General features: G+C 42.8%; 51 protein-coding genes and 1 pseudogene (2 of these 52 cut by a window edge). 15 read left to right on the top strand and 37 right to left on the bottom strand.

What is annotated here, in order from left to right; all coding sequences use genetic code 11:
• From GQS54_RS01660 to GQS54_RS01620, 9 genes are all read right to left on the bottom strand, one after another.
• Positions 1 to 1,791, bottom strand: partial view of a molybdopterin cofactor-binding domain-containing protein gene (locus GQS54_RS01660; RefSeq protein WP_166422258.1) — the 5' portion only. It extends 498 nt beyond the left edge of the window; the window shows 1,791 of its 2,289 coding nt (coding positions 1-1,791); its start codon is at positions 1,789 to 1,791; the stop codon falls past the left edge of the window.
• A 1-nt stretch (position 1,792) separates the two neighbouring features.
• Positions 1,793 to 2,290 (bottom strand): (2Fe-2S)-binding protein, encoded by a 498-nt coding sequence (locus tag GQS54_RS01655; protein WP_166422257.1) that lies wholly within the window; start codon positions 2,288 to 2,290, stop codon positions 1,793 to 1,795.
• Between the two features lie 253 nt (positions 2,291 to 2,543).
• On the bottom strand, positions 2,544 to 3,392 hold the full coding sequence (gene yghU, locus GQS54_RS01650; RefSeq protein WP_166422256.1) for a glutathione-dependent disulfide-bond oxidoreductase: 849 nt from the start codon (positions 3,390 to 3,392) through the stop codon (positions 2,544 to 2,546).
• Positions 3,393 to 3,612: 220 nt separating this feature from the next.
• A complete protein-coding gene (locus GQS54_RS01645) occupies positions 3,613 to 4,392 on the bottom strand; it encodes a SapC family protein (protein ID WP_166422255.1) in 780 nt (259 codons plus the stop codon).
• 302 nt (positions 4,393 to 4,694) lie between these two features.
• Positions 4,695 to 6,335, bottom strand: a complete 1,641-nt coding sequence (locus GQS54_RS01640; protein ID WP_166422254.1) for an FAD-dependent oxidoreductase — start codon at positions 6,333 to 6,335, stop codon at positions 4,695 to 4,697.
• A 24-nt stretch (positions 6,336 to 6,359) separates the two neighbouring features.
• Positions 6,360 to 7,826 (bottom strand): SLC5 family protein, encoded by a 1,467-nt coding sequence (locus tag GQS54_RS01635; RefSeq protein WP_166422253.1) that lies wholly within the window; start codon positions 7,824 to 7,826, stop codon positions 6,360 to 6,362.
• Positions 7,827 to 7,938: 112 nt separating this feature from the next.
• The gene (locus GQS54_RS01630) at positions 7,939 to 8,703 is read right to left on the bottom strand and encodes a SapC family protein (RefSeq protein ID WP_166422252.1); all 765 of its coding nucleotides are present in this window, start codon (positions 8,701 to 8,703) and stop codon (positions 7,939 to 7,941) included.
• Positions 8,704 to 8,705: 2 nt separating this feature from the next.
• Positions 8,706 to 10,232, bottom strand: a complete 1,527-nt coding sequence (locus tag GQS54_RS01625) for a tryptophan halogenase family protein (RefSeq protein ID WP_166422251.1) — start codon at positions 10,230 to 10,232, stop codon at positions 8,706 to 8,708.
• A gap of 273 nt (positions 10,233 to 10,505) precedes the next feature.
• Entirely contained in the window at positions 10,506 to 13,265 is a 2,760-nt protein-coding gene (locus GQS54_RS01620; RefSeq protein WP_166422250.1) for a TonB-dependent receptor, read from the bottom strand.
• Positions 13,266 to 13,797: 532 nt separating this feature from the next.
• Between GQS54_RS01620 and GQS54_RS01615 the strand changes: the two genes are divergently transcribed.
• Together GQS54_RS01615 and GQS54_RS01610 are read left to right on the top strand one after the other, a co-directional pair.
• Positions 13,798 to 15,954, top strand: a complete 2,157-nt coding sequence (locus GQS54_RS01615) for an alpha-galactosidase (protein WP_166422249.1) — start codon at positions 13,798 to 13,800, stop codon at positions 15,952 to 15,954.
• 241 nt (positions 15,955 to 16,195) lie between these two features.
• Positions 16,196 to 17,395, top strand: coding sequence for a dipeptidase (locus GQS54_RS01610; RefSeq protein ID WP_166422248.1), 1,200 nt, complete (start codon positions 16,196 to 16,198; stop codon positions 17,393 to 17,395).
• A gap of 71 nt (positions 17,396 to 17,466) precedes the next feature.
• Here GQS54_RS01610 and GQS54_RS01605 read toward each other — a convergent pair whose 3' ends face one another.
• The 4 genes from GQS54_RS01605 to rsmI form a co-directional block, all read right to left on the bottom strand.
• The gene (locus tag GQS54_RS01605; protein ID WP_166422247.1) at positions 17,467 to 18,762 is read right to left on the bottom strand and encodes an acetylhydrolase; all 1,296 of its coding nucleotides are present in this window, start codon (positions 18,760 to 18,762) and stop codon (positions 17,467 to 17,469) included.
• Between the two features lie 100 nt (positions 18,763 to 18,862).
• On the bottom strand, positions 18,863 to 19,516 hold the full coding sequence (locus GQS54_RS01600; RefSeq protein WP_166422246.1) for a 2OG-Fe(II) oxygenase: 654 nt from the start codon (positions 19,514 to 19,516) through the stop codon (positions 18,863 to 18,865).
• A gap of 98 nt (positions 19,517 to 19,614) precedes the next feature.
• Complete coding sequence (locus GQS54_RS01595; protein ID WP_166422245.1) at positions 19,615 to 20,121, bottom strand: hypothetical protein; 507 nt, start codon at positions 20,119 to 20,121, stop codon at positions 19,615 to 19,617.
• Between the two features lie 51 nt (positions 20,122 to 20,172).
• Complete coding sequence (gene rsmI / locus GQS54_RS01590) at positions 20,173 to 21,024, bottom strand: 16S rRNA (cytidine(1402)-2'-O)-methyltransferase (RefSeq protein ID WP_166422244.1); 852 nt, start codon at positions 21,022 to 21,024, stop codon at positions 20,173 to 20,175.
• A gap of 140 nt (positions 21,025 to 21,164) precedes the next feature.
• Between rsmI and GQS54_RS01585 the strand changes: the two genes are divergently transcribed.
• The 4 genes from GQS54_RS01585 to dolP are packed head-to-tail and all read left to right on the top strand — an operon-like array spanning position 21,165 to position 24,712.
• Positions 21,165 to 23,144, top strand: coding sequence for a penicillin-binding protein activator (locus GQS54_RS01585; protein WP_166422243.1), 1,980 nt, complete (start codon positions 21,165 to 21,167; stop codon positions 23,142 to 23,144).
• Positions 23,131 to 23,505 carry a YraN family protein gene (locus tag GQS54_RS01580; RefSeq protein WP_166422242.1) on the top strand — a complete coding sequence of 125 codons (375 nt, stop codon included), beginning with the start codon at positions 23,131 to 23,133 and terminating at the stop codon, positions 23,503 to 23,505. The genes GQS54_RS01585 and GQS54_RS01580 overlap by 14 nt, the downstream gene beginning before the upstream one ends.
• Positions 23,506 to 23,535: 30 nt before the next feature.
• On the top strand, positions 23,536 to 24,129 hold the full coding sequence (locus GQS54_RS01575; protein WP_166422241.1) for a phosphoheptose isomerase: 594 nt from the start codon (positions 23,536 to 23,538) through the stop codon (positions 24,127 to 24,129).
• A gap of 4 nt (positions 24,130 to 24,133) precedes the next feature.
• Positions 24,134 to 24,712: a division/outer membrane stress-associated lipid-binding lipoprotein gene (dolP, locus tag GQS54_RS01570; RefSeq protein ID WP_166422240.1), complete on the top strand. Its 579-nt coding sequence runs from the start codon at positions 24,134 to 24,136 to the stop codon at positions 24,710 to 24,712.
• 511 nt (positions 24,713 to 25,223) lie between these two features.
• On the opposite strand, the gene GQS54_RS01565 is transcribed toward dolP, so the two are convergent.
• From GQS54_RS01565 to GQS54_RS01465, 21 genes are all read right to left on the bottom strand, one after another.
• Positions 25,224 to 25,649 (bottom strand): ClpXP protease specificity-enhancing factor, encoded by a 426-nt coding sequence (locus GQS54_RS01565; protein WP_166422239.1) that lies wholly within the window; start codon positions 25,647 to 25,649, stop codon positions 25,224 to 25,226.
• 14 nt (positions 25,650 to 25,663) lie between these two features.
• Positions 25,664 to 26,296 (bottom strand): stringent starvation protein SspA, encoded by a 633-nt coding sequence (gene sspA, locus GQS54_RS01560; RefSeq protein ID WP_158768672.1) that lies wholly within the window; start codon positions 26,294 to 26,296, stop codon positions 25,664 to 25,666.
• Between the two features lie 181 nt (positions 26,297 to 26,477).
• The gene (locus tag GQS54_RS01555; protein WP_166422238.1) at positions 26,478 to 27,212 is read right to left on the bottom strand and encodes a cytochrome c1; all 735 of its coding nucleotides are present in this window, start codon (positions 27,210 to 27,212) and stop codon (positions 26,478 to 26,480) included.
• Complete coding sequence (locus GQS54_RS01550) at positions 27,209 to 28,477, bottom strand: cytochrome b N-terminal domain-containing protein (RefSeq protein ID WP_166422237.1); 1,269 nt, start codon at positions 28,475 to 28,477, stop codon at positions 27,209 to 27,211. The genes GQS54_RS01555 and GQS54_RS01550 overlap by 4 nt, the downstream gene beginning before the upstream one ends.
• Position 28,478: 1 nt before the next feature.
• Complete coding sequence (gene petA / locus GQS54_RS01545) at positions 28,479 to 29,111, bottom strand: ubiquinol-cytochrome c reductase iron-sulfur subunit (RefSeq protein WP_166422236.1); 633 nt, start codon at positions 29,109 to 29,111, stop codon at positions 28,479 to 28,481.
• A gap of 254 nt (positions 29,112 to 29,365) precedes the next feature.
• On the bottom strand, positions 29,366 to 29,758 hold the full coding sequence (gene rpsI / locus GQS54_RS01540; protein ID WP_006991013.1) for a 30S ribosomal protein S9: 393 nt from the start codon (positions 29,756 to 29,758) through the stop codon (positions 29,366 to 29,368).
• A 12-nt stretch (positions 29,759 to 29,770) separates the two neighbouring features.
• On the bottom strand, positions 29,771 to 30,199 hold the full coding sequence (gene rplM / locus GQS54_RS01535; protein WP_158768668.1) for a 50S ribosomal protein L13: 429 nt from the start codon (positions 30,197 to 30,199) through the stop codon (positions 29,771 to 29,773).
• A 324-nt stretch (positions 30,200 to 30,523) separates the two neighbouring features.
• Complete coding sequence (locus GQS54_RS01530; protein ID WP_166422235.1) at positions 30,524 to 31,111, bottom strand: CBS domain-containing protein; 588 nt, start codon at positions 31,109 to 31,111, stop codon at positions 30,524 to 30,526.
• 115 nt (positions 31,112 to 31,226) lie between these two features.
• Positions 31,227 to 31,529 carry a hypothetical protein gene (locus GQS54_RS01525; RefSeq protein WP_166422234.1) on the bottom strand — a complete coding sequence of 101 codons (303 nt, stop codon included), beginning with the start codon at positions 31,527 to 31,529 and terminating at the stop codon, positions 31,227 to 31,229.
• 151 nt (positions 31,530 to 31,680) lie between these two features.
• The gene (gene mazG / locus GQS54_RS01520) at positions 31,681 to 32,535 is read right to left on the bottom strand and encodes a nucleoside triphosphate pyrophosphohydrolase (RefSeq protein ID WP_166422233.1); all 855 of its coding nucleotides are present in this window, start codon (positions 32,533 to 32,535) and stop codon (positions 31,681 to 31,683) included.
• 2 nt (positions 32,536 to 32,537) lie between these two features.
• Positions 32,538 to 34,700, bottom strand: coding sequence for a GTP diphosphokinase (gene relA, locus GQS54_RS01515; protein ID WP_166422232.1), 2,163 nt, complete (start codon positions 34,698 to 34,700; stop codon positions 32,538 to 32,540).
• A gap of 274 nt (positions 34,701 to 34,974) precedes the next feature.
• Positions 34,975 to 35,355, bottom strand: coding sequence for a holo-ACP synthase (acpS, locus tag GQS54_RS01510; RefSeq protein WP_166422231.1), 381 nt, complete (start codon positions 35,353 to 35,355; stop codon positions 34,975 to 34,977).
• 14 nt (positions 35,356 to 35,369) lie between these two features.
• On the bottom strand, positions 35,370 to 36,107 hold the full coding sequence (gene pdxJ / locus GQS54_RS01505) for a pyridoxine 5'-phosphate synthase (RefSeq protein ID WP_166422230.1): 738 nt from the start codon (positions 36,105 to 36,107) through the stop codon (positions 35,370 to 35,372).
• A complete protein-coding gene (gene recO, locus GQS54_RS01500; protein ID WP_166422229.1) occupies positions 36,104 to 36,826 on the bottom strand; it encodes a DNA repair protein RecO in 723 nt (240 codons plus the stop codon). Before recO ends, pdxJ begins: the two co-directional genes overlap by 4 nt.
• Positions 36,827 to 36,863: 37 nt before the next feature.
• Positions 36,864 to 37,145, bottom strand: a complete 282-nt coding sequence (locus GQS54_RS01495; RefSeq protein WP_158768660.1) for a hypothetical protein — start codon at positions 37,143 to 37,145, stop codon at positions 36,864 to 36,866.
• 101 nt (positions 37,146 to 37,246) lie between these two features.
• Entirely contained in the window at positions 37,247 to 38,965 is a 1,719-nt protein-coding gene (gene recJ / locus GQS54_RS01490) for a single-stranded-DNA-specific exonuclease RecJ (RefSeq protein ID WP_166422228.1), read from the bottom strand.
• Between the two features lie 75 nt (positions 38,966 to 39,040).
• Positions 39,041 to 39,775 (bottom strand): bifunctional protein-disulfide isomerase/oxidoreductase DsbC, encoded by a 735-nt coding sequence (gene dsbC, locus GQS54_RS01485; protein WP_166422227.1) that lies wholly within the window; start codon positions 39,773 to 39,775, stop codon positions 39,041 to 39,043.
• A gap of 152 nt (positions 39,776 to 39,927) precedes the next feature.
• Positions 39,928 to 40,833 carry a site-specific tyrosine recombinase XerD gene (gene xerD / locus GQS54_RS01480; protein WP_166422226.1) on the bottom strand — a complete coding sequence of 302 codons (906 nt, stop codon included), beginning with the start codon at positions 40,831 to 40,833 and terminating at the stop codon, positions 39,928 to 39,930.
• The gene (locus GQS54_RS01475) at positions 40,823 to 41,131 is read right to left on the bottom strand and encodes a DUF2007 domain-containing protein (protein WP_166422225.1); all 309 of its coding nucleotides are present in this window, start codon (positions 41,129 to 41,131) and stop codon (positions 40,823 to 40,825) included. The genes xerD and GQS54_RS01475 overlap by 11 nt, the downstream gene beginning before the upstream one ends.
• A 30-nt stretch (positions 41,132 to 41,161) precedes the next feature.
• On the bottom strand, positions 41,162 to 42,274 hold the full coding sequence (locus GQS54_RS01470) for a PilT/PilU family type 4a pilus ATPase (RefSeq protein WP_166422224.1): 1,113 nt from the start codon (positions 42,272 to 42,274) through the stop codon (positions 41,162 to 41,164).
• Between the two features lie 22 nt (positions 42,275 to 42,296).
• Complete coding sequence (locus GQS54_RS01465) at positions 42,297 to 43,340, bottom strand: type IV pilus twitching motility protein PilT (RefSeq protein WP_166422223.1); 1,044 nt, start codon at positions 43,338 to 43,340, stop codon at positions 42,297 to 42,299.
• 28 nt (positions 43,341 to 43,368) lie between these two features.
• Between GQS54_RS01465 and GQS54_RS01460 the strand changes: the two genes are divergently transcribed.
• From GQS54_RS01460 to GQS54_RS23475, 7 genes and pseudogenes are all read left to right on the top strand, one after another.
• On the top strand, positions 43,369 to 44,052 hold the full coding sequence (locus tag GQS54_RS01460) for a YggS family pyridoxal phosphate-dependent enzyme (protein WP_166422222.1): 684 nt from the start codon (positions 43,369 to 43,371) through the stop codon (positions 44,050 to 44,052).
• Between the two features lie 55 nt (positions 44,053 to 44,107).
• Entirely contained in the window at positions 44,108 to 44,929 is an 822-nt protein-coding gene (proC, locus tag GQS54_RS01455) for a pyrroline-5-carboxylate reductase (protein ID WP_166422221.1), read from the top strand.
• 24 nt (positions 44,930 to 44,953) lie between these two features.
• Positions 44,954 to 45,496, top strand: a complete 543-nt coding sequence (locus tag GQS54_RS01450) for a YggT family protein (protein ID WP_166422220.1) — start codon at positions 44,954 to 44,956, stop codon at positions 45,494 to 45,496.
• 25 nt (positions 45,497 to 45,521) lie between these two features.
• Positions 45,522 to 45,926: a DUF4426 domain-containing protein gene (locus GQS54_RS01445; RefSeq protein WP_205967589.1), complete on the top strand. Its 405-nt coding sequence runs from the start codon at positions 45,522 to 45,524 to the stop codon at positions 45,924 to 45,926.
• Between the two features lie 87 nt (positions 45,927 to 46,013).
• Positions 46,014 to 47,321, top strand: a complete 1,308-nt coding sequence (locus tag GQS54_RS01440) for an extracellular solute-binding protein (RefSeq protein ID WP_166422218.1) — start codon at positions 46,014 to 46,016, stop codon at positions 47,319 to 47,321.
• Between the two features lie 21 nt (positions 47,322 to 47,342).
• The gene (locus GQS54_RS01435) at positions 47,343 to 50,057 is read left to right on the top strand and encodes a hybrid sensor histidine kinase/response regulator (RefSeq protein WP_166422217.1); all 2,715 of its coding nucleotides are present in this window, start codon (positions 47,343 to 47,345) and stop codon (positions 50,055 to 50,057) included.
• A 248-nt stretch (positions 50,058 to 50,305) separates the two neighbouring features.
• Positions 50,306 to 50,413: pseudogene (locus GQS54_RS23475) on the top strand (tetrahydrodipicolinate succinyltransferase); the annotation flags it as partial.
• Between the two features lie 229 nt (positions 50,414 to 50,642).
• On the opposite strand, the gene GQS54_RS01425 reads toward GQS54_RS23475, so the two are convergent.
• Entirely contained in the window at positions 50,643 to 51,128 is a 486-nt protein-coding gene (locus GQS54_RS01425) for a hypothetical protein (RefSeq protein ID WP_166422216.1), read from the bottom strand.
• A gap of 424 nt (positions 51,129 to 51,552) precedes the next feature.
• Positions 51,553 to 52,725 carry a DNA-binding transcriptional regulator gene (locus GQS54_RS01420; protein ID WP_166422215.1) on the bottom strand — a complete coding sequence of 391 codons (1,173 nt, stop codon included), beginning with the start codon at positions 52,723 to 52,725 and terminating at the stop codon, positions 51,553 to 51,555.
• A 174-nt stretch (positions 52,726 to 52,899) separates the two neighbouring features.
• On the opposite strand from GQS54_RS01420, the gene xylB reads away from it, so the two are divergent.
• Both xylB and xylA read left to right on the top strand, forming a co-directional pair.
• Positions 52,900 to 54,366 carry a xylulokinase gene (gene xylB, locus GQS54_RS01415; protein WP_166422214.1) on the top strand — a complete coding sequence of 489 codons (1,467 nt, stop codon included), beginning with the start codon at positions 52,900 to 52,902 and terminating at the stop codon, positions 54,364 to 54,366.
• Between the two features lie 159 nt (positions 54,367 to 54,525).
• Positions 54,526 to 55,845: a xylose isomerase gene (xylA, locus tag GQS54_RS01410; RefSeq protein WP_166422213.1), complete on the top strand. Its 1,320-nt coding sequence runs from the start codon at positions 54,526 to 54,528 to the stop codon at positions 55,843 to 55,845.
• A 751-nt stretch (positions 55,846 to 56,596) separates the two neighbouring features.
• On the opposite strand, the gene GQS54_RS01405 is transcribed toward xylA, so the two are convergent.
• Positions 56,597 to 57,671: the 3' portion of a sugar porter family MFS transporter gene (locus GQS54_RS01405; RefSeq protein WP_166422212.1), read on the bottom strand. It continues 326 nt past the right edge of the window; the window shows 1,075 of its 1,401 coding nt (coding positions 327-1,401); its start codon lies off the right edge, out of view; it ends in the stop codon at positions 56,597 to 56,599.

Genomic DNA, 57,671 nt, shown 5'->3' with positions numbered 1-57,671 from the left:
TTGGCGGATATCGGTTAGCACTTTAGCGAGTCGCTTAGCGCCACCAACAGAAACGGGGGCTTCACCAGCATTTTTACCACTGGCGTCTAGTAACGATAGGCGAAAATCAATTGGATCAAGGCTTTGATTATGGGCAATTTCATCCATAAACGATTCTACCGCCCAACCAGTCCAACCTGGACCAACAGCGCGCAGCCAACCTGGCACAAACGTTTTTTGCGCTAATGTGTTATTGATGGCTCGCACTCGATGATTGGCTAGGGTATACCAGTGATCAGCGCCCGCGATTGAAAACGGATCGAATTTACCCTTTTTGTCCACGCCCTCAGGCATAAAACTTGGCGCCATGGCAAGCGTAGGCCAACCGGCGGCAGCACCATGCTCGATACCAAGCAGTTTATCGTCAGCATCCCAGTAGGCATTCATCTGTTGCACGGAAGGCGAGCGCACACAATCAAATAGCGCGTCATCTTCACGGGTGAAAACCAATTTAACCGGTTTACCTACCGCTTGTGCAGTTAAAGCAGCAGGGATCATATAATCACCAGCAAGGCGACGACCAAACCCGCCACCCAAGTAATATTGATGAATAATGACGTTGTCATCACTGAGGCCAACCGCTTTGGCAACGACAGGTAAAAATAGCGACTGCCACTGGTTACCACAATGCACATGGCAAACCCCGTCTTTAAATTCAACCGCTGCATTAACTGGCTCCATAGTGAAATGCAACACAGATGATGTTTTATACACTGACTCTAGAGAGGTTTTTGCGCTTTTAGCTGCTTTGGCTATATCCCCTTTTTCAACCACTAACGTGCCTGTGGTTTTATCTTTAGCCAATGTAGCGCCTTGGTTAATGATGTCTTGCTCAGTGACATTAGCAGTTTCGCCAATGTCATATTCAACTTTGATCACGTTACCCGCTTTTACAGCGGCGTAATAGGAGTCCGCGAGCACAGTCACCCAGCCTTGAACGGTGTCACTGGGATCCTTGAGTATCTGGTAACCCTGATAGCCCTTTATCGACTTAGCCTTGCTATCATCCACACGTTTAACCACACTACCGTGACGAGTCGGTGGGATAACAGGACGTGCGTAGACCATGCCTTCTAGCTCAACATCGATACCGTATTGCGCTGTGCCGTTTGTCTTCGCTGGAATGTCTAATGCTTGGCTAGATTTAGCGATTAACTGACGGCTAGCAGGACTCTTTGGCTTAAATTCTGCGAGCTCATCTGCACTAAACGTGCGATCAATTTTGCCATTTTTCACTACATCGGCAAAGCTAATCGATTTATCGCCAGCCACAACTTCGCTGTTTTGTGTTGTACAGTCTTGTGGTTTAACACCCAATAATTTTGCACCTGCCTCAATTAACACAGTGCGTCCTGCAGCCCCAGCTTGAGACATGGGTACATAGGTTTGAAAAACTGACCAAGAGCCGCCGGTAACCATGTATCCCCATTTAGGGTCGGTGTCCACATGCTTAATTTCAACGTTGTTCCAATCAGCACCTAGTTCGTCTGCAACGATACGCGCTATCGCAGTACCGACATGCTGGCCCATCTCAGCGCGAGCGATATTGACCATAATCTGGCCTTCGCTGCTTATTTCAAACCACACGGTAGGACTAAACGACTTTTCAGCCAAATGCTTTGATGCACCACCAGTCATAACTTCAAGGGCATTGATACTTGGCGCAAACGCCATAAGTAAACCACTACCCACTGAACCAATAAGAAAACTACGGCGGCTCGGCTCTATATTATTTTTACGTAAACGGGTCATATTAGCTTACTCCCTGTGCTTCGCGCTTGGGGTTGTATATCTGCACCACAGAATCTGACTGTCCAGCAACGTCTTGGATTGCGGCTTTGATCCGAGCGTAAGTCATACAACGACATAAATTACCGCTCATGTAAGCCTCAATTTCTTCTTCGCTCGGGTCTGCATTCGTCGCGAGCAAACCTGCCGCTTGCATAATTTGCCCCGATTGACAGTAACCACACTGAGGCACCTGATGCTCAACCCATGCTTTTTGTAACGGGTGCTGATTTTCTAATCCCTCGATGGTGCGAATGTCTGCATTCGCGATCGCGCTGATAGGCAGTGAGCAAGAACGAACGGGAGAACCGTTAAAATGAACTGTGCAAGCTCCACACATGGCGATCCCGCAACCAAACTTGGTGCCCTTTAAGCCGAATTCGTCTCGTATTACCCAAAGTAAAGGCGTGTCCGCCTCAGCATCAGATGTGATTTTTTTTCCGTTTAATGAAAATTCAATCATGTTGGTTACCTGTTTGATTAAAATAAATGTTGTGGTCCTGCAACCCTAGATAATATACACGTATCTTTAGCAAGCAAGATCACGTATTCAAGGGTTGATAAAGTGTAGTGTAATAATTAGATATTTAGCCAAAATAACGCCGATAAGCTTTATTTTCAGTCACTTGGTGAAATTGCCCCGTGTACGCCACTTGTGTAACGCAAAAAGCCACTGCTAAGTGGCTTTCGAATATTTACAATAAGCGGAAATTGATTCAGATTTTTCCTTCGAAGTCCGCCTCAGAATGACGCTCAGGTACCTGCTCTTGTGGCTCGCCCCATGTACGATTTACCATAAGGCCACGCTTAACAGCGGGTCGTTCCGCGATTTCATTTGCCCAACGTACCACGTTTGTATATTCATGGGTTTGTAGGAACTCTGACGCGTTGTAAACAACATTGCGTACAAGCGCACCGTACCAAGGCCATATTGATATGTCGGCGATAGTATACTCATCACCTGCGATAAATTTATTGTTGGCTAACTGCTTATCGAGTACATCTAACTGACGCTTTACTTCCATGGCATAACGGTCAATGGGATATTGATACTTTTCTGGCGCATAAGCATAAAAATGGCCAAAGCCCCCCCCTAAAAACGGTGCACTGCCCATTTGCCAAAATAACCAGTTCATACACTCTGTGCGCCCAGCGGGGTCTTTAGGAATAAACGCACCGAACTTTTCCGCTAGGTACAGCAAGATAGAGCCAGACTCAAACACGCGTGTATCAGTACTGGTGGTGGTATCAATCAACGCCGGGATTTTAGAATTAGGATTGATATCAACAAAGCCACTGCCAAACTGATCGCCATCGCCTATGTTTACCGGGTAAGCGTCGTACTGTGCGCCTTCGTAACCGGCAGCAAGTAGCTCCTCAAGCATGACCGTTGCTTTAACGCCATTTGGGGTAGCCATCGAATGCAACTGGAAAGGGTGCTCGCCTCTAGGAAGCGCTTTATCAAAACGAGCCCCCGCTGTTGGACGATTAATATTGGCAAATTTTCCACCATTTTCGGCATCGAAGGACCATATGGCAGGGGGAGTATAGGTCGGATCAGGCATAATTAATATTTCCTTGGCTGTTTTGATATGTTGTGTTGAATAGTTGGGGGCTGACAAAATAAAACCAAGGGATAAGCTAATCGATTTATGTACCAAGTAGAACAAAAAATATGTAAACAGCTATTAACACCACCTTTATCACGGCGCTGGGTTAACAATAGATTCATTTAGACATAAAAAAGCCCGCTATTTAAACGGGCTTAATTTGAACGTCTTATTATTAAGCGTTAGCAGCAGGCTGCTCTGCTGGTTGGTCCTTAGTGATCGCATCACCAACACGCAACTGCAAGTTCTGAATCGGCTTATCTGTGTTGTTCGATAATTGAACCAAACGATTCAGTTGACCTAGCGACATAAGTACAGCATAAGCAGCACCTAAGAAACCGCTTTTGTGTAATTCAACAACTTGCGCTTCGTCTAAGTCTTGTAAACGCTTTTCACTGACACTAAACATGCCCGTAATATTGCGTTTTTCGCCGTTGGTGTAATTAACCAATAATTCAATTGGATCAAGCAAATCTAGCTCAACTAATTTTTTAATGAAACGCTGAGTCGCCATTTCACTGTTAGCTAATTCTGAAAGCAACTGCTGACGGTTCTCTAAAAAGGGGCTCGGTTGGCCTTCCGCAGTGAAAACTGGCTCACCGTCGTCTGTCACCAATGAGCTGTTCTCGTCAAAAAATACGCCAAGCTTTTCACCGTCGGGACGCACATCGAAAGGATAGCGCTGAATGTTCATTGGTAAACAATGTACCTGCCACTTGCCTTCGTGAATAAATAAATTTGCGCCCTTCTCAGTGCCTAACATGGCAACAGAGTGGAAGTTTTCTGAATTTGGATCTTTAACAAAAACAACTGGCATCACGCTAGCAAGCTGAGCGTATTCACGAATAGATGCCGCAGCAATATGGGCTTCTTTGGCGTAGCCAAAATCGTGCTGAAGATTGATTTTAAGGTCTTTATGTTTCTCTTTATCAAGAGGGATGTAGCTGATTGTCATAGAGGATATCTCTTACTTTAATGTTCAAAACTGGTTGCTTTTGATGGCCGATTAGCAGACCGACGATACGGTACACTTGGGTATTCAGGTATAAAAAAATGGCTTCTAGGCCATTAAATATGCGATCCCTAATGCTAATTTCACAACAGCAAGTATCTTTTATTTATTGAGTGATGTCACGAATGTAAATGAATTATATCTGATTTGTTCATTTAATCCTAAATGCAGCATAAAATTCCGCTTACCACTCTTTATTTTTGCTGAAACGAGGCGGCGCACACCGTGCAGCGCCTCGAATAAAGCTAAGCTATCACATCTGTCGCGGGACTAACATCTTTACGTACACTGGTAATATATTCCTGCAATTTTGCTTCAGCTTCATCGCCAAATAAAATTTCACAGGCTTCTCGTAAACCTGGCGCCGCAAGAATATCTTCTTGTCTTACTACCAACGAGATTTTCGAACGACGACGTAAGAAGTCCTCTAACTTGGTAACCATTTCGCGCTGAGCAGCATGCTCGATTTCTACCCGCAAATATTCAGAGCTCTCAATAAGTAACTCTGCCTTTGCTGGATTCTCGCGGATTGCTTCAAGCATGTTGATCGCATTACGCCCATAACGTCGCCAAAAACGTGATGTTAAAGGCTCAGACGAGGTGGCAGGCGTTAATGCATCAAAGTCCATCAATTTAGCACGGTGAAAGAATTCATCGCGCACAGTATCGTCAGGCTCGCCGTACCATTTGAAATCGGCATAAGGCAATTCAATACCGAAGTCTTTGACAATCCCTGCTACTTCGTCACCCACGTTGATACAATCAGTGAGCTTGCCACCGAAAATCGACATATATTTGTGTTCAGGGTTTTGATCAATCGCATGCTTACGAGAAAGTTGAACCCAGTCGGCTTTACCGCCCGTGCCTTTAATCGCTAAAGGACGAACGCCGCAGCGCTCAGCAATCACGTCTTCTTTTGTCAACGGCTTATCAAGTGCCAATAACGCATTAACGTTATCCAATACAAACTGGCGATCAGCCTCCGTTACATGTGCATAGGGGCTTTCAACTTGCGTATCTGTTGTACCGATACAGGTTTTTGGTCCCATAGGAATAACGAAGAATAAACGCCCATCGTCAGCGAAAAACGTTAGCACTTTGTTGCTATCAGTTACGCGGTCAACAATTAAGTGAATGCCTTTTGAGAAAACATGATGGTGCTCAGTTTGCTCTTTATTTAACTCATTTAATGGATCAACAAATGGCCCAGCAGCGTTGATCAATACCTTCGAGGTTATTTCAAACTCCTCGCCAGTAATGGCGTCTTTCGCTTTCGTCGTCCACAAATCGCCATTTTTGCTTGAACCTAGCGATTCGACATAGTTAGCGGCTATGCAGCCGTAACTCATACTTGAGCGAATAAAGTTAAACACGAAGCGCGCGTCATTGTCTTGTAGGTAAGCATCTGAGTATTCAAATCCACCCACAACGTTTTGCGTATTTATAACGCTTTCCAATGATTTGATCTTGCCACCGGTAAGATAGTTAGGCATTTTGGTAAATAACCGTCCCATTACCCAATAAAGTAGCGTACCCATATAGATAAATAAAGGTGGAAAGCGAAAGCCTTTTTGAATACTGGTTAAAAAGCGGATCTCTTTTACTGTAGACGGGTAGCTACGCATCAAGTGATTACGACTTTTGCACAGTTTGTTGACCAAAGCATATTCGTAACTCTCTAAATACTTAATGCCGCCCCACGCCAAATTTGAAGAGTTAGAACTGGTAAAGCCCGCAAAATCGCCTTTATCGATCAACGCGACTTTTACGCCTTTAGCCGCTAGTGCCGCTGCGGCAACAGCACCGTTAATGCCGCCGCCAATAATAAGGGTATCAAACGTCCCTTTAGGCAATTTACGGATGTTACTCTTTCTCAGGTTGTTCATGTCTCTTCCGATAATTAAATATGTTTAAACTTTACTGATAGCTTCAACGCCATCATCACTACCCCACGCAAATTTTGCTCTTTGTCCTAGCACAAACCTATTTACCAACAAGGCAAAACTGATGCACGAGACTAATGTGATAGGCATTAGGTGGATATAGTGCCAAGTAGAATAAATTGGCGAGAATTCAAACGTTAGAGAGCCGTATAATAATACGCCAAAAATGACCGCCGCGATGCCAGCTCGCGCGTCAACATCTTTAAACACCAACCCAACGACGAATATTGACAATATTGGCATACTTAATAAACCATTTAACTGTTGCAGCAAGTTAATGATACTGTCGGCTTGCTGATAAATGGGTACTAAGACTAATGACAATACAGTCAGCAACGCAGTTACCCAACCACTTAAGCGCACTACATTTGGTTTGTCGTTAAAATACGCTTCATGGATATCACATACGTACAGAGCAGTAGCAGAGTTCAATAAGCTGTTATAGGTAGATAAAACCGCTGCTGCCATCGCTGCAGCAAACACACCGGTAAGCCACAATGGCAAAACATCACCTACAATGCGTCCATAAGCAGCATCACCAATATCCCCATAGAGTTTAAATGACACAATACCAGGTAAGACGATGATAGCTGGCACAATTAGAATTCGAATACCCGCAGCGGCGAAAACACCTTTTTGCGCTTCTTTAACATTAGGTGCAGCCATTGCTCGTTGAGTAATCGTCTGATTCGTTCCCCAATAGTATATTTGAATGAAGATCATACCTGTAAGAAGAGTTTGCCAAGGTAATGGGGAATCTGGTGCGCCAATAAGCGTTAAGCGCTCGGCTGGAATACCGCTGAAGTCGAAGTCAATCGCCGCAAGTGACAAGAAGACCACTAACATCGCCATACTTAGCAACAGTACGCCTGAGTAAGTATCAGACACAGCAACGGCGCGTAGTCCGCCGAAAATTGCATAGACCGCACCCAAAGCAGCAAATGCGATGGCGATATACATTAGCGGAATATCAACATTGAACATGGTTTGCATAAATAGTGAGCCTGAATAAATAACAGCAGGCATATAAATCAAGGCGTTACCTAAGAAAAACAGCATACCTATTACGGCACGAATATGTTTATTCTTGTAGCGTTTTTCCAAAAGCTCAGTCGTGGTTGTACAGTTGTACTTGTAATAAATAGGGATGAAAACTTTAGCTAAAATAATTAAACCAATTACTGCAGAAAATTCCCACCAAGCCAGCAATGCCATCTGGTTACCGTTCATACCAACAAGTTGATCGGTACTTAAGTTAGTTAAGGTAATTGAACCAGCAACAAACATCCACGTTAGACCGCCACCAGCAAGAAAGTACTCCTTGTTTTGACTCTGTTGGTTATGTCCATGACCGCGGCACTTCAAATACGTTAGCAAGCCTATAATGCCTGTAACTAAGGCGAACACCGCCGTTTGAACCATATTTTCTGACATCTGATATTTCCTCTGTAATCATGCTGTGTATCATTGACTACTATTTATGTGCTTAATAATCCGCTCTGTTGCCACCCAGAAATGTGGTAAATACGGAACAAGTTTAAAAGGGTTAAGACGCTACTCTCTCTTTCGCGACTTCGATTTTAAGTTGAGTGATCTTATTATGGGTATTGCGTTCATTGTGCTTTCTAAGCAACAGGTTTAACTGATAAATGGATAACAACATGGCGTGAATAGCAATTAAATAACCACTGTCATTTAACCTTGTCATTTTTTCAGGCGTTAAGCTTTGTAATTTATCTTCATCGATTGTGCACAAACCCGCGATATTCTGCGTATTGCCATCTTCGAAAACCAATTGTAAATCGATGGCTTTAATAAGACCCATCGCTTCGACTTCTTGCATAAAACGATAGGTTTCTATGTCTTGTTTAATACTTGCTTCCAGTAAGCTTTTCGCTTTAGTTAAAAACAAAGATGCTCTGCCTGCATTGTCAAATATGGCCTCCCCGGAGTCTTTAGAGAATGCTTCACTACTTTCTAAAATTCCGATGGTATAGCTATTTTCAACTTTAGGAGATTGCATCAGATAAAACGGAAACGTTTGTAAACTTGTCGGTTGATAAATGGCATTCCAACGTCCTTCATCGACAAACAAATTTTGCAGCGGCTCAAAGCTGCTAAGTGCCGATAGCACCCAACTTCCGTCTTGCTGATTACGCGAGAAAAATAATGGAAAATTAGTTGCAGCCTTGCCGACCTCTGACACGCGAAGGCGCATTATCTGCTGGCTCGCGGCAAACTCAGCTAGGCTGTTTTCTCGAAGTCTTAAATCCTTGTGTACAGTGTTACTTAATTCAACAAGTGTGCTCATGGTTATCTCATACTCTGGGTGCTTAACCACCGCTCTATATATTCTCTGTGAGGAGGAAGTGTGTGCAGCAACTGCTGAGTAAGCTGTTGATTACGATGAATAATTTTCTGCGCATTCGCCTGCTCATTATACAGATGAGGTTGACGGCTGAAATCGGGCTTGAAGCCCATTCCGTATAAAACGTATTGATAGCTGGCCGCCGGAAAAAGCTCAATAGCAGCATCAAAATCAGCCGTAATAGGCCCCCGAAACTTCCATAGGGCTAAGTCGTCTTTTAATGACTCTGGAATCGAATTGGCATCGGTATGCGCTTGCCAATAGGGTTCAGGGCGTTTAGTCAGCATGTAATGCAATTTTAGAAAGTCGATAATACGCGACCAACGATAGGCCATTTGTTGATTAAAACGCTTCTCAATGATCGGCATTAAGCTCGTATCAGGGGGGATATTATCCGCAATAAAACGTGCTGAAATTTCCACCAGCATGATTGCCGTAGCCTCTAAAGGCTCTACAAACCCGGCGGCCATACCGACAGCCACACAGTTCTTTTTCCACACTTGCGCCCTGTGGCCTGATTTAAAGCCGATTTTGCGTACGGGGATATCGTCAGACCTCGGTCCCAGATACCGACGCAAATTCGCTTCGGCTTCGTCGTCAGATAAATACTGACTGGAATACACATGCCCAACGCCGCGTCGGTGTGTAAGACCTATATCCCATATCCATCCGGCATTTTGGCCTGTTGCTATCGTGTGCGTCGCAATAGGACTTGTATCTTCGTCATAGGGCATGTGCAAAGCAATAGCCGAATCGTTAAACAAGACTTTATCAGCTGAAATGAAGGGTACATCCAATGCTTGCCCGAGTAATAAAGAGGCAAAACCGGTGCAATCCACAAATAAGTCAGCATCTATCTGCTCATTGCTCTTGAGCGTAATCGAGGCAATAGCACCATCATCGCTCAAATTGACCTTATCAACCGTACCAATGACTTGTGTCACGTTGAGATTGTTTTTACAGTGTTCTTTGAGTACCTCAGCAAACTCACCCGCATCGAGGTGATAAGCGTAATTACATTGCCCTTTGTATTCAGCTTCAGCCATAGAGCGCGGCGCTAAACCAGCTTCACAGACACTGTGCTGAAAGTTGGACTCTACAGCATAGTTTTCAATCTTATCTACATAAGGAGCCAAATCGATACGCCCGTACCCTAAAGGCACAGTAAACGGGTGATAATAGAAATCGCCGTTGCCGTGCACCCAATTCACAAACTTACCGCCTTGTTTAAAACCAGCATGACAGCGAGCAAAAACCTCACTTTCTTTTAAGCCAATTTGCTGCAAAGTGTTCTTCATGGTGGGCCACGTACCTTCCCCTACCCCAACAGTGGGAATATCAGAAGATTCAACCAGCACAATCTGTAAACCATTTTTGCCATCCGTTTTATGCTTCGCAGCAACAATAGCAGCCGTTAACCAACCTGCAGTGCCGCCGCCAACGATGACAATTTTTTTAACAGCCTTTGACATAAGTGAATTAGTCCGCGTAGTAACGAGTGTGGAGCATCTTGTGTTGCAATCCAGTATTGTTTTCAATTTGAGTGCAGGGTTAACACTTAAATCGCCAGTAAATAACCTACCTAATAAAGCCTGACATCCTTTACGGGGTAATCTATTTAACGTGTTATTTTATAGGAAAAATGGCCCGCTTAATACTGGCGAGCCATCATGTTGTAATCAGATAAGCACAGCATGTAATCACATGCTGTGCTTATTTATAACAAGCTTATATTTATAACAATCTTAGAACTTGGCGCGAACACCCACTGCATAGCGAGCGCCATTATCTTCAACCGAGTAAACTTGGTTGTCGAAACGACCCGTTTGTACGAGTTCTTCTTCCGTTACGTTAATACCTTCAACGAATACAGTGAAGTTTTCGTTAATGTCATAACTTGCACTGACATCCCATTGGCCAAAGGTTTGGGTATTAATGGGTTCACCATTAAATCCGTTATCCACATTACGTAAGAATGCTTCACGGTTGTTGAATGCAACACGCGCTTGCCAATTATCCTGCTCATAGAACAAGATAAAGTTTTGAGAATCACCAAGACCTTCTAAGAAGTCTGTATCGGCGTTAACCACGGTGGCGTTAGCCATTACACCAAAGCCATTTTCAAATACGTGAGTCACTGCAACTTCGTAGCCTGTCACTTTGGTCGTTTCCGTGTTTTGCGGACGACTAACAGTATAGACTTCACTTGCACCGTTTAATTCTTCAGTGTTCGCAACGACATCGTAATCAGGACGAGTAGAGTCTAACGCTAGACCTACTGCACATAAATTATCGCCAGTGTCGTTATTACATCTGAATCCATCTGCGGCAGAACGGTCTGAGAACGTATATGTCTCTTCGCCAGTCAAGCTTACGATAAAGTCTTGCACTTCTTTGCTGAATACAGCAAAGGTGAAGTAACTTGCATCTGCGTAATACCACTCAAACGACAAATCCCAGTTTTCAGAAGTAAACGGTTTAAGTGAAGGGTTACCACCACTTGCCGTTAGGTTCTGACGACGAGGTTCGTTAAACGTTGTCGCAGGAGATAGCTGAGACATAGTTGGTCGTGTCATAGAATCATATACAGAGAAACGTAAAATCATTTCGTCTGTTAGGTCTAACTTAACGTTAACACTAGGAAGAAGGTTTGCGTAGCTATCGCCCTGTTGGATATCAGTGGCTGGGCCAAATTCGTTAGAAAACAACGTCAAATCAGTTGTTGGAACAACATCCTTAATAAAGCTTTGTACAGCAGCTACTTTAATGTCTGTTTCAGCGTAACGTGCGCCTACATTAACCGCCAATGGCATATCAGCAATGTCGTACACAAACGTAAAGTCTAGGTACAAACTAGTCACATCTTCGTTGATGGTATAACGGTTATTTTGTAGCGACGTTACAATTGGATTGCCTGAATCAGCAAGGAAATCTACGTATGCATCACCATCATAGGTATAAAAGGTTTCAGGGTAGCCAGAGAAAAAGTTCTTAGCTGTAAAAGGTTCAAACCCAATGGTATCGACTGGTGCTTCAGTGCCGTAACCACAAAATGCACATTGGCTACCATAAATTTGGAATGCCGATTTTTCACGCTCTTGGCGGTAAACCCCAAATTGTGCTTTTTGGAATACGTCTGAATCTGCTAAGTAAACAAAATCAGCTTTAAATTCGTTGATATCATCTTTGTCAGTAAACGCCAGGCCTTTTTCGTTATAATGCAAACGAGCACGACTGGCATCAGGTAACGTGTCGCCACCGAACCCTTCATGAGATACAGACGGTACGCTGCTTGTGCCATCGAACGCGTAATTATTAATCATACCTACTACGTTAAAACGGTCTTTACCAGCGCGATCATTTTCCGCAGAAGACGTTGATACATCGAATGTACCTTTAAGCTGAGGGGTAATATCCCACTCAACGTTCACACCAAAACCATCGCTTTGTGAATCACGAGAGTTACGCGTATGGGATACGAAATCTGATGCAGGGTCACCACTACCGCCATGTAAACCGATTTGCTGATCAAATGTCAACAAAGTGCCCGTTGCTTGATCGATAGTTGCACTGCCTACGCGGTCAGGTTCAAACCATGCAGCCAAATCAGTCACTTGTGAATCAACTTCGAATTTAGAAATAAAGCCATCGAGGGTAATGTTGACTTCATCCGAAGGAGCGAATTGAAACACTAAGCTTGCGTTGGTGCGCGTACGCTCTTGTTGGTCAATGGCCTGATCCCAGTTACGCGGAATATAGGCATTAGTTAACAATACGCCATCATTACGATTAGAAATCGTTTGGCCAGGGCGCCAGCCGGCAGTGCCCACTGTGTTGATTTGAATATCACGTTCTTGACGAGAAACGGCTAATAATACGCCCATCTTATCGTCGTTAAATGTGTTGCTAACAAGGAACGAAGCTGAAGGTGAAGTCTCTTCCGAGAGCGTTTCGTACATACCCTTCACTGAACCAATAAGCTGGAAGCCTTCATAGTCAAATGGACGAGCAGTCGATACATTAATTGTCGCACCAATGCCGCCTTCTTGAAGGTCTGCACGAGTACTTTTATAAACGTCAGCCCCAGTAATTTGATCTGCTGCAAGTACGTCAAAGTTAAATTCACGGCCACCACTGTCGGTCGCAAGCTGACGACCATTAACCAGTACAGTGTTAAACTGCGGGCCAAAACCACGCACTGTTACCGCTTGTCCTTCACCGCCACTACGGTCAATTGAAACGCCCGTAATACGCTGCAAAGATTCTGCTACGTTTAAGTCAGGAAATTTACCTAAATCTTCAGCAGCAATACCATCAGAAACAATCAATGCTTCTTTTTTATCTGACATGGCACGTTTAAGGCTGCTTACAATGCCGCGAACTTGTATGACTTCTAAATTACTATCGTCAGATGCTTCTTGTGCTAATGCTTGCATGGATAAACCAGCAACAGTAGGTACTAATAAGGCTGTTTTAACGGCCGACCAAAGGTATGATTTTTTCATGGGATGTGCCCCGTTGTGTCCTGTTAATATGATGTGTTCTTCGTTTTAGACGCCGTGCAAGTATGCAGTTCCACTCAAACCACTCGCATAACTATAGGATTATGCCATCTGGGCTTCCTAGTAATATGTATGTTAAATAGTATTAATACAACTTGTCAACATATGCGCAACATTAACTCTCTCATCAATTAGCCTAAGCCGAACTTCAAAATTTATAAAAATATAATTAAATTATAAAAAACATGTAGTTAAAAATATAAATCGGATTCATCTATTCCAAGCCAAATCATCAAGTAAAATTAAGTCTGTCTATTGTTGAGTTTGCGGCTCTGTTTCTATACGTTAAATATAGGTAAAATCATAGAAAATCCAATATGCATCTACTGTTACATTAACTACATTAGATATAGCCTTTGATAATGACAACGAAAGATAGGTTTATTTTAAATAATACTATTTATATGTTTATAAAAACGATTAAAATAACCGATTAATACTCATTGTATAAAACTGATCCAATAAAGGACCCTATATGACGCAACATGCCGCACAATTTATTGCACTTCATGGGCAAAAGAGCAGCCTAATTTTAGATGTCGGGAACGACACTCCGCAGATTATTTATTGGCGCGCTAAGCTATCAGAGCAATCGACCGGCGACATGATGCGAGCCCTTCGGTTACGTCAAGAAGCACCCGTCTCCCCAATCGAAGAACTCAGTCTTTGTGTTACGCCCACCTCAGGACAAGGCTTTACTGGCTTGCCAGGTTTAAGCTTGCACGGTGAACAAGATCAATGGGCAACGAATCCGTCTTTAAAAACGGTAAATCAACAAAACGATCACTGCGTAACCCTTACCAGTATGGATAGTGCCCGTGGCATTGAGGCCGTTGTGCAGATTGAGTTAGATGTTAAAACAGACGTTTTAACCTTTAATACCACAATTAATAATGTTAGTGATCAGCCGGTTACTATCGACTGGTGTGCAGCTGCAACCATTCCAACGCCAAGTGATTTTGGGCAAATAGTCGGTTTTGAAGGGCATTGGGCTGGTGAGTTTCAGCAACATTCGCTAGACACTTTCTTTGGTTCTTATGTTCGTGAAAATCGCCGAGGTAAAACATCTCATGATAGCTACCCAGCATTACTATTGCATCCCAAAACAACCAATCAAGCCCAAGGTGAAGCATATGGTTTTCACTTAGGCTGGAGCGGCAATCATAAAATTGTTGCAGAGAAAATGGCGGATGGCCGATCATATGTACAGATGGGCGAACTACTTTTTCCCGGCGAAATGGTTCTTGATAAAGGCCAGAGTTATCAAACCCCGACCCTTTTTGCTGGTTATACTGATCAGGGCTTATCTGTTTTATCTCAGCAATTTCATCAATATGTACGCAGCCATATCATTCGCCAAAGTGTGCATGATAAGCCACGTCCCGTGCACTACAACACGTGGGAAGGGATTTACTTCAACCACGACATGGCGACCCTAAAAGATCTTGCTGAACGAGCTGCAGAAATGGGCGCCGAGCGTTTCGTGTTAGACGATGGTTGGTTTATTGATCGTAATGATGACACGGCAGGTTTAGGTGACTGGTATGTAGATAAAAAGTTTTATCCACAAGGCTTAACCCCGCTAATCGACCACGTCAAAGCCCAAGGCCTGGAGTTCGGATTATGGTTTGAACCAGAAATGGTTAACCCAGATAGTGATCTGTATCGCCAACATCCTGATTGGGTATTGGGTAACGAAGTAAAACAACAAATTGATTGTCGCCATCAACTGGTTCTAGATTTATCTCGTCCTGAAGTTTTTGATTATCTATTCGAACGCCTAGATTCATTGTTATCTGAGTATGATATCAGTTACGTAAAATGGGATATGAATCGCGATTTAAATCATCAAGGCAATCATAGTGGCAAGCCTGGCGGCCATAACCAAATTCATGCCGTTTACCGTTTACTCGATAAAATTCGTGAAACCCACCCGCAAGTTGAAGTTGAAAGCTGCGCATCAGGTGGTGGTCGTGCTGACTACGGCGTGCTCGCCCGTACAGACCGGGTGTGGACTTCAGATTCAAACGACGCGCTTGAGCGCCTGAAAATTCAGAATGGCTTCTCGTATTTCTTGCCTTCTGAGTTAATGGGTTCACACGTAGGCCCTAGAGAGTGTCACATTACCCATCGCACCGTTTCTATGGAAATGCGCGCTTCAGTGACCTTGTTTGGCCACATGGGCATGGAGATGGACTTACGTGAGCTAACTGACGCTGAAAAAGTTGAGCTCAAAGCGATGACCGACTTATACAAACAACATCGCGCATTAGTGCACAGCGGCGACCTATTCCGTCTTGAACTTCCGGCTTATATGAATGGCCTAGGTATTGTTGCAAAAGATAAATCTCAAGCGTTGTTCTCATATAGTTTAGTGGCATGCAGCTCAGCAACTTTACCGGATCAATACAAGTTTGCTGGATTAGAAAAAACCAGTCAGTACAAACTCGACATTATTTGGCCAATGAAAAATGCTGATAAATGGCCAAAATCAGGCTTGTTTGGTTTTGATAATCATCTTGGTGCCGTTGACGGTCAGGTATTTAGTGGTGAATTGCTCATGCAATTAGGTATGCAAATGCCGCTGTTAACGCCGCAAAGCAGCTTGTTATTCCATCTAACAAAAATCTAATATAAATAATTATTGCCGCGTTAACTGTTTAAGTTGACGCGGCGTTATATTTTTAGTTCGCACATCTTTTAGTTCGCACATCTTTTAGTTTACGCGCTGTTTAGTGAACACGGTCTTTACTTTACCCCTCCTTCCTTTATACCATCGTCTTATACGTGTCGGGTTTAATACATCTGTCTGCACACGTAGCTAGCTGCAAAGCAATCAGTCACCCCATAATAAATATAATCCAAGGAACGACATGAAGATAACATCTAAAACTACGCTGTATTTAGCGTGCTCACTGGCATTTTCTAGTTGTGCTAGCGCCGAGTATTCCCCGTCAGAAAAAGCCATCGCCCTAACCCAAGAAACCATACTTATTGATTCGCACATTGATGTACCTTATCGCATCAGTAAAAAATGGGCCGACGTGACCAAAGCCACCGATGGCGGCGATTTTGATTATCCTCGAGCAAAATCGGGCGGCTTAAATGCTCCTTTTATGTCGATTTATGTGCCTGCAAGTCTTGATGATTCCGACGAATCTACAGCCTTAGCCCATAAACTTATCGATTATGTGGAAGCAATTGTTGGTCGCGCACCGGGTAAATTTGCTATAGCAAAAAGTGTCGCTGATGTTAAAACACAGTTTGCAAAAGGTCTGATTTCATTGCCCATGGGCATGGAAAATGGATCTCCTATTCAAGGTGACCTAAACAATCTTAAAACTTTTTATGAGCGTGGAATTCGCTACATCACCCTTGCCCACTCACAAAGTAACCATATTTCTGACTCATCCTACGATATACGCCGTAAATGGAAAGGCCTCAGCCCATTTGGTAAAACATTGGTAGAAGAAATGAATAACATCGGCATCATGATTGATATTTCCCACGTATCAGACCAAGCTTTTTATCAAGCTATCGAAATTAGCAAAGTGCCCGTTATTGCATCTCACTCATCCTTACGTAAATTCACGCCGGGCTTTGAGCGTAATATGGACGACGATATGATCAAAGCGTTAGGTGAAAATGGCGGAGTCATTCAAATTAACTTTGGCTCAACGTTTGTTAGCAAGTTATCGCAAAACTGGCGCAATAAGATGACAGCAAAACGCAAAGCACTTGTGGAAAAAGAAGGTAATGAAAGCCCGCTAGTGAGCGCGTTTGATAAAGACTATATTGCTAACAACCCTTTTCCTTTTGCCAGCGTAGAAACCGTACTTGATCATATTGACCATGTAGTCGAGCTTATTGGTATTGACCATGTAGGTATAGGGTCTGATTACGACGGTGTAGGTGATTCGCTGCCTGAGGGACTCAAGGATGTATCGACCTATCCAAATTTGGTTCAAGGCTTAATGGACCGCGATTATTCAGAAGCTGATATAAAGAAAATTTTAAGCGGCAATTTCTTGCGCGTTTGGCAAGCCGTTGAAACATACGCCGAACAGCATTAGTCTTTAAGTTAACTAAATAAAAAAGCCCGTTTGCTTATAGGCAAACAGGCTTTTACTTTAGCTTAGAAAGGTTATTTCGCGTTTTTACCGCGATAAAAATCGATACCGGTAGCCCAGCGATCAGGAAACCCAGGCCACGCCTCAGTTAACTTGCCATCACTCCCTTTGACTTGCGTAGCACTTTCACGTTTAGGTAAATAAGCACACTTGTTGGCATCGCTTTTCACGAAACAATCTAAAAATGCCAAACTCATATGTTCGTTAATACGATTGAGCTGCTCGTTATTCCAGCTAGGTTCAATATAGTGACCGAGATCCTCGTCAGTTTCATAAGCCACTTTCGGGGCTGGATGGGGCGCTATATTATGTCGCGCATTTTCATATACCATCATGTATTTGTCGCTACTGCCAGTCTGTTCGAATAATTTTTTAACGCCATTTTCATAGCCAGAAACGTCATCTTGATCCCCTGACACATATAAGCTCGGCACTGTGATTTTCGCCATCGACTCTGCATCATGTACCGAAGTCTCGCCACCCCATGGAGCATAAGCAATCATGGCTTTCCAACGAGGATCGACCGTGTCACGACCTGCATTACAACTATTAAATATGGGCATAAGCTGTTTTGCGGTTTCTTCAGGGAAACCTAAACGCTGTAAACCGGCTTGATTAAAGTCATAACATGCACCAATGGTGTTTACCGCACCAAATCCGCCCATAGAGTAACCAATAACCGCTGCATCTTCGGTGTCAGTAATGCTCGCGATTGCAGAGTCATCTTGACTAAAATAATCCAGTACAAACTGCTGGTCACGCGCGCGGTTTATTAATGTACTTGGAAAACCGGAAAAGCCGGAATTTACAAAATCAACGTCTTCTGTCGTTGAGTCGGTATGATCAATACCCACGACAACATAACCATGGCTTGCTAGATGCTCACCAAGATAATACATAATCGTCCGATAGCCAGTATAGCCATGTGATAATACTACCAATGGAAATTGCCCCGACGCTTTTGGCGCAACGTCTCTATGACTGGTGCCTATAAGGCTAAATGGTTTGTGCAACCGCGTGACATTCTCATAGGTGGCAAGCTTTTCAGCTGCCGCCTTATCGTTAGCGGGATACCACACCTCAAGCGTTAAAGGACGATCGGCCTGTGAGGTAAAGGTCTGCGTATTAAGCTGCTTTTTATGTACCACATTTAAGGTTTGAACCCCAACAGCGTATTGGCCAGGGTTTGCCAGTTCGGGCGTAATAGAAGGTTGCTGAGTATATAGATGCTCAGCCGAGGGCGCCGAAATTGCGCTACCGGTAACGGTTAGCAGCGCCAATAAACACCAGCTTTTAGTTTTCACTTTCATAGAATCTCTCTTGTTCAAATTGATACCAGGTATCTTCAATATTGAATAATTTATATTATTTGTAATATTTAAAGCAAGAGACTTTGTAAAAACAAGGTTATTAACGGGGTGGATCGATTTGTCCGCCAATACTGTTATTAGTACGAAACCAGCCAGCAATACTATAGCGATCCCTTTTAGCTACGCGGACTTCGTGAGGAAATTGCTCACTAAGAAAAATCACGCATTGGTTAAAAATAGGCTCAACTATTAGGAAGGGTGATAATTGCTCATCATGAAACATAAGTAATTCACCTTGGTCAGCTTTGACCCAATCGGCGTTTAAATAAACAACGCTGCTAAGTAAACGATTACTGCCCCCCTTAAAAGCATCAACGTGACGTTTGTAAAAATCACCGATACCATAATGAGCAAAGTGGCTCTCGTAATCAAATAACCCTAGAAACAGTCGTCGATTTATTTCTATTCGTAAATTTTCCATGAGTTTCAGATATAGACTTTGAGTTTCGCTTTGATTGTTTATCCAAGCGATGCTATCGCTACGAACATCAGTATTTATTTGCTGTAATTGCTCTCTGCCTATAGATGCTTGCTTAAAGTGAAGACGATGATCGCTGCTCGCCTCAAAATACAGCGCATTAGCAACCGCTGCAGGTAAGAAATCAGCGACAATACAATAACCGTATACTGTTAGTTGCTCACAGATATACGCAATCACCTGCTCTTCTAAACAGCCTGCTTCATGGGTTTGCATGTGGGGATTAATCCTAGTGTCTGGTATCTAAACGGGTTAACTGGAAGAAGGTTATTTAACCGTATTCGCTAAGAGGTCAAGTGACATTATTCGTAACATCATTGAATAGTCGAGCTACGTGTTTCTATATAAGTCTGTAGAATAACAGCTGCATCGTTACTTGCTCGATGCCGCAGAATTTGTGTTTCAGACAAAATACGCGCCTTAGTCACACTCCAACTGTCCATTTGTTTTTCGCTTAAAATCAGCTCTAGCTGGCTGAGTTCGAATGTCATTGCTATACCCGCACTCTCATACAGGCGAGATAACCACGGGCTATCCACCACCCATCCGTCTGAATATGCAGTTTGACGCTCTAGCAATTGATTGAGTTCCAAGCAGACCTGTTGCACTGGCACACCTTTTTTCATCAACATAGCGCGGCTGATACCGTGCAGTGCTTGAGCTTCGTCGCTCCAATGCAACCAATCATCTTGTGGGCGTATTAGGCGGCAAAAACGGTGATCGCGGTTTAGTGCCACGCCCACTTCAATGGGATAACTGCCAGCACCGAAGCCGCTGGCTTCAACGTCGAGGATAATAGGTGAAATCACACTGCTGCGCACTACAATTCAACTCCCTTTTCGAAAGAGGTTTACACCCCCCATAGCTTAAAATTAATCGGCTTTAGCTTCGCTAAATGCTAGCCCCATCTGATATAAGGTATTTTTCTTCAATCCATATTGCTGAGCAACGATACCAGCTGCTTTTTTTGGTGGCAGCTCATTCATCAATAATTTAAGTAACTTCAATGCTTCTTCGGGGATCTCATTGGCATCGGTTTTGTGACCCGCAATCATTAATACAAACTCCCCTCGTTGATGATTCGAATCGGCCAGTAACCACTCTAGCGCTTCATCTGCTGTACCTGAGTAAAAAGTCTCAAAGGTTTTGCTTAGTTCTTTAGCCACTACAACTTTTCGCTCGCCGCCTAGCACATTAACGACTGCTTGAACTGTGTCGGCGATTCTGCGCGGAGATTCATAAAAGACACTGGTCGCGGTTTCTCGTTCTAAGGTCTCTAACGTCTGGGTTTTGGCTAGCTGTTTCGCCGGTAAAAAACCTTCAAAGCGAAAACGGTCAGTTGCAAGCCCAGCTCCGCTTAGGGCCGTAATCGCAGCGCATGCTCCAGGTAAAGGTATCACCTCTACCGCATTCGCGCGGCATTGATTCACCAACCCATACCCAGGATCACTAATTAAGGGTGTACCCGCATCTGAAATCAAAGCGATATTCATGCCCTGATGTAATTTTTCAATTAATTGCACGGCTCGCTGAGTTTCATTGTGATCGTGTAATGAGATAAGGCGGGTCTTAATATCAAAGTGCTGCAGCAGTTTTTGGCTGTGACGGGTGTCTTCAGCAGCAATTAAATCCACCTCATTTAATATTCTAATTCCCCGCAGAGTAATATCTTCCAAGTTTCCAATTGGAGTAGGAACGATGAACAATTTTCCAGAATTTGCCACTATGAAACGCCTTTTAACAATTATATCGCTATTTTACCTTGTAACTTCCCATTACCGCATCCCGCCAGCAGGTAGATATTTGTCAGCGTTGGTATAAACTAACGGGCGAATTATCAAGATGTTAAGTGAGTGCACCTTAAATGAAATTAATCAGGTCGGTAGTGGTTGTTAGCCTAGTCGTTTTTATGGCTTCATGTGCAGATGCGCCGAACAAAAAAAACACGGTAAAACGCCCAGATATCAAGGTAGTGCAGCCAGACCGAGAGCTTAGCAGTCAATATTACCTAAACCAAGCTCAACGTGAGTTTGCACGAGATGGTGATACTACTGAGCGTAACGATTTGTTGTTGTTAGCGGCAAGTAAACTGCAAACTGAACAAAACTGTAATGCCAGTATTAAACTGCTTAATATTCTAACGCCAGAATTAATTCATCCAGATAATCAGGCCCAAGCGCAATTGTTACTCGCAGAATGTTATGTGCGGTTACCAAGCCCAGCATTATCGCACGCCCAAAAGTTACTTGAAAAATTGCCGGATAATTTTGCTGAACAAGGACGTATTCGTGCGGTTCAAGCTCATATAGATGAGCACCAACAAGCGTGGTTAGAAGCGAGTAAAAACTTACTCGCAGCGGGTAATTTGAACAATGAAAATAGCCTTCGGTTATGGCGCGCGTTAGGACATCTAACCGCAAAGCAAGCCCAGCAAGCCATTATCGATGAACCTAGACTGCGATCTTGGCTAGATCTTAAAGATATAGTACAACAGCAAGGTTTAGCGCCTGATATGTTGCAGCGCAGTGTAAGCCAATGGCAAGGCAAGCATGTTTATCATCCTTTATCGCAAGCATTACCAGAGGCACTTATTACTGCCATGAGTAAAGCCCCAATTATTGCCAAACGAGTGGCGGTGCTACTTCCGCTAACTGGACGACTCGCTAGCCAGGGTAATGCCATTAAAGATGGAATAGTCGCCGCATACTTGACTCAGCTTAATAGCTTATCGTTCAAAAATAACAGCACATCTATGCTAGAAACTGAACTACGATTTTTTGATTCTGCATTAAAAACGCCTCAAGAGTTAAATGACTTAGTCGCAGATTATGACGTAATTGTTGGGCCATTATTAAAAGAAAAGATAGCCGAACTCATTACTTTATTGCCCGCTAATAAAACTATACTGGCATTAAACAGAATCGATACAATCGGTACGGGTGATGTAAAGTCGCCGGCGACGTTATCCTCTGGGAATCCGTTGATAACAGAAGCGTCAGTTGCACCTGAAATAAACCCAGGTGTTTTAATGTCCGAAGATGACACACCAAACCCTCATCCCGAAATATTTTACTTCTCGTTAGCGCCTGAAGATGAAGCAATACAATTAGCCAAACATATTTATGACTCTGGACTTCGTCATCCAGTTGTTTTGTCAGCCGATACCAGCACAACCCAACGCATGGCCGAAGCCTTTCTTGAACAATGGCAGGTTCATCAACGGCAAAAAGATTATGTTGCCCCCGCCACAGGCACCTTCACCGATAGCAAAAGCATGCGTAAATTAGTTTCTGAGCTATTAGATGTGGCACAAAGTCGCCAGCGTGTTAAGCAAATAGAGTTGCTAACGACCAGTGAAGTCTATGCTGTGGAGCGTAACCGTCGTGACGTAGATGCCATTATACTTTTTGCCAATCCAGAACAAACTGAATTGCTTAGCCCTATTATAGAATCAAGTTTAAGTCCTTTTGCTGCCCGTGAAATATCTGTTTTCGCTTCTTCGAGAAGTTACACCCTAGATTTGAACAAAAATAGTATTCGCGATTTACGTAATTTAACGTTTATTGACATGCCTTGGATGATGCCAAATAACCCTTGGGCTGAGCTGGCAAATGAAGTCGGAACGTTATGGCCTCAAAGTCAGGATAGTTTGTTACGTCTGTTTGCGCTCGGTTATGACGCATATAACCTAATACCTAAACTAAGACACTTGAACCTGTTACCCATAACGTCGGTGCCAGGTTTGAGCGGTGAGCTAAGTATCAGCAGTGACGGTGAAGTCCATCGCGTTTTACAATGGGCTAAAGTGCAGCAAGACCGAGTAACCCCCTTTGCCATGGAATAACCCATTGCGCTCTTTAACCAAGGGCGCGCAGGGTGAAGCCCGTGCTTTAGCGTACCTCAAACAGCAGGGGCTAGCGTTAATTACACAGAATTATCGATGTCGTAGTGGTGAAATTGATATCATAATGCGAGATGGTCAAGAATTGGTCTTTGTAGAAGTTAAATATCGTAGCGGACAGCAGTTTGGTAGCGCAGTGGAATTCTTCCATTCTCACAAGCGGCGCAAATTTGAATCCGCAATTCAACACTATATGTTAGACAATCAGCTTAATCCTTCGTTAATTGCCCATAGAATTGATATAGTCGGCATAGATGTATTAAGTAACAACAGTGACAGAATTAGTTGGTTAAAGTATGTATAAAAACAACGATTACCGCGTATCGGAGCATGAATGTTAGATAGCATTAAAGCCAATTTTACCGAGAGCATTCAAACGATGATTGCTTCTCTTGAAGAATTACCGGTGCCCATCGCCCATGCTACACAAATGATGGTTAATGCGCTTATAAATGGCAATAAAATATTGTCTTGTGGTAATGGAGGCTCAGCGGCACATGCCCAAAGTTTTTCTTCACAAATGCTTAATCGTTATGAACGGGAAAGGCCGAGCTTACCCGCAATAGCGTTAACAACAGACACATCGACTATCACCTCGATTGCCAACGACTTTACCTATGAGGAAGTTTTTTCCAAGCAAGTTCGAGCACTCGGTCAAGCTGGGGATATATTGCTTGCCATATCACCTAATGGGGCTTCCCGTAGCGTCATTGCAGCCATGGAAGCTGCCTTAAATAGAGATATGACTATTGTCGCTCTCACTGGTCAAGATGGTGGTGAAATGGCCGGCTTACTCGGCCCGAACGATGTAGAAATTAGAGTACCATCAAGCCGTGCGGTGCGTATACATGAAGTGCATCTGCTCGTTGTTCATAATCTTTGTGAGGGAATAGATGATTGTTTATTCCCCGAAACTTCACAGGAGTAATTCAGTGTTAAATTTCAAACCCAAATTACTCGTAGGAGCGTTACTAACCTTGAGTTTATTACAAGGCTGCGCTGCTTTGGTGGTTGGTGCGGGTGTAGGCGCTGCGTCGGCGGCACACGATCGCAGATCGTTAGGCACTCAACTTGATGATAAAACCGTTTCTAGCCGTATTTCTATCGCTTTATCAGAAAATGCCGGCATCGATAAACAAGCCAACATTCATGTGCATGTTTTTAATGGCTCAGTACTTTTAGTTGGGCAAGCGCCGACTGAAGCACTTATCCGCCAAGCGCAAGAAGCGGCAACATCGGTTAGAAATATTGAGAAATTACATAACCAAGTACGTTTAGGGCCCCCGGTTTCAGCCAGTACAACAACACATGATGTTTGGCTTACCTCGAAAATTAAAGCAAATTTGATTTCAGATAAACGTATTGATGGCTTTCACATTCATGTTGCAGTTGAAAATTCGGAAGTTTTTTTGATGGGTCTTGTCAGTACGAAAGAGGCCGAAATCGCAGCAACGGTGGCACGTAATATTGACGGTGTTAAGCAAGTGATTAAGGCCTTTGAGTATTTATAAAGCCCATATCAAGTATCGCGTCGCCTAATTTGTCAGGCAGCGCGATCATCCAACAGTCAATGAATACTGTCATTCATCGCTATCCATACCACTCTATTATTGATCTGTTGTCTAATAAAGCTACAAAGGCCGTCACTACCAAACAAGCCTTATCAAGATAGGTATTAGTAATATCCCCTTAACGCGCTGTAGTTCACGTACGTACGTCAATTCGATATGGCACAGAGATGCAATAGTGAATCAATTTATTATGACCTGCGGTCTATGAGGAAGCGCCTAGCTGATCTTTACCCGCTATATCTTGTTTTTTCTATACAGCTTTAAAATAGTTTTCTCACCGACCCAATGCAGTCAATGATTTCTGGTAATGTACGAGTGCCGCAAATTATATATTGATTCCCATCTTACGATTATGCGGTTAATGAATTAAGCGCGGTTTATCAGGAGAAAAGATAAATTTCAGATATAAAAAAGGTGCCGTTAAGCACCTATTTTTAATTCAAGTGGCTGCTTACTTAACGATAGTCAAGTTAGGCTTACCTTTTTTACTTGGAGCAGAAACGCTGTCAGATTTATCAGATGACTGCACCGGACTCGGTGTTAAATCGCTGCCATCACCTTCGAAATCATCTTCAGGAGTGAACACTGTTCCCGCGCCATTTTCCTTAGCGTAGATAGCTAATACCGCTTTACACGGCACAACAATGTTACGAGGTACACCACCAAAACGTGCATCAAAGGTAATTTCATCATTGCCAAGCAATAATTTGCCACATGACGAAGGGGAAACATTAAGTACTATCTGTCCGTCACGTACATGCTCTTGAGGCACTAAAGTGCCTGGAGCATGAGCATCAACCACTAAATAAGGTGTTAGATTGTTATCTACAATCCATTCGTAGAATGCACGAAGTAAATAAGGTTGATTTGATGTCATATTGTCATTTCCCACTATAGAGGGTTATGAATTTCACGTTCTTGGTCAGTCAATGATGCCTTGAACGAACTTCTTTCGAAGATGCGATTCATATAACCACGTACATCTTTTGCACCATTACCTGTTAGCTCAATACCAAGTGACGGTAAACGCCATAACAGTGGAGCTAAGTAACAGTCAACCAAGCTAAATTCTTCACTCATAAAGAAAGGCGTTTCAGCGAATAACGGAGCTAAGCTAAGCAGTGCTTCACGTAATTCATTACGTGCAGTCGCTACATCGCCTTTGCCTTCTAAGACTTGCTCAGCTAACTTGTACCAATCATTTTGAATACGATGCATAGTCAGGCGGCTTTGACCACGAGACACAGGATAAACTGGCATCAAGGGAGGATGAGGAAAACGTTCGTCCAAATATTCCATGATGATGTGAGAATTATAAAGTACTAATTCTCTGTCAACCAAGGTTGGCACTGTGCCATAAGGATTCAAGTCGATAAGGTCTTCCGACAGATTGTTTTTCTCGATATAGCTGATTTCTACTCCAACACCTTTTTCAGCCAGTACGATACGCACCTGATGACTATAAATATCGATAGTGTCTGAGAACAACGTCATAATAGAACGTTTATTTGTGGCTACAGCCATTAAGCTTCCTCCTAAATTCAAATTTTTATTCGCTGTAAGCGAGCAAAAATTCAATTATTACTGTCTTTACTGCGCAAAATAGGCGCTATCAACAGCAAAACGGTAAATTAATCTACCAATGATGAGAAAGGGGCGCAGGGCCCCTTAAAATTTTGCGGATTATACATTAACTTTTGTTGAATTAATGCACATCTCTCCAATATTCTTTCTTGAGTAAATAAATAAGCACAAAGAATACCAATAAGAAGATGATTACCCAGCGGCCAATGCTTTCAGACTCTAAACGTGAAGGCTCGCCGGTATAAACTAAATAGTTCACTAGGTCTAATACCGCTGAATCATATTCTTCAGGGCTAAGTACGCCTGAACCGTCAGACTTAATTCCGACATAACGCTCAACCATTTCACCGTCAACCATATGCTCTTCAGTTGCTTTACTAGGGACACCTTGTAACTCTTGCAACACATGAGGCATACCCACTTCAGGGAAGACCAAATTATTCACACCAAATGGGCGACTTTCGTCTACATAGAATGTGCGTAAATAGGTATATAGCCAATCAGCTCCACGAACGCGGGCAACTAACGTTAAATCTGGTGGAGGCGCACCAAACCACTTTGCAGCGGAATCAGCAGGCATACCATTTTTAATATAATCTCCCACTTTTTCGCCAGTAAACTGCAAGTTCTCCTGACCTATCTCCGTAGGAATACCTAGATCTTCGAACGCACGTTGATAACGCTGGTACTGCATTTGGTGACAACCTAAGCAATAATTTTGAAATAACTTAGCGCCGTTTTGTAACGAGACTTTATCCGTTAGATCGTAATTGGCAGTGTCTAGATGAACACCGCCACCTGCAGCAAATACGGCGTTGGGTAGTAAAAAGGCTAAAACGAGTATTAACTTCTTCATCCTGTAATCCTCGCTGGGACTGGCTTAGTTTTTTCGTTCTTGCTGTAAATCCACAATAAGAAGAAGAAACCAAAATACATTATGGTCAAAATCTGCGAAGCAATGATCTTCCAAGCTTCCTGCGGGGTACCGCCTAAATAACCTAGGAAGATAAATACACCAGCAAAAATAATTAGATTCCAAGTGTGCAAACCACAACGATAACGCCATGATTTTACACGTCCTCTGTCAATCCAAGGCAGAAGTGCTAACGCGACAATTGCGGCAAACATACAAATAACACCACCCAGTTTATGTGGTACGGCTTTCAAAATTGCATAGAAAGGCGTGAAGTACCATACAGGGAAGATATGTTCAGGCGTTTTAAGACCATTGGCAATTTCAAAGTTAGGATGCTCTAGGAAGTACCCACCCATTCCTGGGTTAAAGAACATGACATAACAAAATGCAATCAAGAAGAGACTAAAGGCAACCAAATCTTTCAGTACTATGTGCGGGAAGAACGGCACGATGTCATCGATGATGTCGTACTTGTCCGTATAATACTCGTGTATTTTAAACTTGGTTTTTTCGTCTTCGCTAAGTGAACCTTTCTTACGCTTAACGTCAGTGCCGTCGGGGTTATTAGAACCCACTTCGTGAAGTGCAACGATATGTAGAAACACAAGAATAACGATAACAAGCGGTAACGCGATAACATGTAATGCGAAGAATCTGTTTAATGTCGCACCTGATATAACGTAATCGCCCTGGATCCATACTACTAAATCAGGTCCGATAACGGGAATTGCGCTAAACAAAGAAACAATAACCTGCGCTCCCCAGTAGGACATTTGTCCCCAAGGTAGAACGTAACCCATAAAGGCTTCGGCCATCAAAGCAAGGTAGATGAACATACCGAATAACCACAATAATTCACGTGGTTTCTGATACGAGCCGTAAATCATTCCGCGGAACATATGCAAGTAGACAACAATAAAGAACGCTGATGCGCCAGTACTGTGCATGTAACGTAATATCCAGCCATATTCTACATCACGCATAATGAACTCAACCGATGCAAACGCTCGTTCTGCTGATGGTTCGAAGCTCATAGTCAACCAGATACCTGTGACAATTTGGTTGACTAAAACGATGGTGGCTAAAAAACCAAACACATACCAGAAGTTCATGTTTCGCGGGGCGGGGTATTGAACCGCATGCATGTTAGCAACACGCATAATAGGTAAACGGTATTCAATCCAGTCCATTAAATTTTTGAACATATTATGCCGCTCCTTCTTCGGAACCAATTAATATGGTGTTGTCATCTAAATACATATACGGAGGCACAACTAAGTTAAGGGGTGCAGGTACGTTATTGAATACACGACCAGCCATATCAAACTTAGAACCATGGCAAGGACAATGAAAACCTTCAGGCACGCCTTCAACATATTCTTCGAATGCGCCATCTTTAAGATGTTGAGGAGAGCAGCCTAGATGCGTGCAAATACCAACCAAGACGGAGTATTCTGCTTTAAGCGAGCGATATTCATTACGTGCAAACTCAGGTTGTTGGTCTTCTTCAGAGTTAGGATCCTTCAACAAATCATCAATTTTTGTCAATGATTCAAGTAACTCTGGTGTACGTCTGGTGATCCAAACTGGCTTACTGCGCCAAACAACACGAATAAGTTGTCCAGGTTCAATCTTACTAATATCTGCTTCTACGTCAGCACCTGCGGCTCTCGCTTTCACACTTGGGTTCCATGAACCTATGAAAGGAATAGCGACACCTACTACACCGACACCACCCACTACAGACGTTGCGACAGTCAAAAATCGACGCCGATTATTATCTTGCGGTTGGCTTTCGGCAACAGACGAATCATTCGCATCTAATGATACATTGCTCATCCAATAATCTCCGAGGGTTGAATTTGCTCAAGCTTCTTTTAACAGCGCATATCTAACATACGCACCAAAAGAAGTTATAGTTTTGTCATTAACCGAAAATGATAAAAGAAAACCCACAATAAATACAAGGAATTCGTCAATAAAACGAAGAAATACCGAGACTTAAACAGGAAATTGATACAAGACGGCCTTTTGACTAATTAACAGCCAAAAAAAACCCGGCAAATAGCCGGGTTTTAAATTCGTAAAAACGATTAACGTTTTGAGAATTGTGGACGCTTACGCGCTTTATGTAGACCCACTTTCTTACGCTCAACTTTACGTGCATCACGGGTTACGAAACCAGCTTTACGTAGAGAAGGACGAAGAGTCTCATCAAATTCCATCAATGCACGTGTAATACCGTGACGAATCGCGCCAGCTTGGCCGCTAATTCCGCCGCCAGCAACTGTGACGTATAGATCGAATTTTTCAGTCATTTCAACCAATTCAAGTGGTTGACGAACAATCATTCGTGCTGTTTCACGGCCAAAGAATTCATCTAGAGGACGTTTGTTAACAACGATGTTACCGCTACCAGCGCGAAGAAAAACACGAGCGGTAGAGCTTTTGCGGCGACCAGTGCCGTAGTATTGAGTATCTGCCATTTTCTATGTTCCTTAAATGTCTAAGACTTGAGGCTGTTGAGCAGCGTGCTTGTGCTCAGGACCAGCGAAGACCTTCATTTTGCGGAACATATCGCGCCCAAGAGGACCTTTTGGCAACATACCTTTAACCGCTTTTTCAATGATCATCTCTGGTTTGTGGGCTTGTAACTTCTCAAAGTTAGTCTCTTTAAGACCGCCTGGGTAACCTGAGTGAGAGTAGTACATTTTACCTTTAGCTTTGTTGCCGGTAACTGTTACTTTCTCTGCGTTGATCACAACAATGTAATCCCCTGTGTCCACGTGAGGTGTGTACTCAGGCTTATGCTTTCCGCGTAAACGGCTAGCAATTTCAGTCGCTAAACGACCAAGTGTTTTGTCTGCGGCGTCTACCACATACCATTCACGTTTTACCGTTTCTGGCTTTGCAACAAAAGTTTTCATCTAATATTACCCAAAAAATTTATGTCTATAAATGTTACGTTGTTTCTGTTGTTCCAAACCTAAGCTTAAAACCCCAAAAACCGCTTAAAACCAATACACTGACCCCTTCGAGTCGTATGATTCTTCTACTTTCCCAAAGTAGGTGTAACTGGGCAGGGCGCGAATTATACAGATGTTTTTACTAAACGCGAGTAGAAATTGTGCGATCTGGGGTCTAATTTCGGTATGGAGGGAATGTTAAGACTGAATTTTTTGTTTACTACGAGGGAAATTTGCTTGAAACAAATTTCCCTCGCCATTGGCGACTGTCGATATTAAGTTGCCTTAACCGTAAGCCTTAAATAGAGGCGCTTCGCTATAGACTTCATTAAAAATATCGAAGAAGGTTGGGCTAACACTTAAATTCATGGCAATACCTAAGCCTTTGGCTAAGTCACTTGCGGATACGATACCGCGAATTTGATGAACCTCGCTGTCTACGACTAAACAATGTTGTAACCCATTGGCTTTTAGCATTTCTACTACATCGCCAATTTTGGAACGCTTAAGCTCTCTAAATAGGATAACTTTCAGTTCCTCTTTTGTGCGCATAAAATGACGAACACACAAATCTGTTCTTTCGATGCCAGAGGCAATTCGCTTTATTTTTTCTTGGTCGTTTAGGTCATCTAAACTGATTACACCAATAAATTTCTGACTGCTGTCGAGTACGATTTTTAAGCGTACCTTTTCCTCTATCATCCGCTGTTCAACTTCATTTATAGGTGTATCAGCTTGGATAACAATAGGTTTTGTTTTTTTGAAATCGGTGAATACAGACATAGCTGGTGAATCTAACGTAATTCCTTGAAAGGTTTCAGGCCAAGCTAATTCATCTAATTGGGTTAGTTCGTAAAGGGCGATATTTCTCATGATTCTTCTTCCTAAACCTTCCCTTTGATCAATCAAAGTGAAAGTTTTGTATTTAATTAATTTTTTTTCACCATTGCGTAAACGCTCTGTGTGATCCAATTGCTTGATTGATAAATTAATTAACAGAAGGTGGGGCGCGGATGGTCCCAAAATCATAAATCTGGCGGAAAGAAGGTTGAACACCAGTAAAGTAATCATTTTTACTATTGGGTATCAATAATGTTGGGAATGTAAAGCCAACATAAAAGTCTTCATCACGGTTATCGGCTTCTTCAGATACCTGCAATGACTGAGAATCTAATACGTCGGATAAAACTGCATTTCGTTCAATATTTACTTTGCCATTAGTCGCAGTTCGCCCCTCAAAACTGAGTAACGAAAACAATAATGGAAATATTAAAACCAGTAATTTATTCATAACGTAACGCGAGTAATTAAACGCTGTACCTCTTTAAAATGTAAATTTAATTAACAACACTTTTCAATCTACACCTGATCCTAAGAAAGTGAAATCAAACTTTGTAACAAGCAACGACAAACTTATTGCTACCCGTTGTTAAGGCAACAGATTACTTAGAAAGTTCTTTCGCTTGTTGCCAAAATTCTTCGAGTTCGGTTAAAGACGTCTCGTTTACTGCTTGCCCTCGTTGATTAGCAATTAATTCTACATGTCTAAAGCGCTGCTCAAACTTATTAGACGCTTTGCGCAATGCCGTTTGTGCATCAACATTGACATGCCGAGCCAAGTTGACCACCGAAAACAACACATCGCCAATTTCATCTTCAATTGCACTTTGATTTGGAACAGGTGCGTTAACTTCCTCAAGTACTTCAACAATTTCTTCTTGCAATTTATCTAGCACAGGACCGAGTTCCGGCCAATCAAACCCGACCTTGGCACATTTTTGCTGCAGTTTTTGTGCTCTGAGCAGAGGTGACATCCCAGTCGGTACATTTGCTAATACACTGTTATCTTGCGCTTTCCCTGCATCTATACGCTCTTGGTTTTTTATCTGTTCCCATTGCCCTTTTTGAACAGGAATTCTTTTGCCATCGAGTCCAGCAAATATGTGGGGGTGTCGACGACGCATTTTATCTGAAATAGCCTTAGCAACATCATTAAACGTAAACTCGCCTAGCTCTTGTGCAATTTGTGCATAGAACACCACTTGAAACAGCAGATCACCCAACTCATCACGGATATGTTCCATATCCCCTTTATTAATGGCATCAGCGACTTCGTATGCTTCCTCAATGGTATAAGGCGCAATACTAGCGAATGTCTGCTGTTTGTCCCATTCGCAACCCGAAACCGGATCTCTTAACTGGCGCATAATGTTAAGTAACTCGTCTAACGCTGTTTCTTGTGTATTGTTGCTAGCCTTGTGTTGTGCCAGTCGATTTTTCAAATTTGAGTCTGTCATTGTTAATTATCAGTTCGCTGAACCATTTCAACACCTTTGATACCTTCAATACGTGTCATAACTCGGGACAAACCGATTAAATCCTTAACCTCTAAACGCAATGAGATACGCGCTAAACCGGATTTAGTGTCACTCGCACTGTTTACCCCAAGTAAGCCAATTTTTTCGTTAGCTAAGACGGTGGTGATATCACGCAGTAAGCCATCTCTATCACTGCAAAAAACTTGCACATAAGTTTGAAATGACGCACTTATATTACTGGCCCAATCTACGTCTATTTCTCGCTCAGGGTGCTGATCCAATAAATTACTTAACTGCTCGCAATCTTCTCGATGCACGCTGACCCCACGACCTTGTGTGATGTACCCCTGAATAGGCTCACCGGGCAACGGCTGGCAACAACCTGCGATTTGGGTCATAAGATTACCCACCCCTTCGACCACAACAGTATCTTTTTTAAATTTATCTGATTGTGGTTTTTTAGGTTTTATCCTTGGGTCAATTTCTGGTGGTGGCTCGCGCAACTGCAACAGATAGTTCACGACTTGCATAAGTCGAATATCACCACCACCGATGGCAGCGTATAAATCATCGGCTGTATTCATGTTGTAACGAGAACACGCGGCAGAAATATCTTTATTTTCGATACCTGCTTTTTGCAATTCGCGTTCAAAAATCTCTTTACCCGCAGCTAAGTTTTTATCGCGGTCTTGCTTTTTAAAATAGGTGTGAATTTTAGCTCGTGCTCGCGATGAATGAACATATCCTAATCCAGGATGCATCCAGTCGCGGCTCGGATTAAGCTCTTTGCCCGTTAGGACGTCGACTTGATCACCCGTTCTCAGTTCATAAGTAAAAGGCACTATGCGCCCGCCGACTTTTGCGCCAATACAGCGATGTCCTACATTGCTATGAATGTAGTAGGCAAAATCTAGTGGCGTCGAGCCCAGCGGTAGATCGACCACGTCCCCTTTGGGCGTGAAGACATAAACCCTATCATCGAATACTTGACTGCGAAGTTCTTCAACCAAATCGCCCGATTCAGCAACTTCTTCTTGCCATAGCAAGATTTTGCGTAGCCAATTGATACGTTCTTCATATCCTGAACGACTGCTGCTCGTCCCTTCTTTGTAGCGCCAATGTGCCGCGACACCAAGCTCCGCGTCTTGATGCATTTGAGCAGTTCGAATTTGAATTTCTATCGTTTTGTTTTCTTTACCTAGCGCCACAGTATGGATTGACTGATAACCATTAGGCTTGGGGGTCGCAATATAATCGTCGAATTCCCGGGGAATATGTTGCCAATGAGAATGCACCACGCCAAGAGCACCGTAACAGTCTTGCAAACGATCTGCGATAATTCGCACAGCGCGAATGTCAAATAATTGTTCGAAGCTCAAATGCTTCTTCTGCATTTTTTTCCAGATACTATAAATGTGCTTAGGCCGCCCATAAACCTTAGCCTTGATATTTTGCGAATCTAGAACTTCTTGTAATTCTTGTACGAAATCTTCGATATATTGTTGGCGAACGGTGCGCTTTTCATCTAGCAAACTAGCGATTTGCATGTAGGTTTCTGGGCGTAAATACCGAAACGAAAGATCTTCTAATTCCCATTTTAGTTGCCCAATCCCCAAACGATTTGCCAAGGGGGCATATATGTTGGCACATTCACGCGCCACCAAGACCCGAGTTTCTTCATCTTGATACTTGACCTGCTGCAACGCACAAATACGCTCGGCTAACTTTATAACCACTGCACGCACATCTTCAACCATGGCCAGTAACATACGACGAACGTTATCTATCTGTTCTTCGTCATTCTTACGGGCACTGTTTGCTCGGGTGTGTAAGGACTTAATTGCATCCATACGTCTTACGCCAGTGATAAGCTTTTGAATGCCGACGCCAAACTGCTCTTCAATCTGTTCTTCGGTTAATTCATGCGTCTGGCAATAGGGATAGACCATTGAGGCTTGAAGGGTTTCATCATCCATGTGTAGTTCATGCAGAATCTCCACCATTTCCTGACCAACCAAGAGAATTTCAGGCGTGTCAGACACCACTCTTAGCTTTTGTTTACATTCGTCAGAAAGCGACAACGAATCTAACCACTCATCGAACGGAGGCCGTTTTGATTCATGAACTTTGCGGATAGCAACCATAACGTATCCTTGTACTAAATAGCGTTAACACCCACGCATGTGCCCAGGCTGAAAAATGGTAAACATATACAGTATACGCGCCAACTTGATCCAAAAGACCAAGTCTTTGGTTATTTATGGCCAGCTAGTGACATTCGCTAGAGTAGTTAAGATACGCAATTGAAATTTACCAATGATAAGCGCTTATACTAGCAAAAATATCTAACTATTAATGTAAATACTGCAAATACGGTGCACCTTATAAGTGAGATGCACCAAAGCTTTACGCCATTATTTAAGGGGACTCTAAAATGACCGTCGCTACAGCGTAACTTTGTTCGTCGGAAATCGAGATATAGCTAGAGGTAATATTACGTTGTTCACACAACAGCTCAAATTTAGCGTAGAAACGTAAGAATGGCTGTCCAGACGGTAAGTTATGCACTTCAACATCTTGAAAACTAATACCATTACCAATACCGATTCCCAGTGCCTTCACCGCGGCTTCCTTGGCCGCGAAACGCTTTGCCAAATAGCGAGCCGGGAATGCGTGCTCATCAAATATCGCCAACTCACTGGCAGTCAAAACTCGCTGTGCTAATCGGCTGGAACGTACTAAAAGTTTTTCTATACGCGCAATTTCAACTATATCTGTGCCTAAACCCATCACTGCCATAACGACTCTCCAGTTTACTGAGTAACGCGCGCTTCTAACATTAGCCGACGCATATCAACCACTGCCTTTTCTAAACCTTCGAATGCGGCTCGCGCAATAATCGCATGGCCAATATTTAGCTCGATAATCTGTGGAATAGCCGCGATCGGTTTTACATTATGATAGTGCAACCCGTGCCCTGCGTTGACTTTCAAGCCCTTTGAGTCAGCATATTCAATACCTATTTTTAGCTTAGCGAGTTCAGCGTCTTGTTCTGCTTCAGTTTTAGCATCAGCATATTGTCCAGTATGGATTTCAATATAAGGCGCTTTGCAAGCGACTGCTGCATCGATCTGAATTAAATCAGCATCGATAAACAGTGACACTTGGATCCCCTTCGCTGCTAGGCGCTGGCAAGCATCCGCGATTTTTTGTTGATTACCGACCACATCCAAGCCCCCTTCAGTGGTGAGCTCTTCACGTTTTTCTGGCACCAAACAGCAAAACTCAGGCTGGGTTTGCAATGCAATCTCTACCATTTCGTCGGTAACAGCCATTTCTAGATTAAGACGCGTGTTAATTGTCTGGCGTAACAAAGCCACATCCCGGTCATTTATGTGCCGTCTATCTTCACGTAAATGCACTGTGATGCCATCAGCACCAGCACGCTCGGCAATATCAGCGGCGTGAACAGGATCAGGATAGCTCGTTCCACGAGCGTTGCGTAATGTAGCAATATGGTCAATATTGACCCCTAACAGAATATCTTTCAATGTCCTCTCCCTTTAGAGACGAAATGGGTTTGTTTAAATAATTCCCTGCTCATTAGTGGTTTGTTACCCAGTAATTCAGACAGCGCCACTCTGGTGATCATCTTAGCGACTAATAAGCTATGTTTGTTCCACTGTTCACTGGCTACAGCTAATAAATTTTGCCCTGAATAGCTACCAGATTGACGAATATCACCAACATACACACAACCCAGCTCAGGTATGATGCGATAATAACCGTGGGATAAAAGTGCCTCTCCTGTATTAGCATCATGTGCTAAGTCTATGGCGTAACCTAATGCGTCAAGCAGGCCGAGTTCAAAACTACGTAAAATGGGTTCAAATTGTGTCTCGGTAACCAAAGCATGTAAACTTTGTTGATATAGAATGAATATTTCAGGATGGGGAATATCATCTGCCAATACACGATTTAACACTTCATTTAAATACAGTGCACAATATAAAGCCTGACCGGTTAATCGCAGCATCGCGCCGGTAGATTCAACTTGCTGGAGATTTTTTAGTTCGTACCGCCCGGAAACACCAATTAGCAATGGCTGAAAGGGCTGTAATAAACTTTTTTTGTCGCTTTTACTACCACGAACCCCTTTTACGATCGCAGAAACTTTGCCATTTTCCACCGTAAACAAGCTGACTAAAAAACTGGTTTCCCGATAAGCACGCCGGTGCAATAAAAAACCATTTAATTGTTCTGCGGCCACGGTACGCTCTTCAATTACAAGGGGGAACGAGGAGTACTTAAGAGACTTTAATTCGGACCACTTTCATGGCTTCGAATGGGAATCCGGCTATTTCTTCAGTAATGGCGTAGTACGTCAGATTAACCCGAGCACCTTCGAGGTTTTTGTACTGCTTTTTGCGGCGAAAACGAAACGGCACGTCATAACCTTTAATTACCAAAGTGTTTACAAACCATTGATCTTCCTTGCGTTGCACATGAGACTCTACGTCCATGTCTTCAGAATGGGTCAACTCTTCATGTTTACTAAGCAACTTATCGATTTCCGATTTTTTTGCCATCATTACGCCCTATTTGCCTAAGAACAAACATAATAGCACCACAGCGAACACAAAACGATATGTAGCCCGCTTGACGTTACTATGCACCTATATAAACGATTTTAAAGAGGATTTAACCCTTCTACTAAAAACTGTAAACTCGTGCGGCCTCGAAATTCATTTATATCAAGTTTATACGCTAGCTCAACTCGCTTGCAATGCGTGTTAGGCCATATTTGCGTATCCACATTAAACGCAATGCCGTCGATAAGCTTTCCTGTCGCTAGTCTGAGCATCATCTTGAGGTGTTTTTGCCCCACGATCCGCTGCTCGACTAACTCAAACTCGCCATCAAACAAGGGTTCTGGAAAGCCTTGCCCCCATGGGCCTGCATCTTTGAGCATTTGACAAAAATCAAGGGTCATAGAACTGGCCGGTATTTGACCATCTGATATCAACTCACCTGCTAAGGGTTGACCTGCTAAATGTTCTTCTGCCAGCTGAGTAAAGCGCTGGGTAAATTCAGTAAGTTTTGCTAACTCAATACTCAATCCAGCTGCCATTGCATGACCGCCAAATTTAATGATGATCCCAGGATAGCGACTGCTTAATTCTTCAAGTAAATCACGAATATGCACCCCTGGAATCGAACGAGCAGAACCTTTAAGTATCGCATCATCTTGATGGGCGAAAGCAATCGTTGGCCTGAAATATTTTTCTTTGATGCGGCCAGCCAAAATGCCAATGACACCTTGATGAAAATCTGCTTGATACAAGACAAGCCCATGGGGCATATCTTCTTCACTCAATTGCAAATTCTCTAATGCCGCCACTGCTTCTTGCTGCATGGACTGTTCAATTTCTCGACGTTCTCGATTCAAGCTATCCAACTCAACAGCGATTTGCTTAGCTTTGTAATCTGAGTCTGTCAGCAAACACTCTATCCCCATAGACATATCGTCTAAACGACCCGCAGCATTTAATCTAGGCCCTATAACAAACCCTAAATCAGACGCGACCATTTTACGCTTATCGCGTCCAGCTACATCTATCAAAGCTTGAATACCTGGGCGACATTTATCACTGCGAATTCGCAATAACCCTTGATGAACCAAAATTCGATTATTTTCGTCCAAAGGGACGACGTCAGCCACTGTGCCTAACGCAACAATGTCTAATAGTTCAGCCAAATTAGGCACGGCAATATTGTGCTGTGTAAACCAGTCTATTTGGCGCAGGTGCGCCCTAAGCGCTAGCATTAAATAAAATGCAACTCCCACACCCGCCAAATTTTTAGACATAAACGCGCAATTCGGTTGATTGGGGTTAACAATAGCATCTGCAATAGGTAATGTTTCTGCAGCTAAGTGATGATCGGTCACCAGCACGGTAATCCCTAACGCTTTGGCCCGTTCGACACCAGCAAAGCAGGCAATGCCATTATCGACCGTCATGATCACCTGAGCACCTTGCTCGAAGGCAACATCAACAATTTCAGGGCTGAGTCCGTAACCAAAATCAAAACGATTAGGTACCAGATAATCGTGATTTTTACTGCCCATCATGCCCAACGCTAACATGCTTAATGCTGTACTGGTTGCGCCATCAGCATCGAAATCCCCCACAATAATAATGCGTTTACCTTCAGCTAGCGCTGAGGACAGAATAGACACAGCCTGATCTATCCCCGACATCTCTTTATAATGCAAAAGGGCTTTGGCACTACGTTCTAATTGCTGCTCGGTTGTGATGCCCCGAACGGCATAAACTTGCTTTAAGGTTGGATCGATTGACGCGGGAAGATGATCATCAGAAACAGGGGAACGACGGCGTATTTGCACAAACTTACTCTACATTAAAAGGGTGAAAACGTGCGCGTATAGGAAGCGCAGGAGTAAAGACTCCTGCGAAAAACCTTAAGATGCGTCTTGAATGGCTTGCAGCAATTGAGCAGGAGGTTGGTAGCCAGGTACGACACTACCATTAGGCAGTATAATATTTGGAGTGCCATTTACGCCGACACTCTGACCAAAATTATATTGCTCAGCCACTTCATTTGAACAGCTTAACTTGGCCACATTTTCGCCCCCTTTAGCTTCATTAAGTGCTTTTTGCGGATTATCAGAACACCATACGGATACCATATCTTGGTATGGCTGACTGTTTAATCCTGCACGGGGAAATGCTAAGTAGCGGACAGTGATGCCTAAGTCGTTATACTCATCCATTTGATTGTGCAATTTGCGGCAATAGCCACACGTAATGTCAGTAAATACGTTAACCACGTATTTTTCGTTGTCGGCTTTATATTCAATAGTAGAGTCTTTAAACTGATCAATACCATCTAAGCGCATTTGCGTAAGGGTATTTTCTGTTTCATTACGCATACCTTCGTCTAAATTAAAGATCCGTGCTTGCAGTAAGTATTTGCCATCTTCACTGGTATAAAACAAACCTTTATCAGTTTGTACTTGCAACAAACCAGGCACAGGTGAATCACCTATCGCTGAAACTTGCATACCCAATGACTTTTGAATTTTTTGCTTAACACTATCAAGGTTTTGACCACTTTTTGCTGTATCAGCAGCATTTGCGCCATAACTGATTGATAAAAAGGCACACATGGCCAGAAAAAAAACACGATATTTCATATAAATTCCACTTTGAACGGATAAGGATAAGACCACGAGAGTACAAAATAATTTCATTCTATCTAATATGCATATTAACTGCTTATCAGCTGGATACCAAGCAGGTGACACAAATACTCACACTCTTAATACCTTAACGTAACTTTGTATCCCTAGCCACGCGGATGATGGGTTGCGACTAGCTCTTGTAAACGAGCTGTCGCTACATGAGTATATATTTGGGTAGTAGATAAATCGCTATGCCCCAATAACATCTGTACCACTCGTAAATCAGCCCCATGATTTAATAAGTGAGTTGCGAAAGCGTGACGCAGTGTATGGGGCGACAAATCACTATTAATATTTGCTTGGGCAGCATGAAATTTGATTCTATGCCAGAAAGTTTGCCGAGTCATAATGGTGCCTCGATTACTTGGGAATAACACATCGCTTTCATTTCTTAGCAATAATCCCCTGGCATCTTTCATGTAAACGGTTAGCCAATCTAATGCCTCTTCGCCTAACGGCACTAGGCGTTCTTTATTTCCCTTGCCCGTGACTCTGACCACTCCTTGGGAGATACTTAACTGCCCTACCCTCAAAGTAACAAGCTCTGTTACGCGCAAACCGGTTGCGTACAAAACCTCAAGCATCGCTTTGTCTCGCAATTGAATAGGATCGTCAGTTTGCGGTGCGTTCAGCAGATCATCTACTTGTTCCTCAGATAGCGTTTTAGGTAACGGTTGACTGAGTTTAGGGTTTTGTATACGACTGATAGGATCATCTTCTCGTATGCCGTGGGCTAGCATGTAACCAGAAAATCGCCTTAGGCTACTTAAACAGCGCGCAGTGCTACGTTCAGATAAACCACTATCGTAACGATGTGCCATATAGTGATTAATATCTTCGGTTTGTATATCCAGTAAATGAACGGGCGGCGCCTGCGTCAGCAAAAAATCCCTAAACTTGGTCAAATCACTTCGATACGCATCAAGGGTATTTTCGCTAAGCCCTTTTTCCAACCAGATGGTATCCAAGAATCGCTCAACCACATCAACATTTAGCGTTTTATTGGTCAACTTGCGCTTCCTGTCCGCACTGCCAGCAAACCTCAAAATTTCCGCCATTCGTTTCTGCGCAATTTGAGCACACCCATTCGTCCCTTGTGGTTATATTCATTTGGGCAATGAGTTTTTCTGCTCTGGGTCGCCAGCTGGCATCATTCAACCACACTTCAGGCTGGCAATCTAAAGGCGATAGTTCTCCCATCGCACCGCTGGCAAATTCATTTTTGATAAAGCAGGGAATATTATGTTGATCTAGCAATTGCTTAACCTGCCAAACCATAAATCGGTCGTTGTTAGTATATAGTTTCATTGTATTTCAGTACCGCTTGAGCAAAATAGCTTAATCCATGTCGATAGACACGTTTGACAACGAGCCCAGTGTATTACCATTTTCCGAATCAAGTTTAATCATAAGGCGTAAATCATTAGGGGAATCTGCATGGTGAATCGCTTGCTCCAAGCTAATTGTATGCTGCTGGTACAAATTATACAGCGCCATATCAAAGCTCTGCATACCCATTTCTTTACCTTTGCGCATAGCGTCCTTCAAGCCACCAATTTCATTGCGCTGAATTAAATCAGTCACCAAAGGTGAATTAAGTAGTACTTCAATTGCTGCAACACGGCCTTTTCCATCAGCGGTCGGCACTAATTGCTGAGCTATAACAGCGCGCATATTTAAGCTTAAATCAAACCGCAACTTTTCATGCTGTGCAGGCGGCGCCAAATGCATAATCCGCTCAATGGCTTGATTGGCATTATTAGCGTGTAGCGTTGCCACACATAAATGTCCCGTATCAGCAAATGACATGGCGTACTCCATGGTTTCCATGGAGCGAATTTCGCCAATCAAAATAACATCGGGAGCTTGGCGTAATGAGCTTTTTAACGCATCGTCAAATGACATAGTATCGATACCGACTTCTCTTTGTGTGACCACACAGTTTTGATGCTCATGTACAAATTCGATGGGATCTTCAATGGTTAATATATGTCCTTTTGAATGTTTATTTCGATGCCCAATAAGCGCCGCTAAAGACGTTGACTTCCCGGTACCGGTAGCACCAACAAATAGTACCAATCCCCGCTTACTCATAATGATATCTTTGAGCACTTCAGGGAGACCGAGATCATCCGCTTGCGGAATTTCAGTCACGATACGTCGTATTACCATGCCCGGCATGTCTCGCTGCCAAAAAGCACTGCATCTAAAGCGCCCAATACCTTCACGGGCAATCGCAAAATTACACTCTTTAGTCTGAATAAATTGTTCTTTCTGAACATCCGTCATAGTGTCTTGTACCAAGCCCCAAGCGCCATCTTCATCAAGCTTACTACCCCCAATAGGGGTGAGTTGTCCATTTATTTTGGCACTGATAGGCAAACCAACAGTAATAAATAAATCAGACGCACCTACGTCAGTCATTTCTTGTAAATATGGGGTTAGGTCCATAAGCATCTCACCTTATTTAGCGCTAATAATTAATCGTCGGTTTTTTATCGATAGATAAGGCAGCGGCATCTTCATTGGTAATAACCCCTTGAGCGACTAATTTTTTCAAACACTGATCCATCGTTTGCATTCCATGAGCCTGACTTGTCTGCATAACAGAATACATCTGCGGTACCTTATCTTCGCGGATAAGGTTTCGAATAGCTGGGATGCCCAACATAATCTCATGCGCCGCGATCCGTCCTCCTCCGACTTTTTTAAGTAACGTTTGGGAAATAACGGCGCGTAATGACTCTGACAACATAGAACGCACCATAGATTTTTCCTCAGCAGGAAAAACATCAATCAACCGGTCAATCGTTTTAGGTGCGGAGTTGGTATGTAACGTTCCAAACACTAAGTGCCCTGTTTCAGCAGCGGATATAGCTAAGCGGATGGTTTCTAAATCACGCAGTTCGCCTACTAAAATAACATCAGGATCTTCGCGCAAGGCCGAACGTAAAGCATTACTGAAACTATGTGTATCACGATGAACTTCTCGCTGATTCACCACACAAAGTTTGTTTTCATGGACAAACTCGATAGGGTCTTCAATGGTTAATATATGCTCACGTTTATGGCGATTAATATGATCAACCATCGCCGCCAACGTAGTACTTTTACCAGAACCAGTCGCCCCGGTAACTAAAACGATACCCGTGGGCTGATTAATAATATCTTTAAAAATTTGTGGCGCAGCCAAATCATCTAGGCTCAAAATATTACTGGGAATGGTGCGTAGTACCGCCGCTGCACCACGATTCTGCATAAACGCATTTACTCTAAAACGAGATAAATCTTTCACTTCAAAGGAAAAGTCAGTTTCTAAATTTTCTTCATATTCCTTGCGCTGATTATCATTCATAATTTCATAAATGAGTGCGTGAACTTGTTTGTGATCTAAGGCAGGAACATTTAGCCGACGCATTTCTCCATCAACCCGAATAATCGGCGGTAAGCCTGCAGAAAGATGTAAATCTGATGCGTTATTTTTGACACTAAAGGCTAAAAGTTCGGTAATATCCAAAGTCTATTCTCCGTTGACAAGTTGTAATATGGGAACAATAGCAGAACGACTTAAAATCGCACTGAAAACAATCGAGCAGAGTGCTTGTGAGGCTAATCGTCCAGCAAATTCAGTTAAATTACTAGCAGTAACTAAGACCAAACCCGTATCCGATATCGTGCAAGCGTATGAGATGGGACAACGTCTATTTGCTGAAAATTATGTCCAAGAAGGCGTAGACAAGATTCAGCAACTTAGTGAATTAGACGATATAGAATGGCATTTTATTGGTCCGTTGCAGTCAAATAAGACGCGCCCCGTTGCTGAAAATTTTGACTGGGTGCACAGTATCGATCGTCTCAAAATAGCTCAGCGATTAAATGACCAACGTAGCGCCCATAAAAAACTCAACGTTTGCATACAAGTCAACGTTGATAACGAAAGCAGTAAAGCTGGCGTATCGATAACCGAGGTAGACGCACTCGCTGAGCAGATAAGTGCCTTACCAAATCTTACGTTACGCGGACTGATGACGATTCCAAAAGCTCAGGATAATACCGATTTGCAACGGAATAGTTTATTAACCATGCAGCAGATTTTTGCACAGCTACAGACAAAATATCCGCAAATTGATACTCTAAGCATGGGGATGTCTGGCGATATTCAGCTCGCAATCGAATGCGGCTCGACGATGGTTAGGATAGGCAGAGCAATTTTTGGATCTCGTCAATAACGTTCGTGTATCCCAGTGATTTTTGATTCATGTAAATCCACAACATAGGATAATTATGCAACATAGATATATCGCCTTTATTGGCGCAGGAAACATGAGCAGAAGCATCATTAGTGGCATGTGTAATAGTGGTTACCCCGCAGATAAAATCATTGCTAGCAACCCGTCTATGCCAAAGCTAGATGCCCTAGAAAGTGATTTTTCTATTCAAGTAACTCAGCAGAACAAACAGGCTGTCGAACAAGCTCAGGTAGTAGTATTGGCCGTTAAACCTCAGTTAATGGAAACCATGTGCGCCCATTTAAAAGATAATGTGGCGTTGGAAGGCAAATTATTTGTTTCAATTGCTGCGGGTATCGAAACAGCACGTTTAAGTGAAATGCTCGGCGGGCAAGATAATATTATTCGCACCATGCCAAATACACCAAGTTCTTTAGGCAAGGGCATGACTGGTTTATATGCGCCAACAAATGTCAGTCAACAAGACCGACAATACGCTGGAGATTTAATGTCTCAAGTCGGTGAAATCGCTTGGGTAGAGTCAGAAAACATGATCAACGGCGTGATTGCCGCGGCAGGCAGCAGCCCCGCTTACTTTTATGCTTTTCTTGAAGCGATGCAAAAAGAAGCTGAGAAGCAAGGATTTGACCATCATACGGCACGCCTGCTTGTTCAGCAGTCAATGTTAGGTGCAGCAGAAATGGTTTGTCACAATCCGCAACTTGAAATTGGCGAGTTGCGAGCCCAAGTTACTTCTAAAGGTGGCACAACTGCCAAGGCTGTTGAGCACTTTCAAAATAACGGTATAGACGAATTAGTAGCAGGTGCAATGCGCGCCGCCATTACCAGAGCCGAAGAAATGGCCAAATTGTTTTAATTAGTTTTAAGAAGAGACCCCTCAATGAGCGCGATGCAGTTTTTAATTAGTACCTTATTTGAATTGTACTTGATGGTAGTACTGTTGCGCTTTTGGCTGCAACTAGCACGAGCCGATTTTTACAATCCCTTTAGCCAGTTTGTGGTAAAGGCAACCCATCCCATTGTTGGGCCTCTACGCAGAATTTTGCCCTCAATCGGCAGAATAGATACGGCAACGTTAGTCCTTGCGCTTTTAGTGGCAGGTCTAAAAATTGTAGCGCTCAATCTAATTATTGGTAATACCAATATCAATCCATTTGGCGTATTGATTGGGTCATTCTATTTAGTGTTAAAAGAAGCACTTTCCTTGATGATGTGGGTGTTAATCATCCGTGCAATCATGAGTTGGGTTAGTCAAGGCTACAACCCGATGGATATGGTGTTAGGCCAATTGACTGAGCCGTTGCTTGCCCCCATAAGACGTCGTCTACCCAATTTAGGTGGGTTAGATTTATCCGTTATGGTGGTGATTTTGGTTATTATTTTCGTGCAGAAATTATTGGGTGATGTATTTGGCTTCTTTTAAACGGTTAAATATGGCGAGTGGCTTTATGCTACTCGTTAGTTTGTTTTTTTCGGTCGCTACACTGGCAGAACAAAAAGAAACCTTAGGTGATTGGGATGTGCATTATATCGCTTTCGATAGCACATTTATTACCCCTGACATTGCTAAGCATTACGGTATTGTACGGAGTAAATACAATGGCGTTATCAATATTTCGGTGTTGAATACAGAGTCTCAAATCGCTCAATCAGCCGTTCTAACAGGGACCGCGCGCAATTTACTCGGCGTCAGCAAAAAATTACTATTCAAAGAAATAAAGGAAGGCGATGCTATCTATTATCTCGCCGTCATTGCCTTTAGCGATCAAGAAACCTTTCGTATCTCCGTCGATATAAATGATGGGAAAGATAAACAAGTACTTAAATTCCAACATAAATTTTACGTCGAATAGGAATTATTTAGACCAAAGTTAATACTCGATAACATTGCGTCATGGACGGTTCTAACTTAATGTTTAGTCTCTCATTAAGAGGTGAATATGAAGAAGCAGTGGGAATCGAACTCGTTAATATGCACTTCATCAGTGGATAAGACTAAACGCACAACCCTTAAAACGCTGGGTGCCGGGGCTGTCCTCGCTACGTCTATTGTTAACGCCCCCTATGTATTCGCTAAAAAAACCCACACTCTGCGTGTCTTAGGCACGCACGTCACGTTGCAAGAACAAATCAGGCAACGGGCGATGAGCGATTTAGGTATCAATATCCAATTTGAAGCAAAAGGTAGTCCAGGAGTATTGCAACGAGGTCTATTGTCGCCTGAAAGTTTCGATATCTATGAGCAATGGTCTAACAGCATCCGCCCTTTATGGCGTAATCGCTCGATTCAGGCTATCGACAAAAGACGTATTACCCACTGGGACGAAATCAATTCCTTGTGCAAAACAGGAAAAGTGACTCCTAGCGCCAAATATGGAGCTGGCGATGCCCCATACAAAATAGTCAATGTTCAAGATGACGGCTCTCTTGGTACTAAACATACCAACAAAATCAGTTTTTTACCCTATGTGCATAATGTCGATTCATTTGGGTACAACACCAATGAAATTGAACAAGGTATTGCCTATAAATCAGAAAGCTGGGGGTGGTTACTCGACAGCAAATATAGCGGTAAGGTAGGTATTATTAATGACCCAACCATAGGTTTATTCGATCTCGCTCTTGCAGCTGACGCTAGTGGAATGATGAAGTTTGCCGATATAGGGAATATCTCTGTAGACGAATTAGACAGGCTGTTCGACATTTTAATCGACTTAAAGCATCAGCAACACTTCGGTGGTTTTTGGAACTCGGTACCTGAATCAGTGGAATTTATGCAGTCCGGTCGGGTTAATATAGAAAGTATGTTTTCGCCGGCAGTATCGGTACTAAATGGCCGTAACGTTCCTGTTGTATTTGCTGCACCAAAAGAAGGCTACCGCGGCTGGCACGGAGTAATGTGTTTATCATCTCATGCATTAGGACGAACCAAAGACATCGCGTATGAATACATGAACTGGTGGTTATCTGGCTGGCCTGGCGCATTTATCGCCCGCCAAGGTTATTATATCTCCAATCCGCAACGCTCGACTAAATACCTTGAGCAAAGTGAATGGGACTATTGGTATAATGGTAAGCCAGCAAACAACTCGTTAGAAGGCCCTGATGGCAAATTATCAGTTAATCGAGGTCAAGTGCGTTCCGGGGGAAGTTACGCTGACCGCTTTAGTAATGTGGCTGTTTGGAATACAGCCATGCCAACCTACGATTATACCTTGCAGAAGTGGTATGAATTTATAAGTTCTTAATTATGACTGAGATGATTAAACGTGTTTAAAACCCTTAAATCCCAGATTTTACTAGTCTCAGTAATTTTAATTCTTTTGCTTGTTTCTCAAGTGTTCGTCACCCGCAGCAATCAAAGTACGTTTGTTAATAGCTTAGATTTAACCCAACAGGCCGTTTTCAAAGTTAGTTTAGTACGTGAATTAGAGCGCGACGTGCTGGATCTACAACGTAATGTTCTGATTTACAAAGACTCGGCAAGCCAGTCTGCTATTGCTCGCTTCAATTCACTTATTCAAACATCGATAGATAACTTAGATGCATTAGAAGAACTGACCCGTAGCGAAGAGCAGGTCGAAATTTATCACGGTTTTATTTCCAGAATGCGCGGTCACGTTAGCGAATATAAAGATAACTTTTCCAATGTTATTGCGGGCCGTAGTAAGCGCGATATGCTCTTTGAAAAGCGTTTAATGCTTGATATAAATGAACTATTACGCAGTCTTTCTAGCGAAGATCCGAGTACCGCTATAAAAGTTGCACAAGCCAAATACCACATAACGCGCGCCGAGAATGTCACGTATCAATATTTATTGCGACCTGACTATCAACTCGTTGATAAATTTCGTGCTGAACTAGAGATGGCTAAATCCGAATTATTGCCTAATGTCGCTCAAAGCGAGAAACATGCAGAAATCATCACTAGAATAGACAAAATAAACTCAGAATTTTTACAGTTAACCAATGTTACCAGTGGCTATCTTTTTCTGGTAAATGTCGTAATGGCAGGTTCAGCCAATGAATTTTTATTTATTGCGCGGGAATTAAATCGTTTAGTGACCTCAAGACTCGGCGATACCAACCTGCAAGTCAAAAAGAATATTGAAAAAAATCAGTTAAGCAGCAACTTATTTTCAATCATTGGTATTTTGCTTGCCTGCATTACAGCTTACTTCCTAGCATCAAGGATTATGCTACCGATCAATACCATTACTGAGGTCTTTAAAAAGCTGGCCAAAGGCGAAGACGTAGAGGCGATCCCCGGCATTACCCGCCAAAACGAAATCGGGCAGTTAGCCAATGCTGCTGATGTGTTCCACGAAAAAAATAAACAAACCACGGCTTTACTAGCAGAAGCACAGCGCTTAAATGCCAAGCAAGAAATGTTAAATGCCGAGTTAGTTGAATCAAAACATAAAGCAGAACAAGCAACCCAATCTAAAAGTATGTTTCTTGCCAACATGAGTCATGAAATTCGCACCCCTATGAATGGCATAATAGGCTTGCTTGATGTGGTAATGAAAAGTGATTTAACCCCCAAGCAGCGTCAACATCTAAATAAAGTAGAGTATTCAAGTCAAATTTTACTTAGCTTAATTAATGACATTCTCGATTTTTCAAAAGTAGAAGCAGGCAAGCTCGATATTGAACAAGTCGCCTTCTCGCTCAATTCAGTATTTGCCAACTTATTAACGAATATTTCCGCCAGAGCGCAAGAAAAGAATCTCAATGTACGTTTTATCTGTGACCCGAATATTCCGCCAACATTGATTGGCGACCCTTTACGTATCAGCCAAGTGCTGTTGAATTTATGCAGTAATGCCGTCAAATTTACGCGTAATGGCTCTGTAACCATTAGCATAACTTACGATTTGCTGCCTAATACTAATCGAATCATATTGCGCGCAAGTATTAAAGACACCGGGATCGGTATGTCAAAAGAGCAATTAGAAAAGGTTTTTGATTCATTTACCCAAGCTGATGGCACCACCAGTCGTGATTTCGGCGGATCGGGTTTAGGGCTCACTATAGTTAAGCAACTCGTATCGTTAATGGACGGAGACGTTACAGCTGAATCAGAGTTAAATGTAGGTAGTGTATTCAATGTAAGTTTCACGTTGATTTATCAACTTAATGGGCAACAAATTTTCTCCATTCCAGCACAGTCCAACCGTCGCTTATATTATTTCAGTAAAAGGCCAAAAGGGTTTATAGAACAAACATACTTTGACAATATCGCCCTTGATTTTCATCATTTCCCGCATATGCAACTTGATAAGATGATTGAAGAAATCACCGATAATGACATTGTTATTATTGATGTAGCTGATCAAGGCGAGCACCAAAGCATCACGACTTCGTTACAAAAATTAAAAGCCACTAAAAAAAATGTGAGTTTTATTACTGATACTCAACCTAGCAACTTACCACAAAAACTGATTAGTACTTGGAGCTTCCCATGTTTAACCCACCCATTCACGCCTGGTCAGTTAACATCGTTTATTGACGCATTGCTGGCCGACAAAAAATTAATCTCTGATGTTCCGAGCCCTCAATTTAGTAAGCAAACTGAGTATGAGGGACATGTATTGTTGGTCGAAGATAACAGCATTAACCAAGTGGTAGCCGGCGAGATGTTAAGGGTCTTAGGGATTACTTTTGATATAGCCGAAAACGGACAGCAAGCAGTAACAAAGGTCATTAATTCAGCACACTACGATGTGGTATTAATGGACATACAAATGCCTATCATGGATGGCTATCAGGCCACAAAAGAAATTCGCCAGTTAGGCTTGCTTGATTTGGTTATTTGCGGGCTATCAGCCAATGCTATGAAAGAAGATTTCGCACAAGCCAAGGAGGTAGGCATGAACGAATACCTTACTAAGCCTCTAAAATTAGTAGCTTTAGAAAATATCCTAGCCAAATACTTACCCCCTAAAATAATAAGAGAAAACTCCGTAGGCAACAATAATTGAATTAGTTCTCACTCAATCTGACGGTTTTAAAATGAGATTTAGACCAAGCCTGACAGTCTCAAATGAGCGAAAAGAAGACATTAGAAGTAACAACTAGTAAGGACGGCAGATCCGGCAAAGCGGACGAAAGCTCCTTTTAAATGACGGTTTCAAAACCTGATAAATCATACTGTCAGGATTTTTTGCACTTATTTCAGCCTCTCCGACATAACGTAATAACGTGTTTGTTGAACCTTACGACAACAAAGAATGGATTATTATTCCGCCGCAACAGTCAAACCGGTGTAGTGGAAGCGGTAGTAGCAGATTCATCTAAATGGGGTGGCATAAACGCCAGCTTACATAGCAACGATTAATTGATTGCAGAGGCAACCCTAGTCTGGGGTTGCCTTATCTCCCTACAAACCTTTTTCCACTTGTTGTGTGTTGTATCTGATTAAGGTCCGCCTCACGGCCGGCACCATAGATTTTGCTTAAGCAAACAGAAATCGCAACGGTAAAAATGGCCTTAAAAAACGCTATTGCCATGGCTGACAATCAACACTATTGCCTAAAGATTGAGACACAAAGTGCTATGCCGATTCACTAATCCCACTGTTGCTTATCTTGGTCTGAGGCGCTTTCAACACACTCACCTCTTATTTCGGTTATTTCAGGCATTTGCGAAAAATCCAATTCAATGTACCCAAGTCTACAATAGCCAGTTTCAGCTATTTTTTCCTCTAGCAATGTAATAATAGACTCACGTTTTTCATCGTCTGAAATGTACTCAGCATATTCAGGCAAGCTCTCTTGCTTTTCATCGCGTTTTTGACCTGATTGTCCGCGACCACCTCTACCTTTGCCTGAACGTTCACCCTCTCCTCTTTTACCAGAGCGTTTGTTTTCACCTCGTTCACCCTTAGGTTTTTCGGTTGCATAGGTCATAGACAATGTAAAATGTTTTGAGCCATCGGAATGAATATCAGTGCTAAATTGATTAGGCTCCCCTTTGTCGTACTCTGGTTTACTTGAACAAGCGATTAAGCATAGTGATAAAAGTAGGAGTAATAAATTGAAACGCAGAAGCATGATGGTATTCCAAAGTGAAAGAGAGATTTTTAAATTAAGATCTAAAACCCTAAGTGTAAAATGGATTGCAGCGGTCCCTATTAAGCCTTGTGCAACCCACCACTAAAACCGATCATAACGTGCTTTTGATTCTAATTTTTGACCTATACATAAACTTTACAAAGCCATGCCTTAACCACTTAGTAAACAGGCTGGTGTATCTGATCTGCGGCCATACGAGTGTAATTGGTGTAAGGTCCACTTTAGGCCGTTTGCTGTCCTTTTTAAACTAGATACCAATGTCTGCAAATGGCACTCACCTGACTGTCAGATTAGATAAAGCGCACTTGCTTTTAAATGTCAGATTATGTCTAAGCTACTACAGATAAATAGCCGCGACCTATCACGGCTCTTGTGGATATTAAGAACAGCTGTTTAGCAATAATCAAACAGCTTTTTGTTGCTCACGGTATTCCCGGGGCGTTTGACCAAAGTGTTTCTTAAACACTGCGTACATATACTGCAGAGAAGGGTATCCACATACGTTTGCCACCTCAGTGGTCGACATATTTCCGATAACCAACATGTTGCACGCTTTTTCAAGTTTTTCATTGTGGATCTCAGTGTGGATACTATGCCCTCTCTCATCCTTAAAGCGTTGCTCTAAATTCGAACGAGAAATACCGACATAATCTAATACTTGTTCCACTTTAATTCCTCTAACTGCATTTTGACGGATAAAATGCATTGCTTGGATCACATAGGGGTCTTTTAATGCCTTGAAATCTGTCGATTGTCGTTCCGATACGCCTGCAGGCGGAACAAGCACTCGTTTATTTTTCAAATTGCTATTTTCTAACCGTCTATGCAGCAATTTAGCTGCTTGATAACCCATTTCAAAACAGCCTTGTGTGACAGAACTCAAGCTAATGCGACTAAGATATCGGGCAATATCGTCATCATCGATTCCAACGATTGAGATGTTGTCTGGTACCAACTTACCCGTATGCTCACATGCTTGCAGCAGATGGCGCGCACGGGCATCTGTCACACTAACGATCCCAACAGGGTTGGGTAAGCTTTGTATCCAGTCAGTTAATCGGTTCATGGTGTATTGCCATGTTTCTGGTCTTGTGGGGTGTCCACGATAAATAGAGCATTCGTAGCCATCCGTGTGGCATAGCTTAATAATCGCTTTTTCTCGCTCTACGGCCCAGCGGTGATCTTTGTCGCTGGGCAGTCCATAAAATGCAAAACGTTCTAAGCCTTTTTGCTTCAAGTGCTCGTATGCGGCTTGCACAACGGCAAAATTATCAGTCGCCACATAAGGGACATCTGGATAATCCTCTTCTGCGGAGTAAGAACCACCGACGCCTACAACGGGAATGCTGCTATTTATAAGCATTTTTTGAATAGCAGGATTGTCAAAATCAGCGATTATGCCGTCTCCCCCCCACTCTTCAAGTTGTTCTAAACGCGTTGAGAAGTCTTCTTCTAAGTAAACATCCCAGTCCACTTTCGACGATTGTAAATAGTGGCCAATGCCTTCGATAACCTGACGGTCATACACTTTATTGGCATTAAACAATAAACTAATACTGTGCTTCGCTTGGAACATATATCACCTAAAAATAAAACGTCTTACACTATATAGTGCGTTAGTCATTATGACTATATTACTTGTTAAGAGCTTTATGTTATTTTGTTATCAAATGTCGTTATTACCTGCTTTGCAGTTTAATTTAGTCTTTCTGCTAGTATTTGCCAAACTCATTATTTGGCAGGTATTCTCATGTTTTTAGGTATTGATTTAGGAACTTCTGGTATCAAGTTAGTTTTAACTAACGACAGCGGGGGGATTGTAGATAGCGCATCTAGTGCGTTTGAAGTTTCCAGAGTAAAACCTTTATGGTCAGAGCAAAACCCACAAGACTGGTGGGATGGATTCTGCACCGCCATGGATACGCTAAGTTCACAATACGACCTTTCAAAAGTAAAAGGCATTGGTTTCGCTGGTCAAATGCACGGGGCTACGTTGCTAGACAGCAAGCAAAATGTCATTCGGCCTGCAATATTATGGAACGACGGTCGCTGCGAAGCTCAGTGCGGTGAAATTGAGCAGCTTGTACCTAATGCCCGAGAAATAACGGGCAATATTATTATGCCTGGATTTACTGCCCCAAAATTACTTTGGGTTAAGCAACACGAGCCTGAGCTATTTGCAAAAATTGATAAAGTACTGCTCCCCAAGGACTATTTACGATTATTACTCAGCGGCGACTTTGCTACAGACATGTCGGATGCCGCCGGAACCATGTGGCTAGACGTAGCGGGACGTTGTTGGCATGCAGATATGCTCAACGCCTGTGGTTTAAGTGAATCGAACATGCCGACATTATATGAAGGCAGTGAAATCACTGGCCGGTTATTAGAGCCGCTTGCCAAACGCTGGAATATGAATAGTGTACCTTTGGTCGCCGGTGCAGGTGACAATGCCGCAGGTGCAATTGGTGTAGGGATCGTCAAACCCGGTCAGGCCATGTTGTCCCTTGGTACTTCCGGGGTATATTTTGCCGTCAGTGAGGGCTTTCGCAGCAATCCTGAATCCGCGGTGCATAGTTTCTGTCACGCATTGCCTGATACTTGGCATTTGATGTCGGTGATGCTTAGTGCTGCCAGCTGCTTGCAGTGGTACAGCGAAAAAGTGGCCAAATGTGATGTGATCGATTTACTCACAAGTCTTGAACAGGCAAAAATCAAAAATAATATTGATTATCAGCACTGCCCACTGTTTTTACCTTATTTAAGCGGTGAGCGCACTCCTCATAATAATCCTAATGCCAGTGGGGCATTTTTTGGATTAACCCATTCAACAGACCAAATTTCCTTGACCCATAGCGTGCTTGAAGGTGTGACCTTTGGTTTAGCTGATGGGGTTGATGCATTACATGCCTCAGGCGTGAAAGTCGACGAAATAACGCTGATTGGTGGCGGAGCTAAGAGCGCGTATTGGCGTCAATTGATAGCCGATGTATTACAACGCCCCGTCACCTATCGTCAAGGCGGTGATGTAGGCCCAGGATTAGGCGCCGCGCGTCTGGCACAGTTAGCTGTAGACCCTAATGCCACTCTCGAATCAATATGCCCGCAGCCACTCCTCGATTCGGTCTACCAGCCCAATACTGAACGAGCAGAAGTATATGCCAAGCGGCGCGAAAAATTCGCAGCACTTTATCAAGTAACACGTGACATTTTTTAGTCCGTTGGGCATTAAATAGTTCGATGCCCAACGACTTTATTGAAAAACCCACAAAACACAAAAGTTAACCTAAAAAACATAATTGTGACGCTCATCATCTGTTGTGATGATGAACGTAACCGAAGATGAGTCGTTAACATAATATATTAGGAGAGCCCCATGGCTGAATATTTTAAAGACATCCCAAAAGTACAATTTGAAGGTACAAGTTCACAAAATCCGCTGGCCTTTCGCCATTACAACCCTGACGAAATAGTGTTGGGTAAAAGTATGAAAGACCACTTACGCCTTGCAGCATGTTACTGGCATAACTTCTGCTGGGATGGCGCTGACGTCTTCGGTGCAGGTACATTTGATCGTCCGTGGTTGAAGCCAGGGGATGCTATGCAACGGGCAAAAGAAAAAGCCGATGTGGCATTTGAATTTTTCTCAAAACTCAATATTCCTTACTACTGTTTCCACGATGTTGATGTGTCTCCTGAAGGGAACTCTATCAAAGAGTACATCAACAACTTTGCTCAAATGACCGATGTACTTGAAGCCAAGCAAGAAGAAACGGGGCTTAAACTATTATGGGGCACAGCAAACTTATTCAGTAATCCTCGCTACGCGAGTGGTGCTGCGTCTAGCCCTAATCCCGAAGTGTTCACTTATGGCGCGACTCAAGTTATGCACGCAATGAACGCCACTAAACGTTTAGGCGGAGAAAACTACGTATTATGGGGTGGCCGTGAAGGTTACGAAACATTGCTTAACACCGATTTACGTCAAGAGCGCGAACAACTTGGTCGCTTTATGAATATGGTGGTTGAGCACAAGCATAAGATTGGTTTCAAAGGATTACTGTTGATTGAGCCTAAACCTCAAGAGCCTACTAAGCACCAGTATGATTACGACACCGCGACCGTTTATGGTTTCTTAAAGCAGTACGGTTTAGAAAACGAATTTAAAGTTAATATTGAAGCGAACCATGCCACATTGGCTGGCCACTCGTTTCAACATGAAGTGGCGACAGCTATTTCACTTGGTTTATTTGGTAGCATAGATGCTAACCGCGGTGATGCTCAACTTGGCTGGGATACCGATCAATTCCCTAATAGCGTTGAAGAGTTAACGTTGGTTATCTATGAAATGCTTAAATCGGGTGGCTTCACTTCTGGTGGCTTTAACTTCGACACAAAATTACGTCGTCAAAGTTCAGATCCACAAGATATGTTTATTGCCCACATTGGCGGTATGGATCATCTTGCAATGGCTTTAAAAAAGGCCGCACAGATGATTGAAAGTGACTTCTTGGGTCAAGCTGTGAGTAAGCGTTATGCCGGTTGGAATGGTGATTTAGGAAAAGGCATTCAAGGAGGCGATTTCACTTTAGAGTCGTTATCAAAATTGTGTATTGATAAAAATCTTCAGCCTAAGCACGTCAGTGGTCAGCAAGAATTGCTTGAGAATAAAGTAAACAACGTTTTATACGGTTAATAGCCACTCCTATTTACCGTATATATCGTCGAGCTGTGTCCTGTGGCTCTCTGCATACTTGGCCTAACACGTGTTAGGCCATTTTTTTAGTACTAACTCTCGTCTTTGCTACTCCATTACAGTAATGGCTTTAGAATTCAGACTTCTATCCTCCTTCTATAAGTGCCGATGTACGACAATCTCTAACCGACTACTTGTTATACCAATTCCGGTAAATAATTAATCACTCAGCAAAAATTTAAAAGGACATAATCGAGGCGCTTGAATGATAGCCCTTTATTAAAAATCACATGATGCTCTTTCGAGTTCGAGCAACAAAGAGTAAGTCCTTTTAAAATTCGCCCGAAGGGAATACCCTAGCGGGTTTTGTACTACGTTCTCGGTTTTTGAAAGGGAACAACCATTACTGCGCACCGACGCCTTTTTCAAAATCCGCTGAATGAATTCACAGAGGGCAATTGTTTATTGGAACGGGTATTAGATTAGCGCATTTCTGTTTTGTCGTGTCTAGGGCGCAGTAAAATGTAAGATAAGCTACACCATCTCACCGATAGACATATCTGAAACGTCTACATCAGTATGTATATGTGTTTGCTTGTTGCAGCGCAACAAGCAAACACCCGTTAAATGCGCAGCATAAACTAGTTTTAATATGCATGTATTTTATATCAGAGTATGAAATATCAAATACATAAAAGCCGCTATTGAAGTGACCCCCAATAGCGGCTTTGTAATTGAGTATCCTTAGGGTTTAACCTTGCATTTCTTCCAGCTCTTTACCCTTGGTTTCTTGTACCAATTTAAATACAAATACAATTGAAATCAATGCCCCAATCGCGTAAATACTATACGCCCCAGCTAAGCCAATTGAGGCTAAGAAAATTGGGAAAGTAAAGGTAACTATAAAGTTAGCCCCCCACTGCGCAAACCCCGCGACGGCTAATCCAGAGCAACGAATTTGATTCGGGAACATTTCCCCAAGCATGACCCACATAACAGGGCCCCAAGACAAGTTAAAGAAGAATACATAGGCATTCGCGGCAACAAGTGCGACAACACCTTGATCTCCTAGACTTAAGTTACCACTGGCATCAGTACCAGAGTTTGCAAAGACGTACACCATAGTACTCAAGGCGATGGTCATGCCAACAGAGCCAATCAACAGAAAGGGTTTACGCCCCACCTTATCAATCAAAAACATGGTAACGAATACCGCTGCAATGCTAACCGCGCCGCTGATTACGTTGATCATCAGCGCATCGGATTCTGAGAATCCAGCCGCTTGCCATAAAATAGCACCATAATAGAACACTACATTTATACCTACTAGCTGCTGAAAGACTGCTAAACCAATACCGACCCACATGATAGGGCGTATTTTGCCACTGACTTTATCGATTAGGTCTGACAACTTAGGCGCAGATGTCTGAGTCTCGAGAGATGCATCAATTTCCTGATACTTACTTTGTCCTTGCGCATCTCCGTATAACGCACTTAATACTCGCTTGGCTTTTTCTGTATTCTTGCTGATCACCAAATAGCGCGGGCTCTCAGGAATAAACATCAGTGCAATTAAAAACAACGACGCAGGAATTAATTCAATCCAAAACATCCAGCGCCATGCTTGAAATCCCATCCAAAATTCAGCAGTAGATGAACCAGCAAAATCCGCTAAAAAGTAATTACTTACAAAGGCTGAAAAGAGTCCAAAAATAATAGCGACTTGTTGAACTGAAGAAAGCGTGCCGCGAAAACGTGCAGGCGCAATTTCGCTTATATAAGCAGGCGCCATAACAGATGCAGCCCCTACCGCTAAACCACCCAAT

The sequence above is a fragment of the Paraglaciecola sp. 20A4 genome (genome assembly GCF_011378905.1).
GTDB lineage: Bacteria > Pseudomonadota > Gammaproteobacteria > Enterobacterales > Alteromonadaceae > Paraglaciecola.
Note: the sequence above shows the minus strand (reverse complement) of the source record. Positions and strands in the feature narration are given on the sequence as shown.

Excerpts from the sequence above, each read along its gene's own strand:
- GQS54_RS01655 (WP_166422257.1), bottom strand. The coding sequence starts at position 2,290 with ATGATTGAATTTTCATTAAACGGAAAAAAAATCACATCTGATGCTGAG.
- yghU (WP_166422256.1), bottom strand. The coding sequence starts at position 3,392 with ATGCCTGATCCGACCTATACTCCCCCTGCCATATGGTCCTTCGATGCC.
- GQS54_RS01645 (WP_166422255.1), bottom strand. The coding sequence starts at position 4,392 with ATGACAATCAGCTACATCCCTCTTGATAAAGAGAAACATAAAGACCTT.
- GQS54_RS01640 (WP_166422254.1), bottom strand. The coding sequence starts at position 6,335 with ATGAACAACCTGAGAAAGAGTAACATCCGTAAATTGCCTAAAGGGACG.
- GQS54_RS01635 (WP_166422253.1), bottom strand. The coding sequence starts at position 7,826 with ATGTCAGAAAATATGGTTCAAACGGCGGTGTTCGCCTTAGTTACAGGC.
- GQS54_RS01630 (WP_166422252.1), bottom strand. The coding sequence starts at position 8,703 with ATGAGCACACTTGTTGAATTAAGTAACACTGTACACAAGGATTTAAGA.
- GQS54_RS01625 (WP_166422251.1), bottom strand. The coding sequence starts at position 10,232 with ATGTCAAAGGCTGTTAAAAAAATTGTCATCGTTGGCGGCGGCACTGCA.
- GQS54_RS01620 (WP_166422250.1), bottom strand. The coding sequence starts at position 13,265 with ATGAAAAAATCATACCTTTGGTCGGCCGTTAAAACAGCCTTATTAGTA.
- GQS54_RS01615 (WP_166422249.1), top strand. The coding sequence starts at position 13,798 with ATGACGCAACATGCCGCACAATTTATTGCACTTCATGGGCAAAAGAGC.
- GQS54_RS01610 (WP_166422248.1), top strand. The coding sequence starts at position 16,196 with ATGAAGATAACATCTAAAACTACGCTGTATTTAGCGTGCTCACTGGCA.
- GQS54_RS01605 (WP_166422247.1), bottom strand. The coding sequence starts at position 18,762 with ATGAAAGTGAAAACTAAAAGCTGGTGTTTATTGGCGCTGCTAACCGTT.
- GQS54_RS01600 (WP_166422246.1), bottom strand. The coding sequence starts at position 19,516 with ATGCAAACCCATGAAGCAGGCTGTTTAGAAGAGCAGGTGATTGCGTAT.
- GQS54_RS01585 (WP_166422243.1), top strand. The coding sequence starts at position 21,165 with ATGAAATTAATCAGGTCGGTAGTGGTTGTTAGCCTAGTCGTTTTTATG.
- GQS54_RS01575 (WP_166422241.1), top strand. The coding sequence starts at position 23,536 with ATGTTAGATAGCATTAAAGCCAATTTTACCGAGAGCATTCAAACGATG.
- GQS54_RS01565 (WP_166422239.1), bottom strand. The coding sequence starts at position 25,649 with ATGACATCAAATCAACCTTATTTACTTCGTGCATTCTACGAATGGATT.
- sspA (WP_158768672.1), bottom strand. The coding sequence starts at position 26,296 with ATGGCTGTAGCCACAAATAAACGTTCTATTATGACGTTGTTCTCAGAC.
- GQS54_RS01555 (WP_166422238.1), bottom strand. The coding sequence starts at position 27,212 with ATGAAGAAGTTAATACTCGTTTTAGCCTTTTTACTACCCAACGCCGTA.
- GQS54_RS01550 (WP_166422237.1), bottom strand. The coding sequence starts at position 28,477 with ATGTTCAAAAATTTAATGGACTGGATTGAATACCGTTTACCTATTATG.
- petA (WP_166422236.1), bottom strand. The coding sequence starts at position 29,111 with ATGAGCAATGTATCATTAGATGCGAATGATTCGTCTGTTGCCGAAAGC.
- rpsI (WP_006991013.1), bottom strand. The coding sequence starts at position 29,758 with ATGGCAGATACTCAATACTACGGCACTGGTCGCCGCAAAAGCTCTACC.
- rplM (WP_158768668.1), bottom strand. The coding sequence starts at position 30,199 with ATGAAAACTTTTGTTGCAAAGCCAGAAACGGTAAAACGTGAATGGTAT.
- GQS54_RS01530 (WP_166422235.1), bottom strand. The coding sequence starts at position 31,111 with ATGAGAAATATCGCCCTTTACGAACTAACCCAATTAGATGAATTAGCT.
- GQS54_RS01525 (WP_166422234.1), bottom strand. The coding sequence starts at position 31,529 with ATGAATAAATTACTGGTTTTAATATTTCCATTATTGTTTTCGTTACTC.
- mazG (WP_166422233.1), bottom strand. The coding sequence starts at position 32,535 with ATGACAGACTCAAATTTGAAAAATCGACTGGCACAACACAAGGCTAGC.
- relA (WP_166422232.1), bottom strand. The coding sequence starts at position 34,700 with ATGGTTGCTATCCGCAAAGTTCATGAATCAAAACGGCCTCCGTTCGAT.
- acpS (WP_166422231.1), bottom strand. The coding sequence starts at position 35,355 with ATGGCAGTGATGGGTTTAGGCACAGATATAGTTGAAATTGCGCGTATA.
- GQS54_RS01495 (WP_158768660.1), bottom strand. The coding sequence starts at position 37,145 with ATGGCAAAAAAATCGGAAATCGATAAGTTGCTTAGTAAACATGAAGAG.
- dsbC (WP_166422227.1), bottom strand. The coding sequence starts at position 39,775 with ATGAAATATCGTGTTTTTTTTCTGGCCATGTGTGCCTTTTTATCAATC.
- GQS54_RS01475 (WP_166422225.1), bottom strand. The coding sequence starts at position 41,131 with ATGAAACTATATACTAACAACGACCGATTTATGGTTTGGCAGGTTAAG.
- GQS54_RS01470 (WP_166422224.1), bottom strand. The coding sequence starts at position 42,274 with ATGGACCTAACCCCATATTTACAAGAAATGACTGACGTAGGTGCGTCT.
- GQS54_RS01460 (WP_166422222.1), top strand. The coding sequence starts at position 43,369 with ATGGGAACAATAGCAGAACGACTTAAAATCGCACTGAAAACAATCGAG.
- proC (WP_166422221.1), top strand. The coding sequence starts at position 44,108 with ATGCAACATAGATATATCGCCTTTATTGGCGCAGGAAACATGAGCAGA.
- GQS54_RS01450 (WP_166422220.1), top strand. The coding sequence starts at position 44,954 with ATGAGCGCGATGCAGTTTTTAATTAGTACCTTATTTGAATTGTACTTG.
- GQS54_RS01445 (WP_205967589.1), top strand. The coding sequence starts at position 45,522 with ATGCTACTCGTTAGTTTGTTTTTTTCGGTCGCTACACTGGCAGAACAA.
- GQS54_RS01440 (WP_166422218.1), top strand. The coding sequence starts at position 46,014 with ATGAAGAAGCAGTGGGAATCGAACTCGTTAATATGCACTTCATCAGTG.
- GQS54_RS01425 (WP_166422216.1), bottom strand. The coding sequence starts at position 51,128 with ATGCTTCTGCGTTTCAATTTATTACTCCTACTTTTATCACTATGCTTA.
- GQS54_RS01420 (WP_166422215.1), bottom strand. The coding sequence starts at position 52,725 with ATGTTCCAAGCGAAGCACAGTATTAGTTTATTGTTTAATGCCAATAAA.
- xylB (WP_166422214.1), top strand. The coding sequence starts at position 52,900 with ATGTTTTTAGGTATTGATTTAGGAACTTCTGGTATCAAGTTAGTTTTA.
- xylA (WP_166422213.1), top strand. The coding sequence starts at position 54,526 with ATGGCTGAATATTTTAAAGACATCCCAAAAGTACAATTTGAAGGTACA.